This window comes from Citrobacter sp. S-77 (genome assembly GCF_963864895.1).
Lineage (GTDB): Bacteria > Pseudomonadota > Gammaproteobacteria > Enterobacterales > Enterobacteriaceae > Citrobacter > Citrobacter murliniae.
Map to the genome: position 1 here is coordinate 4864824 of NZ_CAWLWU010000002.1, position 57671 is coordinate 4922494.

53 protein-coding genes and 5 tRNA genes (1 of these 58 only partly in view) are annotated in these 57671 nt (G+C 51.8%); 43 read left to right on the forward strand and 15 right to left on the reverse strand.

The features are described from left to right. The first annotated feature begins 46 nt into the window (after positions 1 to 46). Positions 47 to 122, forward strand: a tRNA-Trp gene (locus AACS05_RS23725). Between the two features lie 103 nt (positions 123 to 225). Here the strand turns inward: AACS05_RS23725 and hdfR are convergent. Beyond that, positions 226 to 1089, reverse strand: a complete 864-nt coding sequence (hdfR, locus tag AACS05_RS23730; RefSeq protein WP_404842384.1) for an HTH-type transcriptional regulator HdfR — start codon at positions 1087 to 1089, stop codon at positions 226 to 228. A gap of 88 nt (positions 1090 to 1177) precedes the next feature. On the opposite strand from hdfR, the gene maoP reads away from it, so the two are divergent. Continuing rightward, positions 1178 to 1516: a macrodomain Ori organization protein MaoP gene (gene maoP / locus AACS05_RS23735; RefSeq protein WP_003018025.1), complete on the forward strand. Its 339-nt coding sequence runs from the start codon at positions 1178 to 1180 to the stop codon at positions 1514 to 1516. Positions 1517 to 1540: 24 nt separating this feature from the next. Here the strand turns inward: maoP and AACS05_RS23740 are convergent, their stop codons facing one another. Continuing rightward, positions 1541 to 3061: a YifB family Mg chelatase-like AAA ATPase gene (locus tag AACS05_RS23740; protein WP_045449045.1), complete on the reverse strand. Its 1521-nt coding sequence runs from the start codon at positions 3059 to 3061 to the stop codon at positions 1541 to 1543. A gap of 353 nt (positions 3062 to 3414) precedes the next feature. Here AACS05_RS23740 and ilvL point away from each other — a divergent pair, with 353 nt between their 5' ends. From ilvL to ilvA, 6 genes are all read left to right on the forward strand, one after another. Further along, positions 3415 to 3513: an ilv operon leader peptide gene (gene ilvL, locus AACS05_RS23745; protein WP_001311244.1), complete on the forward strand. Its 99-nt coding sequence runs from the start codon at positions 3415 to 3417 to the stop codon at positions 3511 to 3513. 139 nt (positions 3514 to 3652) lie between these two features. Then, entirely contained in the window at positions 3653 to 5299 is a 1647-nt protein-coding gene (gene ilvG / locus AACS05_RS23750) for an acetolactate synthase 2 catalytic subunit (protein ID WP_045449047.1), read from the forward strand. After that, a complete protein-coding gene (gene ilvM, locus AACS05_RS23755) occupies positions 5296 to 5559 on the forward strand; it encodes an acetolactate synthase 2 small subunit (RefSeq protein ID WP_045449048.1) in 264 nt (87 codons plus the stop codon). The genes ilvG and ilvM overlap by 4 nt, the downstream gene beginning before the upstream one ends. A gap of 17 nt (positions 5560 to 5576) precedes the next feature. Further along, entirely contained in the window at positions 5577 to 6506 is a 930-nt protein-coding gene (locus AACS05_RS23760; protein WP_045449049.1) for a branched-chain amino acid transaminase, read from the forward strand. Between the two features lie 60 nt (positions 6507 to 6566). Then, positions 6567 to 8417 carry a dihydroxy-acid dehydratase gene (ilvD, locus tag AACS05_RS23765; protein WP_045449050.1) on the forward strand — a complete coding sequence of 617 codons (1851 nt, stop codon included), beginning with the start codon at positions 6567 to 6569 and terminating at the stop codon, positions 8415 to 8417. A gap of 5 nt (positions 8418 to 8422) precedes the next feature. Then, a complete protein-coding gene (gene ilvA / locus AACS05_RS23770) occupies positions 8423 to 9967 on the forward strand; it encodes a threonine ammonia-lyase, biosynthetic (RefSeq protein WP_045449849.1) in 1545 nt (514 codons plus the stop codon). Between the two features lie 51 nt (positions 9968 to 10018). Here the strand turns inward: ilvA and ilvY are convergent, their stop codons facing one another. Then, on the reverse strand, positions 10019 to 10909 hold the full coding sequence (ilvY, locus tag AACS05_RS23775) for an HTH-type transcriptional activator IlvY (protein ID WP_045449051.1): 891 nt from the start codon (positions 10907 to 10909) through the stop codon (positions 10019 to 10021). A gap of 151 nt (positions 10910 to 11060) precedes the next feature. On the opposite strand from ilvY, the gene ilvC reads away from it, so the two are divergent. After that, the gene (gene ilvC, locus AACS05_RS23780) at positions 11061 to 12536 is read left to right on the forward strand and encodes a ketol-acid reductoisomerase (protein WP_045449054.1); all 1476 of its coding nucleotides are present in this window, start codon (positions 11061 to 11063) and stop codon (positions 12534 to 12536) included. A gap of 99 nt (positions 12537 to 12635) precedes the next feature. On the opposite strand, the gene ppiC is transcribed toward ilvC, so the two are convergent. After that, positions 12636 to 12917, reverse strand: coding sequence for a peptidylprolyl isomerase PpiC (gene ppiC, locus AACS05_RS23785; RefSeq protein WP_015960967.1), 282 nt, complete (start codon positions 12915 to 12917; stop codon positions 12636 to 12638). 84 nt (positions 12918 to 13001) lie between these two features. Here ppiC and rep point away from each other — a divergent pair, with 84 nt between their 5' ends. Beyond that, complete coding sequence (rep, locus tag AACS05_RS23790; RefSeq protein ID WP_045449058.1) at positions 13002 to 15023, forward strand: DNA helicase Rep; 2022 nt, start codon at positions 13002 to 13004, stop codon at positions 15021 to 15023. A 75-nt stretch (positions 15024 to 15098) separates the two neighbouring features. On the opposite strand, the gene gppA is transcribed toward rep, so the two are convergent. Beyond that, entirely contained in the window at positions 15099 to 16583 is a 1485-nt protein-coding gene (gppA, locus tag AACS05_RS23795; RefSeq protein ID WP_045449060.1) for a guanosine-5'-triphosphate,3'-diphosphate diphosphatase, read from the reverse strand. A gap of 7 nt (positions 16584 to 16590) precedes the next feature. After that, complete coding sequence (rhlB, locus tag AACS05_RS23800) at positions 16591 to 17859, reverse strand: ATP-dependent RNA helicase RhlB (protein ID WP_045449063.1); 1269 nt, start codon at positions 17857 to 17859, stop codon at positions 16591 to 16593. A 239-nt stretch (positions 17860 to 18098) separates the two neighbouring features. Between rhlB and trxA the strand changes: the two genes are divergently transcribed. The 18 genes from trxA (at position 18099) to AACS05_RS23890 (ending at position 33292) form a co-directional block, all read left to right on the forward strand. Continuing rightward, a complete protein-coding gene (gene trxA / locus AACS05_RS23805) occupies positions 18099 to 18428 on the forward strand; it encodes a thioredoxin TrxA (protein ID WP_001280776.1) in 330 nt (109 codons plus the stop codon). Positions 18429 to 18558: 130 nt separating this feature from the next. Next, positions 18559 to 18687 carry a rho operon leader peptide gene (locus AACS05_RS23810; protein WP_071829085.1) on the forward strand — a complete coding sequence of 43 codons (129 nt, stop codon included), beginning with the start codon at positions 18559 to 18561 and terminating at the stop codon, positions 18685 to 18687. A 78-nt stretch (positions 18688 to 18765) separates the two neighbouring features. Beyond that, positions 18766 to 20025 carry a transcription termination factor Rho gene (gene rho / locus AACS05_RS23815; protein WP_002437993.1) on the forward strand — a complete coding sequence of 420 codons (1260 nt, stop codon included), beginning with the start codon at positions 18766 to 18768 and terminating at the stop codon, positions 20023 to 20025. A 203-nt stretch (positions 20026 to 20228) separates the two neighbouring features. Continuing rightward, on the forward strand, positions 20229 to 21359 hold the full coding sequence (gene wecA / locus AACS05_RS23820; protein ID WP_404842385.1) for a UDP-N-acetylglucosamine--undecaprenyl-phosphate N-acetylglucosaminephosphotransferase: 1131 nt from the start codon (positions 20229 to 20231) through the stop codon (positions 21357 to 21359). Between the two features lie 12 nt (positions 21360 to 21371). Further along, positions 21372 to 22418 (forward strand): ECA polysaccharide chain length modulation protein, encoded by a 1047-nt coding sequence (gene wzzE / locus AACS05_RS23825; RefSeq protein WP_045449067.1) that lies wholly within the window; start codon positions 21372 to 21374, stop codon positions 22416 to 22418. A gap of 55 nt (positions 22419 to 22473) precedes the next feature. Beyond that, the gene (gene wecB / locus AACS05_RS23830) at positions 22474 to 23604 is read left to right on the forward strand and encodes a non-hydrolyzing UDP-N-acetylglucosamine 2-epimerase (protein ID WP_045449070.1); all 1131 of its coding nucleotides are present in this window, start codon (positions 22474 to 22476) and stop codon (positions 23602 to 23604) included. Then, positions 23601 to 24863, forward strand: a complete 1263-nt coding sequence (gene wecC / locus AACS05_RS23835) for a UDP-N-acetyl-D-mannosamine dehydrogenase (RefSeq protein ID WP_045449072.1) — start codon at positions 23601 to 23603, stop codon at positions 24861 to 24863. The genes wecB and wecC overlap by 4 nt, the downstream gene beginning before the upstream one ends. After that, positions 24860 to 25537, forward strand: a complete 678-nt coding sequence (gene rffC / locus AACS05_RS23840; protein ID WP_045449082.1) for a dTDP-4-amino-4,6-dideoxy-D-galactose acyltransferase — start codon at positions 24860 to 24862, stop codon at positions 25535 to 25537. The genes wecC and rffC overlap by 4 nt, the downstream gene beginning before the upstream one ends. Positions 25538 to 25541: 4 nt before the next feature. Further along, the gene (gene rffA, locus AACS05_RS23845) at positions 25542 to 26672 is read left to right on the forward strand and encodes a dTDP-4-amino-4,6-dideoxygalactose transaminase (protein ID WP_045449084.1); all 1131 of its coding nucleotides are present in this window, start codon (positions 25542 to 25544) and stop codon (positions 26670 to 26672) included. 1 nt (position 26673) lies between these two features. After that, the gene (wzxE, locus tag AACS05_RS23850; RefSeq protein WP_045449086.1) at positions 26674 to 27924 is read left to right on the forward strand and encodes a lipid III flippase WzxE; all 1251 of its coding nucleotides are present in this window, start codon (positions 26674 to 26676) and stop codon (positions 27922 to 27924) included. Further along, entirely contained in the window at positions 27921 to 29000 is a 1080-nt protein-coding gene (locus tag AACS05_RS23855; protein ID WP_045449088.1) for a TDP-N-acetylfucosamine:lipid II N-acetylfucosaminyltransferase, read from the forward strand. Before wzxE ends, AACS05_RS23855 begins: the two co-directional genes overlap by 4 nt. Next, positions 28997 to 30352, forward strand: a complete 1356-nt coding sequence (gene wzyE, locus AACS05_RS23860) for an ECA oligosaccharide polymerase (protein WP_045449090.1) — start codon at positions 28997 to 28999, stop codon at positions 30350 to 30352. The genes AACS05_RS23855 and wzyE overlap by 4 nt, the downstream gene beginning before the upstream one ends. Next, positions 30352 to 31092, forward strand: coding sequence for a lipopolysaccharide N-acetylmannosaminouronosyltransferase (wecG, locus tag AACS05_RS23865; RefSeq protein WP_045449092.1), 741 nt, complete (start codon positions 30352 to 30354; stop codon positions 31090 to 31092). The genes wzyE and wecG overlap by 1 nt, the downstream gene beginning before the upstream one ends. A gap of 278 nt (positions 31093 to 31370) precedes the next feature. Next, entirely contained in the window at positions 31371 to 32756 is a 1386-nt protein-coding gene (gene thrP, locus AACS05_RS23870; RefSeq protein WP_045449093.1) for a bifunctional threonine/serine APC transporter ThrP, read from the forward strand. Between the two features lie 102 nt (positions 32757 to 32858). Continuing rightward, positions 32859 to 32935, forward strand: a tRNA-Arg gene (locus tag AACS05_RS23875). A gap of 56 nt (positions 32936 to 32991) precedes the next feature. Further along, positions 32992 to 33067: transfer RNA gene (locus AACS05_RS23880), tRNA-His, on the forward strand. Positions 33068 to 33087: 20 nt separating this feature from the next. Beyond that, positions 33088 to 33174, forward strand: a tRNA-Leu gene (locus AACS05_RS23885). 41 nt (positions 33175 to 33215) lie between these two features. Further along, positions 33216 to 33292: transfer RNA gene (locus tag AACS05_RS23890), tRNA-Pro, on the forward strand. A gap of 541 nt (positions 33293 to 33833) precedes the next feature. Here AACS05_RS23890 and hemY read toward each other — a convergent pair. From hemY to hemC, 4 genes are read right to left on the reverse strand one after another with little or no spacing between them, the layout of a single operon-like run. Continuing rightward, positions 33834 to 35030 (reverse strand): protoheme IX biogenesis protein HemY, encoded by a 1197-nt coding sequence (gene hemY, locus AACS05_RS23895; RefSeq protein ID WP_045449098.1) that lies wholly within the window; start codon positions 35028 to 35030, stop codon positions 33834 to 33836. Between the two features lie 2 nt (positions 35031 to 35032). Continuing rightward, a complete protein-coding gene (hemX, locus tag AACS05_RS23900) occupies positions 35033 to 36214 on the reverse strand; it encodes a uroporphyrinogen-III C-methyltransferase (protein WP_045449100.1) in 1182 nt (393 codons plus the stop codon). Positions 36215 to 36235: 21 nt separating this feature from the next. Next, positions 36236 to 36976, reverse strand: coding sequence for a uroporphyrinogen-III synthase (gene hemD, locus AACS05_RS23905; protein WP_045449101.1), 741 nt, complete (start codon positions 36974 to 36976; stop codon positions 36236 to 36238). Continuing rightward, entirely contained in the window at positions 36973 to 37914 is a 942-nt protein-coding gene (gene hemC / locus AACS05_RS23910) for a hydroxymethylbilane synthase (RefSeq protein ID WP_045449853.1), read from the reverse strand. Before hemC ends, hemD begins: the two co-directional genes overlap by 4 nt. A gap of 396 nt (positions 37915 to 38310) precedes the next feature. On the opposite strand from hemC, the gene cyaA reads away from it, so the two are divergent. Next, positions 38311 to 40857 (forward strand): class I adenylate cyclase, encoded by a 2547-nt coding sequence (gene cyaA / locus AACS05_RS23915; RefSeq protein ID WP_045449103.1) that lies wholly within the window; start codon positions 38311 to 38313, stop codon positions 40855 to 40857. Between the two features lie 95 nt (positions 40858 to 40952). Here cyaA and cyaY read toward each other — a convergent pair whose 3' ends face one another. After that, positions 40953 to 41273, reverse strand: a complete 321-nt coding sequence (gene cyaY, locus AACS05_RS23920) for an iron donor protein CyaY (RefSeq protein WP_045449855.1) — start codon at positions 41271 to 41273, stop codon at positions 40953 to 40955. Positions 41274 to 41410: 137 nt separating this feature from the next. Here cyaY and lptM point away from each other — a divergent pair, with 137 nt between their 5' ends. From lptM to corA, 8 genes are all read left to right on the forward strand, one after another. After that, entirely contained in the window at positions 41411 to 41614 is a 204-nt protein-coding gene (gene lptM / locus AACS05_RS23925; protein WP_045449105.1) for an LPS translocon maturation chaperone LptM, read from the forward strand. Between the two features lie 36 nt (positions 41615 to 41650). Next, on the forward strand, positions 41651 to 42475 hold the full coding sequence (dapF, locus tag AACS05_RS23930) for a diaminopimelate epimerase (protein WP_045449106.1): 825 nt from the start codon (positions 41651 to 41653) through the stop codon (positions 42473 to 42475). Next, positions 42472 to 43179: a DUF484 domain-containing protein gene (locus tag AACS05_RS23935; protein ID WP_045449108.1), complete on the forward strand. Its 708-nt coding sequence runs from the start codon at positions 42472 to 42474 to the stop codon at positions 43177 to 43179. The genes dapF and AACS05_RS23935 overlap by 4 nt, the downstream gene beginning before the upstream one ends. Beyond that, positions 43176 to 44078, forward strand: coding sequence for a tyrosine recombinase XerC (gene xerC / locus AACS05_RS23940; RefSeq protein ID WP_045449110.1), 903 nt, complete (start codon positions 43176 to 43178; stop codon positions 44076 to 44078). The genes AACS05_RS23935 and xerC overlap by 4 nt, the downstream gene beginning before the upstream one ends. Further along, on the forward strand, positions 44078 to 44794 hold the full coding sequence (gene yigB / locus AACS05_RS23945; protein ID WP_045449112.1) for a 5-amino-6-(5-phospho-D-ribitylamino)uracil phosphatase YigB: 717 nt from the start codon (positions 44078 to 44080) through the stop codon (positions 44792 to 44794). Before xerC ends, yigB begins: the two co-directional genes overlap by 1 nt. 88 nt (positions 44795 to 44882) lie before the next feature. Continuing rightward, complete coding sequence (gene uvrD / locus AACS05_RS23950; RefSeq protein WP_045449113.1) at positions 44883 to 47045, forward strand: DNA helicase II; 2163 nt, start codon at positions 44883 to 44885, stop codon at positions 47043 to 47045. A gap of 213 nt (positions 47046 to 47258) precedes the next feature. After that, positions 47259 to 47315, forward strand: coding sequence for a YsgD/CorL family protein (gene ysgD, locus AACS05_RS23955; protein WP_212723238.1), 57 nt, complete (start codon positions 47259 to 47261; stop codon positions 47313 to 47315). A 154-nt stretch (positions 47316 to 47469) separates the two neighbouring features. Further along, positions 47470 to 48420, forward strand: a complete 951-nt coding sequence (gene corA / locus AACS05_RS23960; RefSeq protein ID WP_045449116.1) for a magnesium/cobalt transporter CorA — start codon at positions 47470 to 47472, stop codon at positions 48418 to 48420. 83 nt (positions 48421 to 48503) lie between these two features. Here the strand turns inward: corA and rarD are convergent, their stop codons facing one another. Then, positions 48504 to 49400: an EamA family transporter RarD gene (rarD, locus tag AACS05_RS23965; RefSeq protein WP_045449117.1), complete on the reverse strand. Its 897-nt coding sequence runs from the start codon at positions 49398 to 49400 to the stop codon at positions 48504 to 48506. Positions 49401 to 49451: 51 nt separating this feature from the next. Continuing rightward, positions 49452 to 49919: an acyl-CoA thioesterase YigI gene (gene yigI / locus AACS05_RS23970; protein ID WP_005133301.1), complete on the reverse strand. Its 468-nt coding sequence runs from the start codon at positions 49917 to 49919 to the stop codon at positions 49452 to 49454. A 163-nt stretch (positions 49920 to 50082) separates the two neighbouring features. On the opposite strand from yigI, the gene pldA reads away from it, so the two are divergent. The 3 genes from pldA to rhtC all read left to right on the forward strand — a co-directional run bounded on the left by pldA (position 50083) and on the right by rhtC (position 53556). Next, positions 50083 to 50952 carry a phospholipase A gene (gene pldA / locus AACS05_RS23975; RefSeq protein WP_045449120.1) on the forward strand — a complete coding sequence of 290 codons (870 nt, stop codon included), beginning with the start codon at positions 50083 to 50085 and terminating at the stop codon, positions 50950 to 50952. 90 nt (positions 50953 to 51042) lie between these two features. Further along, positions 51043 to 52872 carry an ATP-dependent DNA helicase RecQ gene (recQ, locus tag AACS05_RS23980; protein WP_045449123.1) on the forward strand — a complete coding sequence of 610 codons (1830 nt, stop codon included), beginning with the start codon at positions 51043 to 51045 and terminating at the stop codon, positions 52870 to 52872. A 63-nt stretch (positions 52873 to 52935) separates the two neighbouring features. Next, the gene (gene rhtC / locus AACS05_RS23985; RefSeq protein WP_045449125.1) at positions 52936 to 53556 is read left to right on the forward strand and encodes a threonine export protein RhtC; all 621 of its coding nucleotides are present in this window, start codon (positions 52936 to 52938) and stop codon (positions 53554 to 53556) included. A 39-nt stretch (positions 53557 to 53595) separates the two neighbouring features. Here rhtC and AACS05_RS23990 read toward each other — a convergent pair whose 3' ends face one another. Together AACS05_RS23990 and rhtB are read right to left on the reverse strand one after the other, a co-directional pair. Next, the gene (locus AACS05_RS23990; protein WP_045449128.1) at positions 53596 to 54480 is read right to left on the reverse strand and encodes an Rpn family recombination-promoting nuclease/putative transposase; all 885 of its coding nucleotides are present in this window, start codon (positions 54478 to 54480) and stop codon (positions 53596 to 53598) included. 163 nt (positions 54481 to 54643) lie between these two features. Further along, positions 54644 to 55264 (reverse strand): homoserine/homoserine lactone efflux protein, encoded by a 621-nt coding sequence (rhtB, locus tag AACS05_RS23995; RefSeq protein WP_045449129.1) that lies wholly within the window; start codon positions 55262 to 55264, stop codon positions 54644 to 54646. Between the two features lie 110 nt (positions 55265 to 55374). Between rhtB and pldB the strand changes: the two genes are divergently transcribed. The 3 genes from pldB to AACS05_RS24010 all read left to right on the forward strand — a co-directional run. Then, entirely contained in the window at positions 55375 to 56391 is a 1017-nt protein-coding gene (gene pldB, locus AACS05_RS24000; protein WP_045449131.1) for a lysophospholipase L2, read from the forward strand. A 15-nt stretch (positions 56392 to 56406) separates the two neighbouring features. Beyond that, complete coding sequence (gene yigL, locus AACS05_RS24005) at positions 56407 to 57207, forward strand: sugar/pyridoxal phosphate phosphatase YigL (RefSeq protein ID WP_045449133.1); 801 nt, start codon at positions 56407 to 56409, stop codon at positions 57205 to 57207. A gap of 75 nt (positions 57208 to 57282) precedes the next feature. Next, a protein-coding gene (locus AACS05_RS24010; protein WP_045449135.1) for a carboxylate/amino acid/amine transporter crosses the window boundary here: on the forward strand, positions 57283 to 57671 show its start. It continues 511 nt past the right edge of the window; 389 of the gene's 900 nt are visible here — the first part of the coding sequence; the start codon lies at positions 57283 to 57285; its stop codon lies off the right edge, out of view.

Genomic DNA, 57671 nt, shown 5'->3' on the forward strand with positions numbered 1-57671 from the left:
GAAAATTAAGCCTGCTATTAATGCAGGCTTAATGATAATAAAATTTAGGGGCGTAGCTCAGTTGGTAGAGCACCGGTCTCCAAAACCGGGTGTCGCGAGTTCGAGTCTCTCCGCCCCTGCCAGAAACAATCCTTAGCATTTTTGCTAAGGATTTTTTTTTACCTGAAAATTGTGCCAATAGACCCTCCTGATTTCAGTTTCCCGGCATCCTTGCCAGTATTTTCTCTAACCTTCCAAAATATTCGTTTTTAGAAGATCTCGAATAAGCGGGTACTTATCGCTATTTTGTAGCCAAACTGCATACAATGGACGTAAAAGCGTAGCACTGTCGGCAACTGTGTGGAGATCACTTTTTGCTTTTGCCCAATTGACGGGAAGCCAGCTAAACCCCTTAAGTACAGAAAGTTGTTGCCTTGCCAGTTCAGCTGAACTGGTGGTAAGCACCGGAACTTCATCGGCTGCGATCAATCCAGTTTCATGTTGTTGAAAGTCCGGCCCCCATTCCAGGCGCAAATAATTCAATTCATCTTTTGTTAGTGATGGTGTACTGCAATAAAGTGCCAGCGTGAAATATCCCAGCAATTGGCTACTAAATTCGTCCATTTTTGGGGCTTCAGTTGTGATCAGCAGATCAAGTTGTCGCTCATGAAGCTGTTTAACTAATGACTGACGCTGAGCGATCTTGGCTTCAAATTGCAGGCTGGATTGTGGCTCTTGCAACTGATACAAACGACCCAACCAGTTATTAAGCATGCACTCCCAAAGGGATGCGCTGGCTCCGATAGAAAACTCATTATGTCGCGAGGTATTTGCAACTTCCTTACGTGCTGCTTGCCACGTATTCATCAGCGTTTCTGCATAGGGCAATAATTTTTCACCCGCAGCGGTCAAACGGATATTGTTTCTGTGTCGGGTGAAGAGGTTCACACCAAGTTGATTTTCCAGCTGTCTGATCCGAAAACTTACTGCCGATTGGGTCAGGTAGAGCGCTTCAGCAGCCCGACCAAAGTGGCGTGTCCGGCTAACTTCCAGGAAAGTTTTTAACAATTCCGTATCCACAACTCGCTCCGTAAAATTATTTGTCGTTATGATTTAAATCTTTTGTTTGACGCTCTGTCAAGCGTAACTAATACTCCGCGCCATAAATAGCTCGGCCAAAGAATTAGGAGCGTGCAGGATGGCGGAAAGCTTTACGACGACTAATCGATATTTCGACAATAAATATTATCCCCGCGGATTCTCCCGTCATGGTGATTTCACCATTAAAGAGGCACAGCTGCTTGAGCGTCACGGTTATGCCTTCAATGAGTTGGATCTGGGCAAGCGTGAACCGGTAACTGAAGAAGAAAAACTGTTTGTTGCGGTATGCCGTGGTGAACGTGAGCCGGTTACCGAAGCTGAACGTGTGTGGTCTAAATACATGACGCGTATTAAGCGTCCGAAGCGTTTCCACACTCTGTCTGGCGGGAAACCTCAGGTAGAAGGTGCTGAAGATTACACCGAGTCAGATGATTAATAAAAAAGGGCGAAAGCCCTTTTTTTATGCCAGTAGTTTCTGCAAATGAATTAATAATCTGTCTATTGCCCGATAACCAACAGCTTCCTGTAAGTGCTGGCGGGTTATATGGTCGCATTGTTCAATATCTGCAATAGTTCGAGCGACCTTTATCAGCCGTAGCCAGGCGCGGATGGATAATCCAAGGTGCGCTAACGTTTCTTCCAGCCAGCGTGCGTCATCGCTGCGCAGCTCGCAAAATTTATGTATATCCTGGCTATTCAGATGCGCGTTTAATTTCTTTTGTCGCTGATACTGACGCTCTCTTGCCACCATGACGCGTTTCTTCACTGTAGCGCTGTCTTCTCCTTTCATTACGCTCTGGCAAAGTATACCTGGAGGCGGCAGGGGTACTTCGAGTGAGAGATCGAAGCGGTCGAGAAAAGGACCTGATAACCGACTGAGATAACGTAGTGTTTGCTCTGGGGTACAACGGTTGTGGTTTCCCTGATAGTGGCCCGTTGGGCTTGGGTTCATTGCAGCAACCAGTTGAAATCGTGCAGGGTAAGTTATTTTTGCCCGAGTGCGTGATAAATGGATCTGCCCGGATTCAATAGGTTCGCGTAGTGCATCCAACGTACGCCGTTCAAACTCGGGTAATTCATCCAGAAACAATACGCCGTTATGTGCCAGAGAAATTTCTCCTGGCGCGGGAATGGAGCCACCACCCACCATTGCGCTTAATGAGGCGCTGTGATGAGGTGAGCGAAATGGACGTTGCTTCCACTGCTTTTGTATCGTGTCGGAATTGACCAGACTGAGAATTGCGGCGCTTTCCAGAGCCTCGTCATTGCTAAGAGGTGGTAACAACCCTCTCAGACGACTTGCCAGCATCGTTTTCCCCGTCCCGGGAGGACCAATTAGCAGGAGATTGTGACCGCCTGCAGCGGTGATCTCTAACCCTCGTTTGCCCTGTTCCTGACCGATGACGTCACTAAGGTCATCAGGAAAAACTCTGGGTGTGGAATCTGCGGATATCGGCCTTTCCAAATCATGCTTACCTTCCAGAAATGCGCATACGGCCTGCAAGTGATCGGCAATCAAACACCCTTCACCGTGTATCAGTCCAACTTCTGCTGCATTCTCTTTTGCGACAATAATTTGCCTGCCTGCACGAATTGCTTCGGTCGCGCTGGATATAGCTCCTGGAACGCCGCGTAGTGCGCCTGTAAGCGCTAATTCGCCTACCAGCTCATATGTGTTGAGATTATGAGTTGTAAGCTGCTCAGAAGCGGCCAGAAGCGCGATGGCGATAGGTAAATCGTATCTCCCCCCTTCTTTGGGAAGATCTGCCGGGGCGAGGTTAATCGTTATCTTTTTTGCCGGGAATTCATACCCGCTATTAATAATCGCACTGCGAACCCGATCGCGGGCTTCTTTCACCGTCGTTTCGGGTAACCCCACCATGGTTAAACCTGGCAGACCATTGCTGATATGTACCTCAATGGTAATGGGTGGCGCATTCACACCAAGCGCGGCGCGTGTGTGGACAATTGACAGTGACATATCCCCTCCTGAGGTAGGTATTATGTCGTAAAAAATAGCGGCAATATCTTGTCTTTTTGATATTTTTAGATGCTTATTCACGTATTTTTGTGTAATTGCAAACTGCCTATGTAACCTCTGGAATCGTGCTAGCAAAGGTAAGTTAATCGGCTCAAAGTCGATAGATAGCGCCGTCGAAATTGCTCAATAACGTGAAATATTTTCATTTTCTATTTTTTGTATAAAAAACAACGGTGTTTATATAAACCGTTAACTGCGTCAGAAAAATGAATGTAAAAATATCTTGTGTCATCTTTAAATTCTATGGTAACTCTTTAGGTATTCCTTCGAACAAGATGCAAGAAAATACAAAAATGACAGCCCTTCTACGAGTGATTAGCCTGGTCGTGATTAGCGTGGTGGTGATTATTATCCCACCGTGCGGGGCTGCACTTGGACGAGGAAAGGCTTAGAAAACAAGCCTTAACGAACTAAGACCCCCGCACCGAAAGGTCCGGGGGTTTTTTTTGACCTTAAAAACATAAACGAGGAGCAGAAAGTGAACGGTAGCATAAAATTCTGTTTCTCAAGATTTACGGCGGGGATGTAACTATGAATGGGGCACAGTGGGTGGTACATGCGTTGCGTGCACAAGGGGTTAAAACCGTCTTTGGTTATCCCGGGGGCGCAATTATGCCGGTTTACGATGCATTGTATGACGGTGGCGTAGAACACTTGTTGTGCCGACACGAGCAGGGTGCGGCGATGGCGGCGATTGGCTATGCCCGTTCAACGGGTAAAACCGGCGTTTGTATTGCCACTTCTGGTCCAGGTGCTACTAACCTGATCACCGGTCTGGCTGATGCCTTGTTAGATTCCGTTCCCGTTGTTGCCATCACCGGCCAGGTGTCCTCCCCGTTTATCGGAACCGATGCGTTCCAGGAAGTGGACGTTCTGGGATTGTCGTTGGCATGTACTAAACACAGTTTTTTGGTGCAATCATTTGAAGAGTTACCACGCATCCTGGCTGAAGCTTTCGAGGTTGCGAATTCTGGTCGCCCAGGCCCGGTATTGGTGGATATCCCAAAGGATATCCAACTGGCCTGTGGGTCGCTGGAACCCTATTTTTCTACCGTCGAAAACGCAGCGGCTTTCCCATATCCTGAGGTTGAACAAGCCCGTAAGATGCTGGCGCAGGCACAAAAGCCGGTTCTGTACGTTGGCGGCGGTGTGGGCATGGCGCAGGCGGTTCCGGCTCTGCGTGAGTTTATTGCAGTAACGCAGATCCCAGCGGTTTGTACACTGAAAGGTCTGGGTTCTGTCGATGCAGCTTACCCGTACTACCTGGGTATGTTGGGAATGCACGGTACCAAAGCTGCAAACTTTGCCGTGCAGGAGTGCGACTTGCTGATTGCTGTCGGTGCTCGTTTTGATGACCGGGTGACCGGTAAGTTGAATACTTTCGCACCGAATGCCAACGTGATCCATATGGATATCGATCCGGCCGAGATGAACAAGCTGCGTCAGGCACACGTTGCGCTGCAAGGTGATTTGAATACGCTGTTACCCGCATTACAACAACCGTTGACCATCAACGAATGGTGCCAATATGCCGGAGATATGCGGGCTGAACATGCCTGGCGCTACGATCATCCTGGCGAAGCTATCTACGCGCCATTGTTATTAAAACAATTGTCCGACCGTAAACCTGCCGATAGCGTAGTCACCACCGATGTCGGTCAGCATCAGATGTGGTCCGCACAGCACATGACCTACGCTCGCCCGGAGAACTTCATCACCTCCAGTGGCCTCGGAACAATGGGTTTTGGCTTACCTGCGGCGGTGGGCGCGCAGGTGGCTCGCCCGGACGATACGGTAATCTGTATCTCCGGTGACGGCTCTTTTATGATGAACGTACAGGAGCTGGGCACCGTAAAACGCAAGCAGTTGCCGCTGAAGATTGTCTTACTCGATAACCAGCGGTTAGGCATGGTGCGACAATGGCAGCAGCTGTTTTTCCAGGAACGTTATAGCGAAACCACTCTTACCGATAACCCCGATTTTCTTATGTTAGCCAGCGCCTTCGGCATCCCTGGCCAACACATTACCCGTAAAGACCAGGTTGAAGCGGCACTCGACACTATGCTGAATAGTGAGGGTCCATACCTGCTTCATGTCTCAATCGACGAACTTGAGAACGTCTGGCCTCTGGTACCGCCAGGTGCCAGTAACTCAGAAATGCTGGAGAAATTATCATGATGCAACATCAGGTCGCCGTTGAGGCTCGTTTCAATCCGGAAACGTTAGAACGTGTTTTACGCGTGGTACGCCATCGTGGTTTTCAGGTGTGTTCCATGAACATGGAAGCAGCTTCCGATGCTCAAAATATAAATATCGAATTGACCGTTGCCAGCCCCCGGTCGGTCGACTTACTGTTTAGTCAGTTAACTAAACTGGTCGATGTTGCACATGTTGCTATCTGCCAGAGTTCTACCACATCACAACAAATCCGCGCCTGAGCGCAAAAGGAAGAAAAATGACGACGAAAAAAGCTGATTACATTTGGTCCAATGGCGAGATGATTCGTTGGGAAGATGCGAAGGTTCACGTGATGTCCCACGCACTGCACTATGGTACTTCAGTATTTGAAGGTATCCGTTGCTACGATTCTCACAAAGGCCCGGTGGTGTTCCGTCATCGCGAACATATGCAGCGTCTGCGTGATTCAGCCAAGATCTATCGTTTTCCGGTATCTCAGAGCGTTGATGAACTGATGGAAGCCTGTCGCGCGGTGATCCGCAAAAACAATCTGACCAGCGCCTATATCCGTCCGCTGGTATTTGTTGGCGATGTGGGTATGGGCGTTAACCCGCCGGCAGGATACACCACGGATGTGATCATCGCTGCGTTCCCGTGGGGGGCGTATCTGGGCGCTGAAGCGCTGGATCAGGGGATCGATGCGATGGTTTCCTCGTGGAACCGTGTTGCACCAAACACTATTCCTACCGCTGCTAAAGCGGGGGGTAACTACCTGTCTTCGCTGCTGGTGGGTAGCGAAGCACGTCGTCATGGCTACCAGGAAGGGATTGCGCTAGACGTAAATGGCTACATCTCCGAAGGTGCAGGTGAAAACCTGTTTGAAGTTAAAGATGGCATTCTGTTTACCCCGCCATTTACCTCCTCCGCGCTGCCAGGCATCACGCGTGACGCGATCATCAAGCTGGCGAAAGATCTTGATATCGAAGTGCGTGAGCAGGTGTTGTCCCGCGAATCCCTGTACCTGGCCGACGAAGTGTTCATGTCCGGTACTGCGGCAGAAATCACTCCGGTGCGTAGCGTTGACGGTATCCAGGTGGGTGAAGGCCGTTGTGGCCCGGTGACCAAACGTATCCAGCAAGCCTTCTTTGGTCTCTTTACTGGTGAAACGGAAGATAAATACGGTTGGTTGGATCAGGTTAACCAATAAACATAAATTTGGGACGGCACGCACCGTCCCAATTATTAGATAGACGGGAGTAAATACAGCATGCCTAAGTATCGTTCTGCCACCACCACCCACGGCCGAAACATGGCGGGTGCACGCGCACTGTGGCGCGCCACCGGGATGACCGATGATGATTTCGGTAAACCGATTATTGCCGTGGTGAACTCCTTTACCCAGTTCGTACCGGGCCACGTGCACCTGCGCGATCTCGGTAAGCTGGTTGCCGAACAGATTGAAGCCTCAGGCGGCGTGGCGAAAGAGTTCAACACTATCGCTGTGGATGACGGTATCGCCATGGGGCACGGGGGTATGCTTTATTCACTGCCGTCGCGCGAGCTGATTGCCGATTCGGTGGAGTATATGGTGAATGCCCATTGCGCTGATGCGATGGTTTGCATTTCCAACTGCGACAAAATCACCCCGGGGATGTTAATGGCCTCTCTGCGGCTGAACATTCCGGTGATTTTTGTTTCCGGCGGGCCGATGGAAGCCGGTAAAACCAAGCTCTCCGACCAAATCATCAAGCTCGATCTGGTTGATGCGATGATTCAGGGTGCAGATCCGAAAGTCTCTGACTCCCAAAGCGATCAGATTGAACGTTCCGCCTGCCCAACCTGTGGTTCCTGTTCCGGGATGTTCACCGCTAACTCGATGAACTGTCTGACAGAAGCATTGGGCTTGTCGCAGCCGGGCAATGGATCGCTGCTGGCAACCCACACTGACCGTAAGCAGCTGTTTCTCAATGCCGGTTCACGAATCGTTGAGCTGACCAAACGCTATTACGAGCAGAATGATGATTCCGCCCTGCCGCGCAATATTGCCAGCAAGGCGGCATTTGAAAACGCCATGACGCTGGATATCGCCATGGGCGGTTCCACTAACACCGTTCTGCACTTGCTGGCCGCCGCGCAGGAAGCGGAAATTGACTTCACGATGAGTGATATCGATAAGCTGTCTCGCAAGGTTCCACAGTTGTGTAAAGTGGCGCCAAGTACGCAGAAATACCATATGGAAGATGTTCACCGTGCGGGCGGCGTACTGGGCATTTTAGGCGAGCTGGATCGTGCAGGTCTGTTGAATCGTGATGTGAAAAACGTACTGGGGCTGACTTTGTCGCAGTCTCTGGAGCAGTACGATGTGATGCTGACTCAGGATGAGGCGGTGAAAAAGATGTTCCGCGCAGGTCCGGCGGGTATTCGTACCACCCAGGCATTCTCGCAGGACTGCCGCTGGGATACGCTGGATGATGATCGTGCCGAGGGTTGTATCCGCTCGCTGGAACATGCCTACAGCAAAGATGGTGGCCTGGCGGTACTGTACGGTAATTTCGCTGAAAATGGGTGTATCGTCAAAACCGCTGGTGTGGACGACAGTATTCTGAAATTCACTGGTCCTGCCAAAGTTTATGAGAGTCAGGATGAGGCGGTAGATGCGATTCTTGGCGGTAAAGTTGTAGCGGGCGATGTGGTCGTTATTCGCTACGAAGGGCCTAAAGGTGGACCGGGGATGCAGGAAATGCTCTACCCAACGACCTTCCTGAAATCGATGGGGCTGGGTAAAGCGTGCGCGCTGATAACCGACGGTCGTTTCTCCGGTGGAACATCGGGTCTCTCTATTGGTCACGTCTCTCCGGAAGCGGCCAGCGGCGGCAATATTGCTATCATTGAAGATGGCGACATGATTGCCATCGATATCCCGAATCGCGGTATTCAATTGCAACTCAGCGATGCGGAAATTGCTGCCCGCCGTGAAGCGCAGGAAGCCCGCGGCGATAAAGCCTGGACACCAAAAGATCGTCAGCGTCAGGTTTCCTTTGCTCTTCGCGCTTATGCCAGTCTGGCAACCAGTGCCGACAAAGGTGCGGTACGTGATAAATCGAAATTGGGGGGGTAATGACTATGGCTGATTCACAACCCCTGTCTGGCACCCCTGAGGGTGCCGAGTATCTCAGGGCGGTGCTGCGTGCGCCGGTCTATGAAGCGGTACAGGTGACGCCGCTGCAAAAAATGGAAAAGCTCTCATCGCGCCTCGACAACGTCATTCTGGTGAAGCGCGAAGACCGACAACCGGTTCACAGCTTCAAGCTGCGTGGTGCCTATGCCATGATGGCGGGCCTTACAGAAGCGCAAAAAGCGCATGGTGTAATCACCGCATCTGCAGGTAATCATGCCCAGGGCGTTGCCTTTTCTTCTGCTCGTCTTGGCGTGAAGGCGTTGATTGTCATGCCGACCGCGACTGCGGATATCAAAGTGGATGCGGTACGCGGTTTTGGCGGCGAGGTGTTGCTGCACGGCGCAAATTTTGATGAAGCTAAAGCTAAAGCCATTGAGCTTTCGCAACAGCAGGGCTTTACCTGGGTTCCACCGTTCGACCATCCTATGGTTATTGCCGGACAAGGGACGCTGGCGCTGGAATTACTTCAGCAGGATGCGCACCTGGATCGCGTTTTTGTTCCGGTGGGTGGCGGCGGACTGGCGGCAGGTGTTGCGGTGCTGATTAAACAGCTGATGCCGCAGATCAAAGTCATTGCGGTTGAAGCTGAAGATTCTGCTTGCCTGAAGGCGGCGCTGGAAGCCGGTCATCCGGTGGATCTTCCGCGCGTCGGATTGTTTGCAGAGGGGGTGGCGGTCAAGCGTATCGGTGACGAAACTTTCCGCCTGTGTCAGGAATACCTTGATGACATCATCACCGTTGACAGCGATGCTATCTGTGCGGCGATGAAGGATCTGTTCGAGGACGTGCGTGCTGTGGCGGAACCGTCTGGTGCACTGGCGCTGGCGGGGATGAAAAAATACATTGCCCAGCACAATATTCGCGGCGAACGTCTGGCGCATGTGCTCTCTGGCGCTAACGTCAATTTCCACGGTCTGCGCTACGTTTCTGAACGCTGCGAGCTGGGGGAACAGCGTGAAGCGTTGCTGGCGGTGACGATCCCGGAAGAGAAGGGCAGCTTCCTGAAATTCTGTCAGCTGCTGGGTGGGCGCTCGGTCACCGAGTTTAACTACCGTTTTGCCGATGCCAAAGACGCCTGTATTTTTGTCGGTGTGCGCCTGAGCCGTGGGCTGGAAGAACGTAAGGAAATCCTCCAGTTGCTCAATGACGGTGGTTACAGCGTGGTGGATCTTTCCGACGACGAAATGGCCAAGCTGCATGTGCGCTATATGGTTGGTGGGCGTCCGTCAAAACCGCTACAAGAGCGTTTGTACAGCTTCGAGTTTCCCGAGTCTCCGGGGGCGCTGTTGAAATTCCTGCATACCCTGGGTACCCACTGGAATATTTCCCTTTTCCACTACCGCAGCCACGGTACCGACTATGGTCGGGTGCTGGCTGCATTTGAACTGGCCGATCATGAACCGGACTTTGAAACCAGACTGAACGAGTTGGGTTATGACTGTCATGATGAGACTCACAACCCGGCGTTTCGCTTCTTCCTTGCAGGTTAGTATTAACGTTCGTTGGGCGGATAGGGCGCAAGCGTCCTATCCGCCCAGGTTTTAATGGTTGGGTAAAATTTTCCAGAATGCATCAATCAGCGGCTCATGCAGCCGCTTTTTTTGTGCACAAACACCCAGCTCAAACGGTGTTCTTTCATCGCTACGTTCTAATATCATCACGCGGTTACGCACCGGTTCAGGGCTGTTTTCCAGCACCACTTCTGGCAGCAATGCCACGCCACACCCGAGCGCCACCATCGATACCATGGCTTCATGCCCACCGACTGTGGCGTAAATCATAGGGTTGCTGATTTTATTACGCCGGAACCACAGCTCAATACGGCGGCGCACCGGCCCCTGATCGGCCATGATAAACGGTATCGATGACCAGTCAGGTTCATCGGCGGAGATTTGGCTGCGAACCGGGCAGGGCAATGCCGGGGCGATTAACACCACCGCCAGATTTTCCAGCATTGAGAAGGCGACGGCGCCAGGCAGCGTTTCCGGTTTACCGGCAATGGCCAGATCGGCTTCCCCGGTGACCACTTTATCCATGGCGTCGGCGGCGTCGCCGGTGGTGAGCTTAATTTCTACTGACGGATGTTCGGCGCGAAAGCGATCCAGAATGGGGGGCAAATGGCTGTAGGCGGCGGTTACCGAGCAGAAGATATGTAACTCACCGGACAGCGATGGTCCTTGCTGATCAAGGGTATGACGCAATTGCTGATATTGGAGCAACGTCTGTTGGGCAAACACGCGCAACTCTTCTCCCGCCTCGGTCAGCGTGACCGTGCGATTATCGCGCACAAACAGTGGTTGCCCGAGATCTTCCTCAAGGCGCTGAATCTGTCGGGAGAGCGTGGAAGGACTGACGTGCATCGCCCGTGCACTGCGGCCAAAATGGCGGCTTTCCGCCAGGTGCAGGAAGGTTTTCAGATCGCGTAAATCCACAGGCTTAGCCCTCAATGTTGACGTTGCAGATATTGCAATGTGATGTTGTGAATATATCAATTTCCGCAATAAATTTCCTGTTGTAATGTGAGTACATTCTCGCTTAAACGCGAACCGAACAATAAGAAGCACAACATCACGAGGAATCACCATGGCTAACTACTTTAATACACTGAATCTGCGCCAGCAGCTGGCACAGCTGGGTAAATGTCGCTTTATGGGCCGCGAAGAATTCGCCGACGGCGCGAGCTACCTTCAGGGTAAAAAAGTGGTTATCGTCGGCTGTGGTGCTCAAGGTCTGAACCAGGGGCTGAACATGCGTGACTCTGGTCTGGATATCTCCTATGCCCTGCGTAAAGAAGCGATTGCTGAGAAGCGCGCATCCTGGCGCAAAGCAACAGAAAACGGCTTCAAAGTAGGTACTTACGAAGAGCTGATCCCGCAGGCTGATCTGGTGGTTAACCTGACGCCAGACAAACAGCACTCTGACGTTGTGCGTTCCGTTCAGCCGCTGATGAAAGACGGCGCGGCGCTGGGCTATTCCCATGGCTTCAACATCGTGGAAGTGGGGGAGCAGATCCGTAAAGATATCACCGTGGTGATGGTAGCGCCGAAATGCCCGGGAACCGAAGTGCGTGAAGAGTACAAACGTGGTTTCGGTGTACCGACCCTGATCGCCGTCCATCCGGAAAATGACCCTAAAGGTGAAGGCATGGCGATTGCTAAAGCCTGGGCTGCGGCAACCGGTGGTCACCGTGCTGGCGTACTGGAATCCTCTTTCGTCGCGGAAGTGAAATCTGACCTGATGGGTGAGCAGACTATCCTGTGCGGTATGCTGCAGGCCGGTTCTCTGCTGTGCTTCGATAAACTGGTGCAAGAAGGTACTGACCCGGCTTACGCAGAAAAACTGATTCAGTTCGGCTGGGAAACCATCACCGAAGCGCTGAAACAGGGTGGTATTACGCTGATGATGGACCGCCTGTCTAACCCGGCGAAACTGCGTGCTTACGCGTTGTCCGAGCAACTGAAAGAGATCATGGCGCCGCTGTTCCAGAAACATATGGATGACATCATCTCCGGCGAATTCTCCTCCGGTATGATGGCGGACTGGGCCAACGATGATAAGAAACTGCTGACCTGGCGTGAAGAGACCGGTAAAACTGCGTTTGAAACTGCGCCGCAGTTTGAAGGCAAAATTGGCGAGCAGGAGTACTTCGATAAAGGTGTACTGATGATTGCGATGGTGAAAGCGGGCGTTGAGCTGGCATTCGAAACCATGGTGGCGTCCGGCATTATCGAAGAGTCTGCTTACTATGAGTCACTCCATGAGCTGCCGCTGATTGCCAACACCATTGCCCGTAAGCGTCTGTACGAAATGAACGTGGTTATTTCCGATACTGCAGAATACGGCAACTATCTGTTCTCTTACGCTTGCGTACCGCTGCTGAAAGAGTTCATGACTACGTTGCAGACCGGCGACCTGGGTAAAGCGATTGCGGAAGGTGCGGTAGATAACGCACAGCTGCGTGATGTGAACGATGCGATTCGCAGCCACGAAATTGAGAAAGTTGGTCAGAAGCTGCGTGGCTACATGACTGACATGAAGCGTATTGCTGTCGCGGGCTAAAAATGTGTCGGGTGGCGTTAACGCTTACCCGACTTTCATCGTAGTACGTAGCTGCCATCCGGCAGATAAACCCGGTGCTTATACTCACCGGGTTTTTTATTAGTTGCGGTACAGCACCTTAATGATGTGGTAACCGAACTGCGTATGCAGTGGGCCGGTGGGTTCCAGTACCGGGCAGGAGAAAACCACTTTATCAAACGCCGGAACCATCTGGCCTTGACGGAATTCACCCAGGTGACCGCCTTTTTTACCTGACGGGCAGGTAGAGTGTTTCTTCGCCAGTTTCTCGAAGTCTGCGCCGTTTTTAATTTGTTCCAGAAGATCCAGAGCCAGTTTCTCTTCTTTAACAAGGATATGCAGTGCTGCTGCTGTTTTTGCCATGATCGTGCCTTGAGTGGGATGGTTGAGGCTGGCTATACTACCATGCTCTAAATCTCCCCTCCCGACTTTCATTGAGTGACCTTTATGCGTTTAAACCCCGGACAACAACAAGCCGTCGAATTCGTCACCGGACCTTGCCTGGTGCTGGCGGGGGCCGGTTCTGGTAAGACGCGCGTGATCACGAATAAAATTGCCCATCTGATTCGCGAATGTGGCTATCAGGCACGGCATATTGCAGCGGTGACCTTTACTAACAAGGCCGCGCGCGAGATGAAAGAGCGTGTGGCGCAGACGCTGGGCCGTAAAGAAGCGCGTGGTTTGATGATCTCCACCTTCCACACTCTGGGGTTGGATATTATCAAGCGTGAGTACGCGGCGTTGGGGATGAAATCCAACTTCTCTCTGTTTGATGATACCGATCAGGTGGCGCTGCTTAAAGATCTGACCGACGGGTTGATCGACGATGATAAAGTGGTGCTGCAACAGCTGATCTCGACGCTCTCCAACTGGAAAAACGATCTAATGACTCCGGCGCAGGCGGCGGCTAGCGCTAAAGGGGAGCGTGACCGTATTTTTGCCCATTGCTACGGTTTGTACGATGCCCATATGAAGGCGTGTAACGTTCTCGATTTTGACGATCTGATTTTGCTCCCGACTTTGCTACTACAGCGCAATGAAGAGGTGAGAGAACGCTGGCAGAACAGAATCCGCTATCTGCTGGTGGATGAATACCAGGATACCAACACCAGTCAGTACGAGTTGGTTAAGCTGCTGGTGGGACGCCGTGCGCGCTTTACTGTGGTGGGGGACGATGACCAGTCTATCTATTCCTGGCGTGGTGCACGTCCGCAGAATCTGGTGCTGCTGAGCAAAGATTTTCCGGCGTTGCAGGTGGTCAAGCTGGAACAAAACTACCGTTCTTCCGGACGTATTCTGAAAGCGGCAAATATTCTCATTGCCAACAACCCACATGTCTTTGAAAAAAGGCTCTTTTCCGAACTGGGTTATGGCGCTGAACTAAAAGTACTAAGTGCCAATAACGAAGAGCACGAAGCAGAGCGCGTGACCGGAGAACTGATTGCCCATCACTTTGTTAACAAAACACAGTATAAAGATTACGCGATCCTCTATCGCGGTAATCATCAGTCGCGGGTGTTCGAAAAATTCCTGATGCAGAACCGCATTCCGTACAAAATTTCCGGCGGAACGTCGTTTTTCTCGCGCCCGGAGATCAAAGATTTGCTGGCCTATCTGCGGGTATTGAGCAATCCGGATGATGACAGTGCATTTCTGCGCATAGTGAATACCCCGAAACGTGAAATCGGCCCTGCCACGCTGCAAAAATTGGGCGAGTGGGCAATGACGCGTAATAAAAGTTTGTTTACTGCCAGCTTTGATATGGGGCTTAGCCAGACGCTTACCGGGCGTGGTTATGACTCTCTGACTCGTTTTACTCACTGGTTGGGTGAAATTCAGCGCCTGGCAGAGCGCGAACCGATTGCAGCAGTACGTGACCTGATCCACGGCATTGATTACGAATCCTGGCTGTATGAAACCTCGCCCAGTCCGAAAGCTGCAGAAATGCGCATGAAAAACGTCAATACGCTGTTCAGCTGGATGACGGAGATGCTGGAAGGCAGCGAGCTGGAAGAGCCGATGACGTTGACCCAGGTGGTGACGCGCTTTACGTTACGCGACATGATGGAGCGCGGGGAGAGCGAAGAAGAGTTGGATCAGGTGCAGTTAATGACGCTACACGCCTCAAAAGGGCTGGAGTTTCCGTATGTGTTTATGGTGGGCATGGAAGAGGGATTCCTGCCGCACCAGAGCAGCATTGACGAAGACAACATAGATGAAGAGCGTCGCCTGGCCTATGTAGGGATCACCCGTGCACAGAAAGAGCTTATCTTCACGCTGTGTAAAGAGCGTCGCCAGTACGGCGAACTGGTGCGCCCGGAACCGAGCCGTTTTCTGCTGGAATTACCGCAGGATGACGTTATCTGGGAACAGGAACGTAAAGTGGTGAGTGCTGAAGAACGGATGCAAAAAGGACAGAGTCACCTGGCGAATCTGAAAGCAATGATGGCTGCAAAGAAAGCGAAATAGTCGATCGGGGCGGGTCTGAAATGTGCTGACAGACCCGATAAGATGCGCTGGCATCACCATCCGGCATGTGAAACGTTACTGTACTTCCAGTGGCCAGTGGACGTAACTTTGCCACTGGCTTTCCTGATCGATAAGCTCTTTACCCAGCGGATGATGCGCCAGCCAGCCTTCTGGCAATCTTACCGTAAGGTGCTCATTCTTTGCGTCCAGATGAATTTCTGGCACTAAGTCGTCACGGCGACGACTGGCGAAAATAATCGCCAGGCGTAGCAAGCGGCAAAGATGTTCTGCGATGCGAGGCGGCACGGCATTTTGCTGGTGGAGTGAGGAGAGATCGACCGGATTGGTCTGGTTTAATAATAGCGTCGCTAACAGTTTTTTCTGTGCCGGGGTAAATCCTGGAAGATCAAGGTTTCGCACCAGCCAGGCGGCATGTAGTGGTGCCTGCTTATATTCCACACTCAAGCCTATTTCATGCAACTGACAGGCACTTTGCAGCAGTTCGCTACTGATAGCTTCAAGATGCCACTCATTTTTCACTTGATCGAATAAATGTACTGCCAATTTTGCAACGCGGTTTGCCTGATCGGTATCGACCATAAACCGACGCTGAATATTGCGTAACGTACGGCTGCGAATGTCCTGATCCACCGGCAAGTGCAGCATGCCGTATACCAGGCCTTCACGTAATGCACCGCCCGCGAGAGTCATACACTGAATGTTCAGTTCGGTAAAAATGGCGATCAGAATCGCCAGCCCGCTGGGGAACACCAGTGCGCGCTCCAGTGTTAGCCCTTCGATTTCCAGCTCTTCCAGACGTCCGCAATGAATGGCGCGTTGTTTTAACTGCTGGAGTTTTGCCAGAGTAATGCGTTCATCCATGCCCTGCGCCATCATAATTTCCTGCAAAGCCTGTACGGTGCCAGAAGCACCTACGCAGACTTTCCAGCCATGAAAGCGCAGCTTGTCAGCGACCGGGCGCAGAACGTCACGTGCTGCTTTCTCGGCTTCGTCAAAGTTTTCTTGTGCCAGATTTCGATCGGTGAAATACCGTTCGAGCCACGTAACACAGCCCATTGACAGACTAAACAGTGAGGTTGTTTGCGCACCAGAGCCAGTTACCAGCTCTGTACTGGCTCCCCCAATATCAACGACCAGACGCTGATCAGCGCCGCCGGTGGTGTGGGCAACGCCCTGATAGATAAGACGCGCTTCTTCTTCGCCGCTAATAACCTGAACAGCACAGCCGAGGATCTCTTGCGCTTTCGCAATAAAAACATCGGCATTGACGGCGATACGCAATGTCGCTGTGGCGACCACCCGGATTTGCGGCTGAGGGATATCCTGCAGACGCTCAGCAAACAGGCGCAGGCATTGCCAGCCGCGCTCCATTGCTTCTGCGGAGAGAATATTTTCGCTGTTCAGCCCAGCAGCCAGACGCACTTTGCGCTTAATTCGCGTGAGTGTCTGAATACTCCCTGCTACTTCGCGCACTACCAGCATATGAAAACTATTGGATCCGAGATCTATTGCTGCATAGAGCGAAGTAGAGTTGAGCATGACTTAGTTAACCTGAACGACGACGATTACGTGGAGCACCACCAGTACGACGTGGGCCATTGCCAGGGCGCGAGCGCGTCAGGCGCAGCGGTTTTGGCAGATCGGTCATCAGCGCGTCTGGGTTGTACTTGCTAACCGGAATCGAGTGGCCGATATAGGTCTCGATTGCAGGTAAATTCAACGCGTACTCTTCACAGGCGAGGCTAATAGAGTGACCGCTCGCTCCAGCGCGACCCGTACGACCAATACGGTGAACGTAATCTTCACAGTCATCTGGCAGGTCATAGTTGAACACGTGTGTTACGGCCGGAATATGCAGACCACGCGCGGCAACATCAGTCGCAACAAGAATGTCGAGATCGCCACGGGTGAACTCTTCCAGAATACGCAGGCGTTTTTTCTGTGCCACGTCGCCAGTTAGCAGACCTACGCGATGACCGTCGGCAGCAAGACTGCCCCAGATATCTTCACAGCGGTGCTTGGTATTGGCAAAAACAATGGCGCGATCCGGCCACTCTTCTTCAATCAGCGTTTGCAGCAAACGCATTTTCTCTTCATTTGAAGGATAGAAGAGCTCTTCTTTAATACGGTGACCTGTCTTCTGTTCCGGTTCGACTTCAACGTATTCGGCATTGTTCATCTGTTCGAACGCCAGTTCGCGAACGCGGTAAGAGAGGGTTGCGGAAAACAGCATGTTCAGACGCTGGTTGGTTGGCGGCATACGACGGAACAACCAACGGATATCTTTAATAAAGCCCAGATCGTACATGCGATCGGCTTCATCCAGTACGACGACCTGAATCGCGCCCAGGTTAATGTGGTTCTGCTTTGCGTAGTCAATTAGACGGCCAGTGGTGCCGATAAGAATATCGACCCCGCTCTCCAGCACTTTTAACTGCTTGTCGTAACCGTCGCCGCCATATGCCAGGCCTAATTTCAGTCCTGTTGTCTGCGCGAGTGGCTCGGCGTCTGCGTGGATCTGCACGGCTAACTCACGCGTTGGCGCCATAATTAACGCACGCGGTTGGTTCACCTTGCGATCGGCAATCGCGGGATGAGAGAGAAGGTAATGAAACGTTGACGTAAGAAACGCCATCGTTTTTCCGGTACCGGTTTGCGCCTGCCCTGCTACATCACGACCAGCCAGCGTAAGCGGGAGGGCCAGTGCCTGAATGGGCGTACAATTATGAAACCCTTTGTTTTCAAGGGCTTCTATCACCTTTGGGTGCAGGGCGAAGTCGGAAAACTTCTGTTCTGTTAAATGTGTTTTGCTCATAGTGTGGTAGAATATCAGCTTACTATTGCTTTACGAAAGCGTATCCGGTGAAATAAAGTCAACCTTTAGTTGGTTAATGCAGTACATAAAGCATTCATGATGCGTCGAGGCGGCAAGTGAATGAGTCACTGGAGCGTACAATAGTACGTGACTGGGACACAGAGCGCAGCCAACAATGAGGCAGCTTGAAGGATGATGTGTATACACCAACACACCAGGCTTATTCCTGTGGAGTTATTATGAGCGATAAAATTATTCACCTGACTGACGACAGTTTTGACACGGATGTACTCAAAGCGGACGGAGCTATCCTCGTTGATTTCTGGGCAGAGTGGTGCGGTCCGTGCAAAATGATCGCTCCGATTCTGGATGAAATCGCTGACGAATATCAGGGCAAATTGACGGTTGCTAAACTGAATATTGACCAAAACCCAGGCACCGCGCCGAAGTATGGTATCCGTGGCATCCCGACCCTGCTGCTGTTTAAAAACGGCGAAGTTGCGGCGACGAAAGTCGGCGCGCTGTCCAAAGGTCAGTTGAAAGAGTTCCTCGACGCCAACCTGGCGTAAGGAAGTATCATGATCGGGCGCCCATACTCCAAAATGATTCGGATGACTGGACGCCCGACTTGAGTCGTGCTAAGTTAGTGTTGACTTCGTATTAAACATACCTTATTAAGTTTGAATCTTGTTTTATCCACTGCTTCCCGTTGTTTCTCGTGCGAGAAGTGGACAGATTCCTGGCTTGTCACTCAATCCGTCTTGTCGTTTCAGTTCTGCGTACTTTCCTGTGACCAGACAGCGAACAGACATGAGTCGAAGGCCGTAAACAGGCATGGATGACCCTGCCATACCATTCACAACATTAAGTTCGAGATTTACCCCAAGTTTAAGAACTCACACCATTATGAATCTTACCGAATTAAAGAATACGCCGGTTTCTGAGCTGATCACTCTCGGCGAAAATATGGGTCTGGAAAACCTGGCTCGTATGCGCAAGCAGGACATTATTTTTGCCATCCTGAAGCAGCACGCAAAGAGTGGCGAAGATATCTTTGGTGACGGTGTGCTGGAGATATTGCAGGATGGATTTGGTTTCCTCCGCTCTGCAGACAGCTCCTACCTCGCCGGTCCTGATGACATCTACGTTTCTCCCAGCCAAATCCGCCGTTTCAACCTCCGCACTGGTGATACCATCTCCGGTAAGATTCGCCCGCCGAAAGAAGGTGAACGCTATTTTGCGCTGTTGAAAGTTAACGAAGTTAACTACGACAAACCGGAAAACGCCCGTAATAAAATTCTCTTTGAGAACTTAACGCCGCTGCACGCAAACTCTCGTCTGCGTATGGAGCGTGGTAACGGTTCTACTGAGGACTTAACGGCTCGCGTACTGGATCTGGCTTCTCCGATTGGCCGTGGCCAACGTGGTCTGATTGTGGCACCGCCGAAAGCGGGTAAAACCATGCTGTTGCAGAACATCGCACAGAGCATTGCCTACAATCACCCAGACTGCGTGCTGATGGTTCTGTTGATTGATGAACGCCCGGAAGAAGTGACCGAGATGCAGCGTCTGGTGAAAGGTGAAGTAGTTGCTTCTACCTTTGACGAACCGGCATCCCGTCACGTTCAGGTTGCTGAAATGGTTATCGAGAAAGCGAAACGTCTGGTTGAACACAAGAAAGACGTTATCATCCTGCTCGACTCCATCACTCGTCTGGCGCGTGCATACAACACCGTGGTTCCTGCTTCCGGTAAAGTGCTGACGGGTGGTGTGGATGCTAACGCTCTGCACCGTCCGAAGCGTTTCTTCGGTGCCGCGCGTAATGTGGAAGAAGGCGGTAGCCTGACCATCATTGCAACCGCGCTTATCGATACCGGCTCTAAAATGGATGAAGTTATCTACGAAGAGTTTAAAGGCACCGGTAACATGGAACTGCATCTCTCGCGTAAAATTGCTGAAAAACGCGTCTTCCCGGCTATCGACTACAACCGTTCTGGTACCCGTAAAGAAGAACTGCTCACGACTCAGGAAGAGCTGCAGAAAATGTGGATCCTGCGCAAAATTATCCATCCGATGGGTGAAATTGATGCGATGGAATTCCTCATTAATAAGCTGGCGATGACCAAGACCAATGACGACTTCTTCGATATGATGAAACGTTCGTAACTCTGGCATCATCCGAAAACGCCACGTTTTTACGTGGCGTTTTGCTTTTGCGATTCATCCTAATGTCTGGTCGGATAAACTAGTCATTATTGTCGGCGTCGAAGAGATGTCACAATGTGCGGCATGAACGACAAGAGGTCAGAAGTGTAATGTTTTAGTTGGTCTCTTCAAGGAGACCTCGTAACGCATTATACTTTAAGGAAATGATATATGCTGAGAGCACATACACTGTGAATTTACTCGCTGCTTTATCTGAGCTAATCAGTATTTTCTTATTCACTACCATTTTTATTTTTTTTGCGCGAAAAGTAGCCATAAAAATAGGTTTAGTGGATAAGCCTAATTTCCGCAAACGACACCAGGGGATCATTCCTTTAGTTGGTGGGATTTCTGTGTTTGCAGGAATTAATTTTATGTTTGGCCTCTCGGATTATTACATCCCGCATGCCTCGTTATACCTCTTTTGTGCTGGTGTGCTGGTGTTGATTGGCGCACTTGACGACCGTTTTGACATAAGCGTAAAGATACGAGCCGTTGTTCAGGCTGCGATTGCTATTGTTATGATGGTAAAAGGAAATCTTTATTTGAGTAGCCTGGGATATATCTTTGGTTCCTGGGAGTTGATACTCGGTCCCTTTGGTTATTTCCTCACCCTTTTTGCCGTTTGGGCAGCAATTAACGCCTTTAATATGGTAGATGGCATAGATGGATTATTAGGCGGATTGTCGAGCGTCTCATTCGCAGCGATGGGATTTATTCTGTGGTTTGATGGTCAGACTAGCCTGGCTATCTGGTGCTTTGCCATGATCGCCGCAATTCTACCTTATATCCTGCTGAACCTCGGTATTCTTGGACGCCGTTATAAAGTCTTTATGGGCGATGCTGGTAGCACGCTGATTGGTTTTACCGTTATTTGGATCCTGCTGGAAACTACGCAGGGTAAAACGCATCCTATCAGCCCGGTTACCGCACTGTGGATTATCGCCATTCCGTTGATGGATATGGTGGCAATCATGTACCGTCGTTTGCGTAAAGGCATGAGTCCTTTCTCTGCTGATCGCCAGCACATTCATCATTTGGTGATGCGTGCGGGGTTTACTTCACGACAGGCATTTGTTCTGATTACGCTGGCCGCCGCGATTCTGGCCTCCATCGGTGTGCTGGCTGAATATTTTCGTTTGGTCCCTGAATGGGGCATGCTGGTGCTCTTTTTACTGGCATTTGGCCTTTATGGTTATTGCATTAAGCGAGCCTGGAAGGTGGCGAGATTTATCAAACGAGTGAAGCGCAGATTGCGAAGAATCCGTGAAAGCAAACCAAACTTAACCAAGTGAACTGAGGATGCGATGACACAACCATTACCGGGGGAAGACGCCGTGAGCGCTGAAAATGAACTGGATATTCGTGGCTTGTTTCGTACCTTGTGGGCAGGAAAGGTGTGGATTGTCGGTATAGCTCTCGCCTTTGCGCTCATTGCGCTCGCCTATACTTTTTTTGCCCGCCAGGAGTGGAGTGCAACGGCCATTTCGGATAAGCCTACGGTTAATATGTTGGGCGGATATTATTCCCAACAACAGTTTTTGCGTAATCTGGATATTAAGGCCAGCCTCGCGTCAACGGATCAACCGTCGGTAATGGATGAGGCCTATAAAGAATTTGTCATGCAACTTGCTTCCTGGGATACGCGCCGCGATTTCTGGCTGCAGACCGATTATTACAAGCAACGTATGGTCGGTAACAGTAAAGCCGACGCGGCAATGCTGGATGAACTGATTAATAACATTCAGTTTATGGCTGGCGATGCAGCGCGTAATACCAATGACAGCGTGAAGCTGATTGCGGAAACGGCTCCTGACGCCAATAACCTGCTACGCCAGTATGTGGCGTTTGCCAGCCAGCGTGCGGCGGGTCATCTGAACGATGAGTTAAAAGGGGCGTGGGCTGCGCGCACTGTGCAAATGAAGGCGCAGGTTAAACGTCAGGAAGAAGTGGCAAAAGCTATTTTCTCTCGCGGTGTTCATAATATTGAGCAGGCGCTTAAAATTGCAGAACAAAATAACATTTCTCGCACATCAACCGATGTCCCTGCTGATGAATTACCTGATTCTGAACTGTTTTTACTCGGACGCCCGATGCTGCAGGCGCGACTCGAAAACCTGCAGGCTGTTGGCCCGGACTTCGATCTGGACTATTTTCAAAATCGGGCCATGCTGAACACGCTGAACGTGGGGCCAACTCTGGATTCGCGTTTTCAGACCTATCGTTATTTGCGAACGCCGGAAGAACCGGTAAAACGTGATAGCCCACGTCGTGCCTTCCTGATGATTATGTGGGGCATCGTTGGGGCTCTGATCGGTGCCGGTGTCGCGTTAACCCGTCGTCGCTCGATTTAGCAACTCCGTTGCAGTGAGGGGCTGGGCCCTCACTGCCAATCCTAAGAGAATCGATGTGAAAGTACTGACTGTATTTGGCACGCGACCAGAGGCTATTAAAATGGCACCTCTGGTTCATGCGCTGGCAAAAGATCCTGATTTTGAAGCGAAAGTTTGCGTCACTGCGCAGCATCGGGAGATGCTCGATCAGGTGTTAAACCTCTTTTCTATTGTACCTGACTACGATCTCAATATTATGCAGCCAGGCCAGGGACTCACAGAAATTACCTGCCGAATCCTGGAAGGATTAAAACCCATTCTGGCTGAGTTCAAACCCGATGTCGTATTGGTGCACGGTGATACCACAACGACAATAGCCACCAGTCTGGCCGCCTTTTACCAGCGTATTCCGGTGGGGCATGTTGAGGCTGGATTGCGAACTGGCGATCTCTACTCACCCTGGCCGGAAGAGGCAAACCGCACGCTGACAGGGCGTCTGGCAATGTATCATTTTGCTCCAACCGAAAATTCACGCCAAAATCTATTACGCGAAACAATTCCTGATGACCGTATTTTTGTCACGGGCAATACGGTTATTGATGCATTGATCTGGGTTCGGGATCGCGTACTCGAGAATGAAACGCTGCGCGCTGAACTGGCTGAACACTATCCTTTCCTTCGTTCTGATAAAAAGATGATCCTGGTGACCGGTCATCGTCGGGAAAGCTTCGGTCGCGGTTTTGAGCAAATTTGCCATGCGCTGGCGGAAATTGCTGCAGCAAATCAGAATGTGCAAATTGTCTATCCGGTACACCTGAACCCTAATGTCAGCGAGCCGGTTAATCGTATCCTGGGCCACGTTGAAAACGTGATTCTGATTGAACCTCAGGACTACTTGCCGTTCGTCTGGTTGATGAACCATGCCTGGCTGATCCTTACCGATTCCGGCGGGATTCAGGAAGAAGCCCCCTCTCTGGGCAAACCTGTGCTGGTGATGCGTGAAACGACTGAACGCCCGGAGGCCATCACTGCAGGTACTGTTCGTCTGGTGGGAACAGACTCGCAGAGAATTGTGGAAGAAGTCACCCGTTTGCTGCATGACGAAAATGAATATCAGACCATGAGCCGCGCCCATAATCCGTATGGTGACGGGCAGGCGTGTGGCCGCATTTTACACGCGTTAAAAAATAATCGGATATCGCTATGAGTTTTACGACCATTTCTGTCATCGGGCTGGGTTATATCGGGCTGCCAACGGCAGCCGCCTTTGCTTCCCGTCAAAAACATGTCATTGGCGTAGATGTAAATCAACATGCGGTAGATACCATTAACCGTGGTGAAATCCATATTGTTGAACCGGATCTGGGTATCGCGGTGAAAACAGCAGTCGAAGATGGATATCTTCGCGCTACCACAACACCCGTAGAAGCTGATGCGTATTTAATTGCCGTACCAACACCGTTTAAAGGGGAACATGAACCCGATATGGTGTACGTCGAGGCTGCCGCGAAGTCTCTTGCACCAGTGCTAAAAAAAGGGGCATTGGTGATCCTCGAATCGACTTCACCTGTAGGATCAACGGAACAGATGGCTGCGTGGCTTGCAGAAATGCGGCCCGACCTGACTTTTCCACAGCAGGTAGGGGAACAGGCAGACGTAAATATTGCGTACTGTCCAGAACGTGTTCTGCCAGGCCAGGTGATGGTTGAGCTAATTAAAAACGATCGCGTGATTGGCGGGATGACCCCCGTCTGTTCCGCGCGTGCCAGCGAGCTGTACAACATCTTCCTTGAAGGTGAGTGTGTGGTGACCAATTCCCGTACGGCGGAAATGTGCAAGCTGACTGAGAATAGCTTCCGCGATGTCAATATTGCTTTTGCCAATGAACTGTCACTGATTTGTGCCGATCAGGGGATTAACGTCTGGGAACTGATCCGTCTGGCGAACCGCCATCCACGCGTGAATATTCTGCAGCCTGGACCGGGGGTTGGTGGGCACTGTATTGCGGTCGATCCGTGGTTTATCGTGGCACAGAACCCAGAGCAGGCGAAATTAATCCGCATCGCGCGTGAAGTGAATGATGGCAAACCTCACTGGGTCGTTGATCGGGTAAAAGCCGCCGTGGCGGACTGCCTCACGGAGAGTAACAAACGTGCCAGCGAAGTGAAAATTGCCTGTTTTGGTCTGGCATTTAAACCGAATATCGACGATTTACGTGAAAGCCCGGCGATGGGAATTGCGCAAAGTATTGCGCATTGGCATAGCGGCGAAACGTTGGTGGTGGAACCGAATATTCATCAATTGCCGAAAAAACTGGATGGTCTTTGCACGCTGGCGAAACTGGATGATGCGCTGACAAGCGCAGATGTGCTGGTAATGCTGGTTGACCATAATGAATTTAAAGCCATTAAGGGCGATGCGGTTCAACAGCAGTATGTGGTTGATACCAAGGGAGTCTGGCGGTGACAATCCGTGCCAGTATTGAGCCCCTTATCTGGGAAAATACGTTCTTTGGCGTTAATAGCGCCATTGTACGTTTTGACCCGCACGGGGCGGTCCTGACTGCGGAAGCATTGCAGTCCTGGGGACGGGTACAGGCAAAAATTCCCGCCGCGAACACTCACGAATTAGACGTTTTGCAGCAACTGGGTTTCTCGCTGGTAGAAGGCGAAGTGGATTTTGTGTTGCCGGTAACGCGCGTCTGCGATAATTCCGGCGTGCAGGTGGCGCAACCCGCAGATATCCCGGCACTACGCCAGCTCGCGAGCCAGGCGTTCGCACAAAGCCGCTTTCGTGCTCCATGGTATGCGCCGGATGCCAGCGCCCGTTTCTACGCGCAGTGGATTGAAAATGCGGTGTTGGGCACATTCGATCATCAATGCCTCGTTTTTCGCACAGCGACAGACGAGATCCGCGGGTATGTCTCGCTGCGTGAGCTGAATAACACTGACGTGCGAATTGGCCTGTTGGCAGGTCGCGGTGTGGGTGCAGAATTAATGCAGGCGGCGCTTTTCTGGGCGCAGGCTCGCGGTAAAACAACATTGCGGGTGGCGACCCAGATGGGCAACACCGCCGCGCTTAAACGTTATATACAGAGTGGTGCGAATGTGGAAAGCACCGCGTACTGGTTATACAGGTGACAAAATGATTCCATTTAACGCACCGCCGGTGGTGGGAACCGAGCTTGAGTATATGCAGTCTGCGATGAGCAGCGGCAAACTGTGTGGCGATGGCGGTTTTACCCGTCGTTGCCAGCAGTGGCTGGAACAGCATTTTGGCAGTGAGAAAGTGCTGCTGACGCCGTCCTGTACTGCATCACTTGAGATGGCAGCATTGTTGCTGGATATCCAGCCTGGTGATGAAGTTATCATGCCAAGCTACACCTTCGTCTCCACCGCTAATGCCTTCGTGTTGCGCGGGGCAAAAATCGTCTTTGTTGATGTCCGACCAGATACCATGAACATTGACGAAACGCTGATTGAAGCGGCGATCACCGACAAAACCCGCGCTATCGTACCGGTGCATTACGCGGGCGTCGCCTGCGAAATGGATACTATTATGGCGCTGGCGACACGGTACAATCTGTTTGTAGTGGAGGATGCTGCACAGGGCGTAATGTCTACCTACAAGGGACGTGCGCTGGGAACGATTGGTCACATTGGGTGTTTCAGCTTCCACGAAACCAAAAACTACACCGCGGGTGGTGAAGGTGGCGCAACGCTGATTAACGACCGTAAATTAATCGAACGTGCTGAGATCATCCGTGAAAAAGGCACCAACCGCAGTCAGTTTTTCCGCGGCCAGGTGGATAAATATACCTGGCGTGATATCGGCTCCAGCTATCTGATGTCCGATCTGCAGGCTGCCTATCTGTGGGCGCAACTGGAAGTGGCCGATCGTATCAATCAGCAGCGTCTGGCATTGTGGCAAAACTACTACGATGCACTTGAGCCGCTGGCGAAAGCCGGGCGGATTGACCTGCCTTCCATACCGGATGGTTGCGTGCAAAACGCCCATATGTTTTACATCAAGCTGCGTGATATTGATGATCGCACGGCGTTAATTAACTTCCTCAAAGAAGCCGAAATTATGGCGGTATTCCATTATATCCCGCTGCATGATTGCCCGGCTGGCGATAAATTTGGTGAGTTCGCGGGTGTCGATCGTTACACCACCAAAGAAAGCGAGCGCCTGCTACGCCTGCCGCTGTTTTACAATCTGTCGCCGGTGAACCAGCGCACAGTAATTACGACCCTGTTGAACTACTTCGCCTGAGATGTCGCTTGCTAAAGCGTCCCTTTGGACGGCAGCCAGTACGCTGGTAAAAATCGGTGCAGGCTTGTTGGTGGTAAAACTGCTGGCGGTGTCGTTTGGCCCTGCGGGAGTCGGGCAGGCGGGTAACTTTCGTCAGATGGTCACTGTGCTGGGCGTGCTGGCAGGAGCCGGAATTTTCAACGGTGTCACAAAGTATGTGGCACAGCATCATGATGATCCGGTGCGGCTACGCAACGTGGTTGGCACATCTTCCGCCATGGTGTTGGGATTCTCCACACTGATGGCCGTGATCTTTTTGTTGGCGGCTGCGCCCATAAGCCAGGGTTTGTTTGGTCATACGCATTACCAGGGGCTGGTGCGTCTGGTTGCGCTGGTACAGATGGGTATTGCCTGGGCGAATCTCTTACTGGCGTTAATGAAAGGCTTCCGTGATGCCGCAGGCAATGCACTGTCGCTGATCGTTGGCAGTCTGGTCGGTGTGGTGGCTTATTATGGCTGCTATCGACTGGGGGGCTATGAAGGTGCTTTGCTGGGCCTGGCGCTGGTGCCTGCGCTGGTGGTTGTGCCAGCCAGTTTTATGCTGATCAAGCGTGGAACCATTCCACTGCACTACCTGAAACCTTCATGGGATAACAGTCTGGCAGGGCAGTTAAGCAAGTTTACGCTGATGGCGCTGATCACCTCTGTGACGCTGCCAGTGGCATATGTAATGATGCGAAACCTTCTGGCTGCGCATTACAGCTGGGATGATGTTGGGATCTGGCAAGGGGTAAGCAGTATCTCCGATGCCTATCTGCAATTTATCACCGCCTCATTCAGCGTTTATTTGCTGCCGACGTTGTCGCGCCTGAGCGAAAAGCGTGACATTACGCGTGAAGTGGTGAAGTCGCTGAAGTTTGTGTTACCGGCGGTTGCCGCCGCGAGTTTTACCGTTTGGTTACTGCGTGATTTTGCTATCTGGCTGCTCTTTTCCGCTAAATTTACTGCCATGCGAGACCTGTTTGCCTGGCAACTGGTGGGCGATGTACTGAAGGTCGGTGCTTACGTTTTCGGGTATCTGGTGATCGCGAAGGCGTCGCTGCGGTTTTATATTTTGGCTGAAATTAGCCAGTTCATTTTGTTGACGGCATTTGCCCACTGGCTGATCCCCGCGCATGGCGCTCTGGGGGCAGCGCAGGCTTATATGGCAACCTATGTGGTCTATTTTTCTCTTTGCTGTGGCGTATTTTTACTCTGGTGTAGGCGGGCATGACAGTACTGGTTCACGTTCTGGGATCGGATATCCCTCACCATAATCAAACCGTACTGCGGTTTTTTAATGATTCGCTGGCCGCGACGAGCGAGCACGCGCGCGTATTTATGGTTGCAGGTCAGGATGCGGGATTCAGTGCAAGCTGCCCGGCGTTATCGCTGAGCTTCTATGGCGGAAAAAAGGCACTGGCGGAAGCGGTAATCGCGAAAGCGAAAGCAGATCGCCAGCAGCGTTTCTTCTTCCATGGTCAGTTCAACACCAGCCTGTGGCTGGCGCTGTTGAGCGGAGGAATTAAACCAGAGCAGTTTTACTGGCATATCTGGGGCGCAGATTTGTATGAAGTCTCCAGTGGGCTGAAATTCCGCCTGTTTTATCCGATTCGCCGCATGGCGCAAAACCGTGTGGGCTGCGTGTTTGCCACTCGAGGTGATTTGAGCTATTTCGCACAGCAGCATCCCCGTGTGCGCGGTGAACTGCTCTATTTCCCTACGCGTATGGATCCGTCGCTGAATAATATGGGCAGCGAGTGCGAACGCAGCGGGAAAATGACGATTCTTGTAGGTAATTCTGGCGATCGCAGCAATGAACATATCGCAGCGTTACGCGCCGTACATCAGCAGTTCGGTGATACGGTGAACGTGATTGTGCCAATGGGCTATCCGGCTAATAACGGGGCGTATATTGATGAAGTACGCCAGGCTGGCCAGGAATTATTTAGTGCAGGAAATCTGCAAATTCTAAGTGAAAAACTGGAATTTGATGCCTATCTGGCATTACTGCGTCAGTGCGATCTCGGTTACTTTATTTTTGCACGCCAGCAAGGGATTGGTACATTGTGTTTGCTGATCCAGGCCGGTATTCCGTGCGTGCTAAACCGCGAAAACCCTTTCTGGCAGGATATGGCAGAGCAGCACCTCCCGGTACTGTTTACCACCGATGAACTCAATGCCGATGTTGTGCGTGAAGCGCAGCGTCAGTTGGCCTCGGTTGATAAAAGCACGATTACCTTTTTTAGCCCGAATTACCTGCAACCGTGGCATAACGCGCTGAGCATTGCCTCCGGAGAAACCCTATGAGTCTGATGCAATTCAGCGGTCTGCTGGTAGTATGGCTACTCTCTACCTTATTTATCGCTACGCTGACCTGGTTTGAGTTTCGGCGTGTGCGCTTTAACTTCAATGTGTTCTTCTCATTGCTGTTTTTGCTGACGTTTTTCTTCGGATTTCCCCTGACCAGCGTACTGGTGTTCCGTTTCGACGTCGCGGTCGCCCCACCGGAAATTCTGTTACAGGCACTGCTTTCCGCCGCCTGTTTCTATGCCGTCTACTACGTGACCTATAAAACGCGTTTACGTAAGCGAATACCGGAAAAGTCACGCAAACCGCTGTTTACCATCAACCGCGTTGAGGCCCATCTGACATGGATTATCCTGATGGCGATTGCGCTGGTGAGTGTAGGCATTTTCTTTATGCACAACGGTTTCCTGTTATTCAGATTGCAGTCCTATAGCCAGATCTTCTCCAGTGAAGTTTCTGGTGTGGCCCTGAAACGCTTCTTCTACTTCTTCATTCCGGCAATGCTGGTGGTGTATTTCCTGCGCCAGGATAGTAAAGCGTGGCTGTTCTTCCTGGTGAGCACCGTCGCGTTTGGTCTTCTGACTTATATGATTGTTGGCGGCACGCGCGCCAATATCATTATCGCGTTTGCCATCTTCTTGTTTATCGGCATTATTCGCGGCTGGATTTCACTGTGGATGCTGGCTGCGGCCGGTGTGCTGGGAATTGTCGGCATGTTCTGGCTGGCATTGAAGCGCTACGGGATGAACGTGAGCGGCGATGAGGCATTCTATACTTTCCTGTATCTCACGAGGGATACCTTCTCACCGTGGGAGAATCTGGCGCTGTTACTGCAGAATTACCACAATATTGAGTTCCAGGGACTGGCACCGATTGTCCGTGATTTCTACGTTTTTATTCCCTCCTGGCTGTGGCCTGGACGGCCGAGTATCGTACTCAACTCTGCGAACTATTTTACCTGGGAAGTGCTGAACAACCACTCGGGCCTGGCTATCTCTCCAACGTTGATTGGTTCGCTGGTGGTTATGGGGGGAGCGTTGTTTATCCCGTTAGGCGCGATCGTGGTCGGGTTGATAATCAAATGGTTCGACTGGCTGTATGAGTTAGGCAATCAGGAAAAAAACCGTTATAAGGCGGCGATTTTGCACAGCTTCTGTTTTGGTGCCATTTTCAATATGATCGTTTTGGCACGAGAAGGGTTGGATTCGTTTGTCTCGCGAGTGGTCTTTTTCCTCGTGATTTTTGGTGTCTGTTTGCTGGTAGCAAAATTATTGTTCTGGCTGTTTGATAGTGCAGGACTTGTCCATAGACGAATAAAGACGCTGCCCCGGACACAGGTTGAAGGATCGTAATGACAGATAATACAACTGCGCCGCTATATTCGCTGCGCGGATTAAAACTTATTGGCTGGCGTGATATGCAGCATGCGCTGAATTACCTGTTTGCTGAGGGGCATCTCAGACAGGGGACGCTGGTGGCTATTAACGCCGAGAAAATGCTAACGGCGGAAGATAACCCCGAGGTTCGGGCTTTGATTGATGCCGCCGAGTTCAAGTATGCAGATGGAATTAGCGTGGTGCGTTCCGTGCGTAAAAAATACCCACAAGCACAGGTTTCACGCGTGGCCGGAGCCGATCTCTGGGAAGCCTTGATGGCGCGCGCTGGGCGGGAGAGCACACCCGTATTCCTGGTTGGTGGTAAGCCAGAGGTACTGGCGCAAACAGAAGCAAAACTGCGAGCACAGTGGCGCGTCAATATTGTTGGTAGCCAGGACGGATATTTCACGCCAGAGCAGCGGCAGGCATTGTTTGAACGTATTCATGCCAGCGGTGCGCAGATTGTTACGGTGGCAATGGGTTCGCCTAAACAAGAGATTTTTATGCGCGATTGCCGCTTGGTACATCCGAATGCGCTGTATATGGGGGTGGGTGGCACCTATGATGTGTTTACCGGACACGTAAAGCGAGCGCCTAAATTCTGGCAGAATTTGGGGCTGGAGTGGCTGTACCGCTTACTGTCACAGCCGAGCCGTATTACCCGTCAACTTCGTTTATTGCGCTATCTCCGCTGGCACTATACCGGCAATCTCTAACATTTTCTCTCCTCTGATAAGTAGTGTGTTCTGCTAAATGCGCTACTTATTCACAACATAATCGCTGCTTTCTCGCACAATCTATTTATTTTTTGAATGCTTTAATTGCCATTTAGACGATTTTAAGAAACCATTCGCAACAATCATTTCAGTGTCGTGGTGTTTTTGGCGCCAACCGTAAAGCGGTCGGCGCTGGATGGCCTGTTATGGCATAAGAAGATGTACCCATAACGATAACCGGTAATACCGGAAACAATACAAACACAACAAGAGGATTTATGGCAGAGAACAAACCAGAGCTACAGCGTGGGCTGGAGGCTCGTCATATCGAATTGATTGCCCTTGGGGGCACCATTGGCGTCGGATTGTTTATGGGCGCCGCCAGTACCCTGAAATGGGCGGGGCCATCGGTCCTGTTGGCGTATATCGTTGCCGGACTATTTGTCTTCTTTATCATGCGTTCCATGGGCGAGATGTTGTTCCTGGAGCCGGTTGCCGGTTCGTTCGCCGTTTACGCTCACCGCTATATGAGCCCTTTCTTTGGTTATCTCACCGCCTGGTCATACTGGTTTATGTGGATGGCTGTGGGGATCTCGGAGATTACCGCCATTGGGGTCTACGTGCAGTTCTGGTTCCCGGAAATGGCGCAGTGGATACCCGCGTTGATTGCCGTAGGCCTGGTGGCGCTGGCAAATCTGGCTGCGGTTCGCCTGTATGGTGAAATTGAATTCTGGTTTGCCATGATCAAAGTGACAACCATCATTGTGATGATTGTTATAGGAGTGGGTGTCATTTTCTTCGGCTTTGGTAATGGTGGTCAGGCGATTGGCTTCAGCAACCTGACTGAACACGGCGGCTTCTTTGCCGGCGGCTGGAAAGGCTTTCTGACTGCATTGTGTATTGTGGTGGCCTCCTACCAGGGCGTGGAGCTAATCGGTATCACGGCGGGCGAAGCCAAAAATCCACAGGTCACGTTGCGTAGCGCGGTAGGTAAGGTGCTGTGGCGTATCCTGATTTTCTATGTAGGCGCGATCTTCGTTATCGTCACCATCTTCCCGTGGAATGAGATCGGTAGCAACGGTAGTCCGTTTGTTCTCACGTTTGCCAAAATTGGTATTACCGCTGCGGCCGGGATTATCAACTTTGTGGTCCTGACGGCAGCGCTTTCTGGTTGCAACAGTGGGATGTATAGCTGCGGCCGCATGCTCTACGCCCTGGCGAAGAATCGTCAGTTGCCTGCGGTTGTCGGAAAAGTCTCTCGTCATGGCGTGCCAGTTGCCGGCGTTGCGATTTCTATCGCCATCTTGCTGATTGGCTCATGCCTGAACTACATCATTCCGAATCCGCAGCGCGTATTTGTCTATGTCTATAGCGCCAGCGTGTTGCCGGGCATGGTGCCGTGGTTTGTGATCCTGATAAGCCAGCTGCGTTTTCGCAAAGCGCACAAAGACGCGATTGCCAGCCATCCCTTCCGTTCCATTTTGTTCCCGTGGGCGAATTATTTGACGATGGCGTTCCTGGTTTGCGTATTAATCGGTATGTACTTTAATGAAGATACCCGTATGTCGCTTTTTGTCGGTATCGCCTTCCTGCTGGGTGTGACGCTCATTTATAAGGTTTTTGGCCTGAATCGTCATGGTGTGGCCCAAAAACTGGAGGAATAAGCGACAAAACGCACAAAGCATGACCAAACGATAATTTATTTTAAAAAAGCACTAGACAGCAGACCGAGACCTCCGTAATATCCAGCCCCGCAACGGCGCTAAGCGCCCGTAGCTCAGCTGGATAGAGCGCTGCCCTCCGGAGGCAGAGGTCTCAGGTTCGAATCCTGTCGGGCGCACCATTTAGTAAGGTGCCGGAGCTGCGGTGGTTTTAATACCGCGTAAAAGATTTGCAGTGGTGGCTATAGCTCAGTTGGTAGAGCCCTGGATTGTGATTCCAGTTGTCGTGGGTTCGAATCCCATTAGCCACCCCATTAATTTAAAGTTGTGAAATGCGAAGGTGGCGGAATTGGTAGACGCGCTAGCTTCAGGTGTTAGTGTTCTTACGGACGTGGGGGTTCAAGTCCCCCCCCTCGCACCACGACTTAAAGAATTGAACTAAAAATTCAAAAAGCAGTAAAACGGCGAGTAGCGCAGCTTGGTAGCGCAACTGGTTTGGGACCAGTGGGTCGGAGGTTCGAATCCTCTCTCGCCGACCAATTTTGAACCCCGCTTCGGCGGGGTTTTTTGTTTTCTGATTTCCCTTTCTCTCTGCTCTTGTGCCAGTCAATACCGGCGTTACGCCACCAATCTGACCTGAATTACCTGATGTCCTAAAAATCCCGAAGACCTGGTTTTTGCAGTGCAATCATGCCATGTGTTGTGCGATAATATTTGGGTAGATGCTCATTCCATCTCTTATGTTCGCCATCAGGCCTCATAAACTCAGGAATGACGCAGAGCCGTTTACGGTGCTTATCGTCCACTGACAGATGTCGCTTAGCCTCATCGAACACCATGGACATAACGTTGAGTGAAGCACCCATTTATGTTGTCATACAGACCTGTTTAACGCCTGCTCTTAACCGAGCGGGCGTTTTTTTATGCATACACTTCACTCTTCAGACGCCTCTTTATTGGCGGCGTCCTCTCACCCTGCTACTTACTTATGTAAGTGCTCTGAGTTTGTCTCAATGTGTTTCGAATGATTCTGTGTATTGGTGTAAGCCCGGTAAGCATTTCGCTACCGGGCTTAAAGGATTACTGCGGGGGATTGTTCTGTAGTGTCAGCATTAAGCCATCACGGCGCATGGTAGCGGCCTCTTCCGGCTGATGCAGTCTGTCCAGCGCATCAGCAAGCCACGCGTAGTCGTATGCATCCGGGCGTTGTTTGAGCGCCGCACGGAAGGCGAGAGTGGCTTCCTGCCATTCGCCGTGCTTCATCAACGACTGACCAAGCGTACTCCACAACAGCGGACGATCGCCCACGGCTTTAATCTGCTGGCGCAGAACTTTTTCAATCTGCTCTGGGTTGTTTGTTTTCAGACGCGGGATTGGCAGCACCAGACGGTCATCATACTGACGTTTCAGGCCGTCGATGATGATCTGTTGTGCTGTATCGTGATCGTCGCACTCAATCAGATGTTCCGCCATTGCCACCTGCAGAGCGATCTGATGACGGGTCTTACGGTTTTGATTTTTCCACCAGGCACGTAGCCCCTCACTGCCCTGATCGGCACGAACCTGATCCATCAGGCCAACCCATGCCTGCTGTTCCAGCATGGCGCGGTGCTCTTCATCACCAACGTGCGTTTTTGCCATGGATGGAATGATATCCAGCAGGGAACTCCATGCGCCAGTGCGAATGTAAGCCTGCTCAGCCAGACGCAATACTTCCGGGTGACGTGGAGTCACCTCCAGCAGTTTATCTACACTATGGCGCGCGGCGTGATTTTCATTCCGGGCCAGTTGCAGGCGAACGCGAGCGATCTCTACCGGAATCGTGTCATTTCCGGCGAGCTCGGCTGCGCGCTCAAGGTGTTGATTGGCCCGAGCCTCGTCACCACGTTGTTGAGCCGCTTCTGCCGCCAGAAGGTAATTCACCACCGGCTGTTCTGCGTGATCGGCATTTTTCGACATCAGTTTTTCGACTTGCTGATAATCGCCTTCTGCCAGCTTGAGCAGCGCCTGTTCGGTCTGTTTGCGGGCGCGGCGGCGCTTGCGACCGACGAACCAGCCACGCGTGTGTGCGCCGGTACGGAAAATACGACGCAGCAACCACTCAATCGCAAACAGGACCACCATGGTGACGATCAGAATGATCACCAGGCCAGTTACGCTGGTCTCGATGTTGTAGTTATCCGTCTGGATCAGTACGTAGCCTTGATGACCGGCAATCATCGGACCGATGACGATCCCGGCGATCAACAGCACAAAGAGCAATAATACTTTTAGCATCGTTACTCTCCTTGCGGCGCGGTTGCCGGGGTTTCTGCCTGAGGCGCTGGCGCAGGAGCGGCTTCAACCGGAGATGTTGCTGGCTGGGCCAGTAAATTACGCACACGGGTCTGCATTAATTTCTCAAGAATGGTCTGACTTTGAAGCGTTTCTGGTACATCCATACTGATGCTTTGTTGGCTTAGTTGGTCCACTTCTTCAAGGAAGGCTTTCGTCGCTGCATCGTCGGTATCGTAGTACGCGCGCACCCAGGTGGAGACATTTTCCAGCGCCTGCCGGTATGTCTCTTCTTGATGGCGTGGTACGGCCTGCGCGGCCACTAACAGACGGGAGCGGATGTTCTCACGTAAGTACACGTCCTGATTTGGTGCTAACAGCGGTACGGCGGTTTCATCGCGACGTCGAATGGTAATAAAGCTGTCCATAAAATTTTGCCAGCTTTTTTGCAGATTGACGCGCCATTCGCTAATGGAGCTGGAAAGCTCGCTGCTGTCGGAGTCCATCGGCGAATCATCAGTATCATTGTCGGCCAGACGTAGGTTATCAATCTGATTAGACAACTGATTTATCTTGAGAATGATGCCGTCATAATCCACCTGAGAGACAGAAGAGAGGCTGGCGATATCATCAGTAATCGCTCGACGGGCGGTGATTAAACTTGGATCGTTCATATCGGCCAGGCTGGCATCGGCGCTTTTCAATAGCGCCGCTGCGGTGGTAACGTCCTGATCGCTCCATAATTTACGACCGGCCAGTTTCACCAGAAAATCGGCCTGCGCCAGCAGCCATGTTTTAGCATCGCTGCCAGAGATTGTGGCAACCTTTTGCTGCACTTCATCAAGCTGTTTAGCCAGTGCTGCTTGCTGACGGTTTGCTTCATCCAGCAGTGTTGCCTGCTGTTTAATAATACCTTCCAGCTCAGTTTTCTGGTTTTCCTGCGCTTTTTGCAGCGCCGTGAGCTGATTAGCCAACGCATCGCTGGTTGCAGTCTGTGTTGTTGCCTGTTGTTTCCCCCAGCCATACAGTCCGACGCCTGCCGCCAGCGCAATAGCAATCGCTACTGCACTTAGTATCAGTGCGGTGCTGCCCTTGCTCTTTTTTTCAGCATTGACTGACTGTGACGTGGTTTCCACGGCCTCCCTGGTCTCTTCAACCACGGCGGAGGATTTTTCTTGTTCCGTCATTATGGCATCCCATTATGAGAGTTATTGTAATGCGCGTAGCAGCGCATCGTTGTCGGCGTTATCAGCGACCTTAATATCTTGCCAGCCCAGTTCCCGGGCGAGGTGCGCCAGACGCTCACTGACGACCAGCAGCCGACAGCGTAGTAACCAGTGCTCACGATACCACTGCGGAATGAGCGACCAGAGCTGTTGTAGCATCTCTCCGCTGGTGACAACCACCGTCGTCACGCCGCGAGATTGCCATCGCATCGCTTCTTCTGCACCATCGTAATACTTTGCACTGCGTTGATAACATTCACAAAAATCTACATTGGCCCCACGTGCTTTCAGAGTTTCGCCTATCAACTCCCGACCGCCGTTGCCGCGTAAAATAAGCGCTTTTTTTCCCGCAATATTTTGTAATTCAGGTAATTGTAGCAAGACTTCGCTAATTTCCCGATCCAGAGGATAGTGAATATTGCATCCATTAACGGTATGGAGCGCCAATGCCGTGGTGCGGCCAATGGCAAAATAGCGCGGGAGGGAGGGCCAGCGTTCTCCTTGCTGCTGAAGCTGAGCATCAGCAAAAGTGACCGCGTGCTGCGAGAGAGCTAAAACCAGATCGTTTTCCGTCAGTGTCGACAGGCGGGAGGCTAGCGTTGCCAGTTCCCTGCCTGGCGAAAACTCAATGAGCGGAAAGCTCCAGGCCACCTGCCCCAGTGTGCGCAGACGGCTCACTAACTCTTCCCCTGCGGGAGATGGGCGGGTGACCAGAATACTCATGCGGGTGCTTCTCCGTTATAAACATCAGCCAGAATGGCGCGTGCACCGTTTTCCAACAGTTCTTCCGCCAGAGAAATGCCCATTTGTTCGGCATTATTTGGTGTGCCGCGACGTTCCCCGCAAACCATCTGTGAACCGTCAGGAGCACCGACCAGCGCACGTAGCCAAATCTCACCGTTAATGAGCTCAGCATAGCTGCCGATGGGCACCTGACAACCCCCTTCCAGGCGGGTGTTCATTGCGCGTTCGGCTTTTACACGCAGAGCGGTTTCTTCATGGTTGAGCGGTGCTAACAGTGCTTGAGTACGCAGATCATCGAGTCGACATTCTATGCCTACTGCGCCCTGTCCGACAGCTGGAAGAGAGACTTCCGGCGACAGCGCTGTGCGGATCCGCGACTCCAGCCCTAAGCGTTTTAACCCGGCTACGGCCAGAATAATCGCATCATAGTCGCCGTTATCCAGTTTGCTCAGCCGTGTTCCCACGTTGCCGCGTAGCGAACGGATAACGAGATCCGGGCGACGTTTAGCCAACTGGCACTGGCGACGTAAGCTGGATGTTCCAACGATGCTGCCTGCAGGAAGTTCATCCAGCGTGTTGTACTTATTCGAGACAAAAGCATCGCGTGGATCTTCGCGTTCGCAAATAGTGACCAGTCCGAGTCCCTCAGGGAATTCGACCGGCACATCCTTCATGGAATGCACGGCGATATCGGCACGTTTTTCCAGCAGCGCGACTTCCAACTCTTTAACAAACAAACCCTTACCCCCCACTTTTGCCAGTGGAGTATCCAGAATCACATCGCCACGGGTCACCATAGGTACCAGTTCTACGATCAGACCGGGGTGGTTTGCCATTAAGGCGTCTTTGACATAATGTGCCTGCCAGAGCGCAAGGGGGCTTTGGCGTGTGGCAATTCTCAAAACATTGTCTAACATGCTTGTTACCGTCATTATCAATCATTGACCATCCTAACATCCTTATCAAAGGGATGTCAGCGTTACGCTCAAACGTTAGTGAGAGGAAAAAGGCGCTGCATCATCACTGGCAGTGATTAATGACGAGAAACCTCCCGACCGTATGAAGGAATTTACACGTAACGAACGGTGCTACACTTGTATGTAGCGCATCTTTCTTTACGGTCAATGAGCAAGGTGTTAAATTGATCACGTTTTAGACCATTTTTTCGGCTGTACTCCATAAAAAAAGAGGGGCGAAAAAAGGGTAACGGTTATTTTTGACATACGGTTTATCCGAATGAATGAAGATTATTTGCGGGCGTATATGCCGCAACGATCGACAACATGACGGATAGCAACATCAGGCGATACGTCTTGTACCTCTATATTGAGACTCTGAAACAGAGACTGGATGCCATAAATCAACTGCGTGTGGATCGCGCGCTTGCTGCCATGGGACCTGCCTTCCAGCAGGTATACAGTCTGCTGCCGACATTATTGCACTACCACCATCCGCTGATGCCGGGTTACCTCGATGGTAACGTTCCCAAAGGCATATGCTTTTACACGCCTGATGAAACCCAACGCCACTACCTGAATGAACTAGAACTGTACCGTGGTATGTCACCGCAGGACCCTCCCAAGGGTGAATTGCCTATTACCGGCGTTTACTCGATGGGCAGTACCTCTTCAGTAGGGCAAAGTTGTTCCTCTGACCTGGACATCTGGGTCTGCCATCAATCCTGGCTGGATAGCGAAGAGCGTCAGCTGCTGCAGCGTAAATGTAGCCTGTTAGAAAGCTGGGCTGCCTCGCTGGGCGTGGAAGTCAGTTTCTTCCTGATTGATGAAAACCGTTTCCGTCACAATGAAAGCGGCAGCCTGGGTGGTGAAGACTGTGGCTCGACGCAGCATATTCTGTTGCTTGATGAATTCTATCGCACCGCCGTGCGCCTCGCGGGCAAACGTATTCTGTGGAATATGGTGCCGGGCGATGAAGAAGAGCATTACGACGATTACGTCATGACGCTCTACGCGCAGGGGGTGTTAACACCAAACGAATGGCTGGATCTGGGCGGACTCAGCTCGCTCTCTGCTGAAGAGTACTTTGGTGCCAGCCTCTGGCAGTTGTACAAGAGTATCGACTCCCCGTACAAAGCGGTGTTGAAAACGCTGCTGCTGGAAGCTTATTCTTGGGAATACCCGAACCCACGCCTGTTGGCGAAAGACATTAAACAGCGCCTGCACGACGGCGAAATCGTTTCTTTTGGTCTTGATCCGTATTGCATGATGCTGGAGCGCGTCACCGAATACCTCACGGCGATTGAAGATCCGACTCGTCTGGATTTAGTGCGTCGATGTTTCTACTTAAAAGTCTGCGAGAAACTGAGCCGCGAGCGCGCGTGCGTTGGCTGGCGTCGTGAAGTGTTAAGTCAGTTAGTGCAAGAGTGGGGGTGGGATGACGCCCGTCTGACGATGCTTGATAACCGCGCCAACTGGAAGATTGACCAGGTGCGCGAGGCACATAACGAACTGCTCGACGCGATGATGCAGAGCTATCGTAATCTGATCCGCTTTGCGCGCCGCAATAACCTTAGCGTCAGCGCCAGCCCGCAGGATATCGGCGTACTGACCCGTAAGTTGTATGCTGCGTTCGAAGCCCTGCCGGGTAAAGTGACGCTGGTGAACCCACAGATCTCACCGGATCTCTCGGAACCGAATCTGACCTTTATCCATGTGCCGCCTGGGCGTGCCAACCGTTCAGGTTGGTATCTCTACAACCGTGCGCCCAATATGGATTCCATCGTCAGCCATCAGCCGCTTGAATATAACCGCTACCTGAACAAGCTGGTGGCGTGGGCGTGGTTTAACGGTCTTCTGACGTCGCGTACGCATCTGTTTATTAAGGGTAACGGCATTGTCGATTTGCCGAAGCTGCAGGAGATGGTGGCTGATGTGTCGCACCACTTCCCGCTGCGTTTACCTGCGCCCACACCAAAAGCGCTCTATAGCCCGTGCGAAATTCGCCATCTGGCGATTATCGTTAACCTTGAATACGACCCGACAGCAGCGTTCCGTAATCAGGTCGTGCATTTTGATTTTCGTAAGCTGGATGTCTTCAGCTTTGGCGAAGAACAAAATTGTCTGGTGGGTAGTGTAGATCTGCTGTACCGCAACTCGTGGAACGAAGTGCGTACGCTGCACTTCAACGGCGAGCAGGCGATGATTGAAGCGTTAAAAACGATTTTGGGCAAAATGCACCAGGACGCGGCGCCGCCAGATAGTGTTGAAGTCTTCTGCTACAGTCAGCATCTGCGTGGCCTGATCCGTACCCGCGTCCAGCAACTGGTGTCTGAATGCATTGAATTGCGCCTTTCCAGTACGCGCCATGAAACCGGACGCTTCAAAGCGCTGCGCGTTTCAGGTCAGACGTGGGGACTGTTCTTCGAACGCCTGAACGTATCAGTACAGAAACTGGAAAACGCCATTGAGTTTTATGGCGCGATTTCGCACAACAAACTGCACGGTCTTTCCGTACAGGTTGAGACTAACCATGTGAAATTGCCGTCTGTGGTGGATGGTTTTGCCAGTGAAGGGATCATTCAGTTCTTTTTTGAAGAAACGGGCGATGAACAGGGCTTTAATATTTATATTCTGGATGAAAGTAACAGGGTTGAAGTGTATCACCACTGCGAAGGCAGCAAAGAGGAGCTGGTACGTGATGTCAGTCGCTTCTATTCATCGTCGCACGATCGCTTTACCTACGGCTCCAGCTTTATCAACTTTAACCTGCCGCAGTTTTATCAGATCGTGAATACCGACGGGCGCGCGCAGGTAATCCCGTTCCGTACTCAGCCGATTAACCCTATTCCTCCGGCTAATCAGGATAACGACACACCGATGTTGCAGCAGTATTTCTCGTAATTGCGCTTACCCGGAGGCGCTATGCTTGCCGGGCCTGGATGCACAGCGCTGCTTGTAAGCCGGATAAGGAGAGGCTCCTATCCGGCAAAAAGACATTAACGGAACCGAACGTCTTCACCTGCCTGCAGCGTTGCTGCCTGTTCCAGCAGATCCCAGAACGTTTCGCCGCTACGATCGCAAATCCACTCATCACCCTTCAGATCAAAATGGTAGCCGCCTTGTTTAGTTGCCAGCCATACCTGATGCAGCGGCTCCTGACGGTTAATGATAATTTTGCTGCCGTTTTCAAAACTGATGGTCAATACGCCGCCGTTGATCTCACAATCAATATCGCTGTCGCCATCCCAGTCATCCAGACGCTCTTCAATAGTCATCCACAGGGTGTCGGCAAGGCGATGAAATTCACTGTCGTTCATTTTTTTATCCTGTTTTTCGTGATGGTCGCAGTATAACGCGAAATAAATCACGTTGCAGTTTGCAGGCAAACTCTTGCTTTTACGCCTTCTCCTGCGATGATAGAAAACAGAAAGTATGAACTTACAGGCAATCCATAATGAAAAACGTGTTTCAGGCACTCGCTGTACTTTTTACTCTGTTCAGCCTGACGGGCTGTGGTCTGAAAGGTCCACTCTATTTTCCGCCAGCAGATAAAACCGCGCCGCCTCCGACAAAGAGCATTGAGCCACAAACGCAATCCACGGTGCCCGAGAAAAACGATCGGGCAACGGGAGATGGCCCTTCTCAGGTGAATTACTGACGGTAAGTCTCTGTACCCGCGTAAACGGAGTGAACAATGCAATTCTCTAAAATGCATGGCCTTGGCAACGATTTTATGGTCGTCGACGCGGTAACGCAGAATGTCTTTTTCTCACCGGAGCTGATCCGCCGCCTGGCAGACAGGCATCTTGGCGTTGGGTTTGATCAACTGCTGGTGGTTGAGCCTCCGTATGATCCGGAGCTGGATTTCCATTACCGTATCTTCAATGCCGACGGCAGTGAAGTGTCACAGTGTGGTAATGGCGCTCGTTGCTTTGCCCGGTTTGTTCGCCTGAAAGGGCTAACGAACAAACGTGATATTCGAGTCAGCACTGCCAATGGTCGCATGGTATTGAGCGTAACGGACGACGAGCTGGTGCGGGTGAATATGGGAGAACCCAACTTTGAACCTTCGCAGGTCCCTTTTCGCGCCAATAAAGCAGAGAAGACCTATATTATGCGAGTGGCTGAGCAGACAGTATTGTGCGGCGTAGTCTCAATGGGTAACCCGCATTGCGTGATTCAGGTTGATGATGTTGAAACTGCCACGGTGGAAACGCTGGGGCCAGTTCTGGAAAGCCATGAACGCTTTCCTGAACGCGCAAATATCGGGTTTATGCAAGTAGTGAAACGCGAGCATATCCGACTGCGCGTCTATGAACGCGGGGCGGGTGAAACACAAGCCTGCGGCAGCGGCGCGTGCGCAGCTGTTGCTGTTGGTATTCAGCAGGGCCTGCTGGCAGAAGAAGTGCGCGTGGAATTACCGGGTGGTCGACTTGATATCGCCTGGAAAGGTCCGGGTCATCCGTTGTATATGACTGGCCCGGCGGCACATGTCTACGACGGATTTATTCACTTATGAAGCAACCAGGGGAAGAACTACAGGAAACGCTCATGGATCTGGACGATCGGGCGGTCGTCGATTATCTGCAACGTAATCCTGAGTTTTTTATCCGTAATGCCCAGGCAGTTGAAGCGATGCGTGTCCCGCACCCGGTGCGAGGCACGATCTCTTTAGTTGAATGGCATATGGCAAGGGCGCGTAATCACATCAACGTGCTTGAAGAGAACATGGCGTTATTGATGGAACAAGCAAACGCCAACGAAAGTCTGTTCTATCGTCTGTTAAATCTGCAAGGGCGCCTGGTGGCAGCCAACAGTCTCGACGATATGCTGATGCGATTGCATCGCTGGGCGCGAGACCTGGGGCTGGCAGGCGCTACGGTTCGCTTGTTTCCGGATCGCTGGCGACTCGGCGCACCGTCGAAATTCACCCATCTGGCATTAAGTCGTCAGGCGTTCGAACCGTTGCGTATTCAGCGTCTGGGTCAGTCGCAGCATTACCTTGGCCCACTTCACGGTCCGGAACTGCTGGTCATGATGCCGGAAGCGAAAGCTATCGGTTCTGTGGCCATGTCGCTGCTGGGGCAGGATGGCTCTCTTGGTGTCATGCTGTTTAGCAGTCGTGATGCCAATCATTACCAGCAAGGGCAGGGAACGCAGCTATTACAGGAAATTTCGCTGATGTTGCCGGAGCTGCTGGAGCGCTGGATTGAACGCGTATGACCGACTCACCGCTTTCTCAGGACGTTGCACGCTTCTTACGCTATCTGGGCGTTGAGCGTCAACTTAGCCCGATAACGCTACTCAATTATCAGCGTCAGCTTGATACCATCATCGCGTTAGCCGGAGAAACCGGCCTGCAAAGCTGGCAACAATGTGATGCTGCGATGGTTCGTAGTTTTGCCGTGCGTAGCCGGCGCAAAGGTTTGGGACCTGCGAGCCTGGCATTGCGCCTCTCTGCGTTGCGCAGTTTCTTTGACTGGCTGGTCAATCAGGGCGAGCTGAAAGCCAACCCGGCAAAAGGTGTATCCGCACCGAAAGCACCGCGTCATCTGCCAAAAAATATTGATGTGGATGACGTTAACCGTCTGCTGGATATCGATCTCAACGATCCCCTCGCCGTTCGTGACCGGGCGATGCTGGAGGTTATGTACGGCGCAGGATTGCGTCTATCAGAACTGGTTGGGCTGGATATTAAACATCTCGATCTCGACACAGGCGAAGTCTGGGTGATGGGAAAAGGTAGCAAAGAACGCCGTCTGCCCATTGGTCGCAACGCGGTGGCGTGGATTGAACACTGGCTGGATCTGCGTGGATTGTTTGGTGGTGATGACGATGCTCTTTTCCTGTCAAAACTGGGTAAACGCATCTCGGCGCGTAACGTGCAGAAACGTTTTGCTGAATGGGGTATTAAGCAGGGGCTGAACAGCCACGTGCACCCACATAAATTACGCCACTCATTTGCGACACATATGCTGGAGTCGAGTGGCGACCTTCGCGGTGTACAAGAGCTGTTGGGACATGCCAACCTTTCTACCACCCAAATCTACACCCATCTTGATTTTCAACACCTGGCTTCAGTGTACGATGCGGCGCATCCGCGCGCCAAACGGGGGAAATAATGCGTTTTTACCGGCCGTTGGGGCGCATTTCTGCGCTCACCTTTGACCTTGATGATACCCTTTACGATAACCGTCCCGTGATCCTGCGCACCGAGCAGGAAGCGCTTGCCTTTGTACAAAATTATCACCCGGCGCTGAGTACGCTAAAAAATAGCGATCTACAGCGTCTGCGTCAGGCTGTACGCGACGCCGAACCGGAGATCTACCATGATGTTACCCAGTGGCGCCATCGTGCTGTAGAGCGTGCCATGCTGGAGGCTGGCCTGTCGGCGGCAGAGGCAAAAATGGGGGCGAACGCCGCGATGATGAATTTCGCGAAATGGCGCAGCCGCATCGACGTCCCGCAGTCTACACATGACACATTGAAGGCTCTGGCCCGCAAGTGGCCACTGGTTGCTATTACCAACGGTAATGCGCAGCCGGAACTGTTTGGTCTGGGCGATTACTTTGAGTTTGTGCTGCGTGCCGGACCGGACGGACGATCCAAACCGTTCAGCGACATGTACTCACTGGCGGCGGAAAAACTGAATATGCCAATTGGTGAAATCCTGCATGTGGGCGACGACCTGACAACAGACGTCGCTGGCGCGATTCGCTGTGGTATGCAGGCTTGTTGGATCAAACCGGAAAATGCCGACCTGATGCAAACATCTGACAGTCGTTTACTGCCGCATATCGAAATTTCACGGTTGGCATCTCTGACCTCGCTGATATAATCACCAACAGAACTCTGTATATATACCCAGCTTTTTGGCGGATGGCGTTGCGCTTATCCGCCCTACATACTTTTACGCGGCGGTGCCAATGGACGTTTCTTACCTGCTCGACAGCCTCAATGATAAACAGCGCGAAGCGGTGGCCGCGCCACGCAGCAATATGCTGGTATTGGCGGGGGCGGGGAGTGGTAAGACCCGCGTGCTGGTGCACCGCATCGCCTGGCTGTTGACCGTAGAGAATAACTCACCGTACTCCATTATGGCTGTGACCTTTACCAATAAGGCCGCGGCGGAAATGCGCCATCGTATTGGTCAGATTATGGGGACCAGTCAGGGCGGTATGTGGGTGGGGACTTTCCATGGTCTGGCGCATCGTTTGCTGCGCGCACACCATATGGACGCTAATCTGCCGCAGGATTTTCAGATCCTCGACAGCGAAGACCAACTGCGTCTGCTTAAGCGTCTTATTAAAGCGATGAACCTTGATGAGAAGCAGTGGCCACCGCGTCAGGCAATGTGGTTTATCAACAGCCAGAAAGATGAAGGCCTGCGTCCGCACCATTTACAGAGCTACGGCAATCCGGTTGAACAAACCTGGCAGAAAGTCTATCAGGCTTACCAGGAAGCGTGTGACCGTGCGGGGTTGGTGGATTTCGCTGAGCTGCTGCTGCGCGCCCACGAACTGTGGCTCAACAAACCACACATCCTGCAGCACTATCGTGAACGCTTTACCAACATCCTGGTGGATGAATTCCAGGATACCAACAATATCCAGTACGCGTGGATCCGCTTGCTGGCAGGTGATACCGGTAAGGTGATGATCGTCGGTGATGACGACCAGTCGATTTACGGCTGGCGCGGAGCACAGGTGGAAAATATCCAGCGCTTCCTCACCGACTTCCCTGGTGCAGAGACTATTCGCCTGGAGCAGAACTACCGTTCGACCAATAATATCCTCAGCGCTGCCAACGCCCTGATTGAGAATAACAACGGGCGTCTGGGCAAGAAACTGTGGACTGACGGTGTCGATGGTGAACCGATTTCGCTTTACTGTGCGTTCAACGAACTCGATGAAGCGCGCTTTGTGGTTAACCGTATCAAGACCTGGCAGGACAACGGCGGTGCGCTGGAACAGTGCGCCATTCTGTACCGTAGTAACGCCCAGTCGCGTGTGCTTGAAGAGGCTTTATTACAGGCCAGTATGCCGTACCGTATTTACGGTGGTATGCGCTTCTTCGAGCGCCAGGAAATCAAAGATGCACTCTCTTACCTGCGCCTGATCGCTAACCGTAACGACGATGCGGCCTTTGAACGTGTGGTGAATACGCCCACGCGTGGTATTGGTGATCGTACCTTAGATGTGGTGCGCCAGACGTCGCGTGACCGCCAACTGACGCTGTGGCAAGCGTGTCGTGAACTGTTGCAGGAGAAAGCCCTGGCCGGTAGAGCCGCCAGCGCATTGCAGCGCTTTATGGAGCTGATTGACGCGCTGGCTCAGGAAACGGCCGATATGCCGCTGCACGTGCAGACCGACAGGGTGGTAAAAGACTCCGGTCTGCGCATGATGTACGAGCAGGAAAAAGGCGAGAAGGGCCAGACGCGTATCGAAAACTTAGACGAACTGGTGACGGCAACGCGCCAGTTCAGCTACAACGAAGAAGATGAAGATTTAATGCCATTGCAGGCATTCCTCTCCCATGCGGCGCTGGAAGCTGGTGAAGGGCAGGCGGATACCTGGCAGGACGCGGTACAACTGATGACTTTGCACTCGGCAAAAGGCCTCGAGTTCCCGCAGGTGTTTATCGTCGGTATGGAAGAGGGGATGTTCCCCAGCCAGATGTCACTCGACGAAGGTGGACGACTTGAAGAGGAACGTCGTCTGGCCTACGTTGGCGTCACCCGCGCTATGCAGAAACTGACGCTGACCTATGCGGAAACGCGCCGTCTGTACGGTAAAGAGGTTTACCACCGACCATCGCGCTTTATTGGTGAATTACCCGAAGCGTGCGTGGAAGAAGTTCGTTTACGTGCAACGGTCAGCCGCCCTGTGAGCCATCAACGGATGGGCACTCCGATGGCGGAAAATGACACCGGCTACAAGCTGGGACAGCGTGTTCGGCATGCGAAGTTCGGCGAAGGTACTATTGTCAATCTGGAAGGGAGTGGCGAACATAGCCGTTTGCAGGTTGCATTCCAGGGCCAGGGGATAAAATGGCTGGTAGCCGCCTACGCAAGGCTGGAAACGGTGTGAAGGTGCTAACGCTCTGATTTGTAGGCCGGATAGGATGCAGCCGCTATCCGGCAATCTGTCGCTTAATCTTCTGAAATCATAGATAAATACCCTTATTCTGCTAACCTTGGTGCATGAGGGGAAATTATTACTTTTTCGCCATCTGTTGCGTGTTGACGTCAAAATTTTGCTGGCGTAACATGCGCGCACGATTACGCTAAGAGGACATTCGCCTTGGACACACCCAGTAGATACTGGCTCATTATCCTGTCATCCAGGATCAACTCCTAAGGCTATCCCTTTTTGCTGATAGCCTTCGCGGTTGTCAGCGACCTTCTGTTTTTTCCCGTCGCGCTGAGTCAGGCTGTTTAATGGTCTGAAACCCAATTTGTTTCTGTGTGCCCACCGAACTGTCCGATAATTTTTTGCATTGGGAGTCCCGGTCATGCTGAGCGCATTTCAACTGGAAAACAATCGTTTAACTCGCCTTGAGGCAGACGAGATCGAGCACCTGGCCAGTTCGGTTTGGGTCGATTTAGTCGAGCCGGATGACGAAGAACGAAACCGTGTGCAAAAGGACTTGGGCCAGAATCTGGCTACGCGCCCTGAACTGGAAGACATCGAAGCATCCGCACGTTTTTTCGAAGACGAAGACGGTCTGCATATTCACTCCTTCTTCTTCTATGAAGATGCCGACGATCACGCGGGCAACTCAACTGTCGCATTTACCATTCGCGAAGGGCGCCTGTTTACCCTGCGTGAGCGCGAACTGCCGGCATTCCGTTTGTACCGTATGCGTGCGCGAAGCCAGGCGATGGTAGATGGCAACGCTTACGAGCTGTTGCTCGACCTGTTCGAAACCAAAATCGAACAACTGGCAGATGAAATAGAAAACATCTACAGCGATCTGGAAAAGCTCAGTCGCGTGATTATGGAAGGACGTCAGGGCGATGAATATGACGAGGCGCTCTCTACGCTGGCGGAACTGGAAGATATCGGCTGGAAAGTTCGCCTGTGTCTGATGGATACCCAGCGCGCACTGAACTTCCTTGTGCGCAAGGCGCGTCTGCCAGGCGGTCAGTTGGAGCAGGCGCGTGAGATCCTGCGAGATATCGAATCCCTGCTGCCGCACAACGAATCACTGTTTCAGAAAGTTAACTTCCTGATGCAGGCGGCGATGGGCTTTATCAATATCGAGCAGAACCGTATCATCAAGATCTTCTCGGTGGTATCTGTGGTATTCCTGCCGCCAACACTGGTGGCTTCAAGCTACGGGATGAACTTTGAGTTTATGCCTGAGCTGCACTGGAGTTTTGGTTACCCAGGGGCGATTGTCTTTATGATGCTCGCAGGGCTGGCGCCATATCTGTACTTTAAGCGCAAGAACTGGTTGTAATTTTTATGCCTGATGGCGACTTAGCTTTTCCCGGCCTACGTAATCTGTAGACCAGATAAGCTCGCGCCATCAGGTAAACGATATTAAAGCCCTTTGCGCGTCCTGTGCTGGGTGTAAATCGCATCCGCAACAAAAATCGCCAATGCTACCCAGATAAAGGCGAACGTTACCATTTTATCCGCCCCCGGAACCTCGCCGTAGAATGTCACTGCCAGCAGGAACATCAGCGTTGGGCCGATGTACTGGAAAAAGCCCAGCGTGGACAGACGCAGACGCGTGGCTGCGCCGGTAAAACAGAGCAGGGGAATAGTAGTTACGATCCCCGCAGCAATCAGCAGCAGATTCAGCGACATAGGGTTCTGAGCCATGTGGCTGGTTGGACTATCTGCAATACCAAACAGATAAATTGCCGCAACGGGTAATAACCACAGGGTTTCGATCAGCATGCCAGTTTGCGCCTCGACGGCAATCTTCTTACGTACCAGACCATAAAAAGCAAAGCTGAAAGCCAGCCCCAGCGCAATGATGGGCAGTGAACCGAATGTCCACAGTTGTACCAGTACACCGCAGGCGGCTAACAGTACGGCCAGCCACTGCATGCGGCGAAAGCGCTCGCCGAGGAAAATCATCCCCAGCACAATATTTACCAGCGGGTTAATAAAATAGCCCAGGCTCGCTTCCAGCATATGGTGGTTATTGACCGCCCAGATAAAAAGCAGCCAGTTTCCGCCGATGAGCACCGCTGATAGCGCCAGCAGGAAAATCTTCTTTGGCGTTTGCAGCAGCGTTTTGATGCCCGACCATTGGCGGCTGACGCTCATCAACACCACCATAAAGAAAAACGACCAGATGACGCGGTGCGTCAGGATTTCGTCGGCGGGGACATAGTAAATCAGCTTGAAGTACGCGGGTGCGATGCCCCAAATAAAATAGGCAGCAAGAGCGAGTAACACGCCCTGCCGCGTTTGTTTAGCATCCATCGGGAAAACTCGGTTCAGAAATGTAACAGCAGTTTACCTGTTTTTACGCGCTTACCCCACCATATAAGTGGCGGTTGCGCTGGCGATATAAAGTTGTTCCTCGTTATGCAGTTCCACACGAGCAACAGCAACTTTGTTGCCCGCTCTCAGCAGACTACTGGTCGCCGTGAAGCGATTGCCCCTGCCCGGGCGCAGGTAATCAACACGTAGATCAATAGTCCCCATACGAGACATCCGTTGGCGCAGTTCGTCCTCGCTGATGGTTTCGTGGCGGGTCAGCGTACTGCCAACGCATACCAGTCCGGCGGCAACGTCCAATGCTGAGGCGATTACGCCTCCATGCAGGATACTTTGCGCCCAGTTGCCGACCATCATGGGTTGGTTATTAAACGCTAATTGCGCAAACTCTTTTTCATAGCGTTCCAGTTCCAGCCCCAGAGCCCGGTTAAACGGCATATGGTAGACAAACATTTCACCCACTAATTTCAGCGCTTGCTCAGCAGTAAGTACGGCAGACATACGATCCTGACACCCCATTGGTTAATGAAATGTTGATATTATGCTTATTATTTGTTGTTTTCTACTTTAAGACGGGATAACTAACGAGAAGCCAGCTAAGTATGTAGAATACTTGCCAGATAATTATACAATTCATCAATATTTGGTCTGGAGAACACTAAAAATGCGGGCGATTCTGGGTTGGTTATTACCAGCAGTCATGCTGCCGTTGACCGCGTATGCGCAGGAAGCGACAGTGAAAGAGATTCATGATGCACCAGCGGTGCGCGGCAGTGTTATCGCCAATATGCTGCAGGAGCATGATAACCCCTTCACGCTTTACCCTTATGACACCAACTATCTCATCTACACCAATACCAGCGACATGAATAAAGAGGCTATCAGTAGCTATAGCTGGTCTGATAATGCGCGTAAAGATGAGGTTAAGTTCCAGCTGAGCCTGGCGTTTCCGCTCTGGCGCGGGATTTTAGGCCCGAACTCTGTGCTCGGTGGCTCCTATACCCAGAAATCATGGTGGCAGCTTTCCAATAGTGAAGAGTCCTCACCGTTTCGCGAAACCAACTACGAGCCGCAACTTTTCCTCGGTTTTGCCACCGACTATCGCTTTGCCGGCTGGACGCTGCGTGATGTCGAAATGGGGTACAACCATGACTCTAACGGTCGTTCCGATCCGACCTCGCGTAGCTGGAACCGCCTGTATACCCGCCTGATGGCAGAACAGGGTAACTGGCTGGTGGAAGTGAAACCGTGGTACGTCATCGGTAGCACAGATGACAACCCCGATATCACCAAATACATGGGTTACTATCAGCTCAAAATTGGTTATCACCTGGGGGATGCCGTATTAAGCGCCAAAGGTCAGTACAACTGGAATACGGGCTATGGCGGCGCGGAGCTGGGTTTAAGTTACCCCATCACGAAGCATGTTCGTCTTTATACCCAGGTCTACAGTGGCTATGGCGAATCGTTGATCGACTACAACTTTAATCAGACGCGCGTGGGTGTGGGCGTGATGCTCAATGACATTTTCTGATCTGCGCAATGATTGTGTTTTAAACATTGCAGTTTCTCTCTCAGGCGCTGAAAATAGCGCCTGTTTTTATTTATAGCTAATGGGGTTAATGTGGCGCAGGCGGAAGTGTTGAATCTGGAAATGGGCGCTAAACAGGTTTTACAGGAAACCTTTGGCTACCAACAGTTTCGCCCTGGTCAGGAAGAAATCATCGACACCGTGCTCTCTGGCCGCGACTGCCTGGTCGTCATGCCGACCGGTGGCGGTAAATCCCTCTGCTATCAAATTCCCGCATTATTGCTGAACGGGCTAACCGTTGTCGTTTCACCGCTGATTTCCCTGATGAAAGACCAGGTTGATCAACTGCTGGCAAATGGCGTAGCGGCTGCGTGTCTGAACTCCACCCAGAGTCGCGAGCAGCAGCTTGAGGTGATGGTCGGTTGCCGCAGCGGGCAAATCCGCTTGCTATACATTGCGCCCGAACGTCTGATGCTGGATAACTTTCTTGAACATCTGGCGCACTGGAATCCGGTGCTGTTGGCTGTTGATGAAGCGCACTGTATTTCTCAGTGGGGGCATGATTTTCGTCCGGAATACGCCGCACTGGGCCAGCTGCGTCAACGTTTTCCTGCTCTGCCGTTTGTCGCACTGACGGCAACCGCTGATGAAACAACCCGACTGGATATTGTTCGTCTGCTGGGGCTGAATGATCCGTTAATTCAGATCAGCAGCTTTGACCGACCGAACATTCGCTACATGTTGATGGAGAAGTTTAAGCCTCTCGATCAACTGATGCGTTACGTGCAAGAACAGCGCGGCAAGTCCGGTATTATTTACTGTAATAGCCGTGCGAAAGTAGAAGATACCGCCGCACGTCTGCAAAGTCGTGGGATCAGCGCAGGGGCCTATCATGCCGGGCTGGAAAACAGCATTCGTGCTGAGGTGCAGGAGAAATTCCAGCGCGATGACCTGCAAATCGTCGTGGCAACCGTGGCGTTCGGGATGGGAATTAATAAACCTAACGTACGCTTTGTGGTGCACTTTGATATTCCACGTAACATCGAGTCGTATTACCAGGAAACGGGTCGCGCCGGGCGTGACGGCCTGCCTGCAGAAGCGATGCTGTTTTATGATCCAGCCGATATGGCGTGGTTACGCCGCTGCCTTGAAGAGAAACCCGCCGGGCAATTGCTTGATATTGAGCGACATAAGCTGAATGCGATGGGGGCGTTTGCCGAGGCGCAAACCTGCCGTCGTCTGGTCCTGCTGAATTATTTTGGCGAAGGGCGTCAGGAGCCGTGCGGCAACTGCGATATTTGTCTCGATCCGCCGAAACAGTACGATGGTTTAATGGATGCGCGTAAAGCGCTGTCGACGATATATCGCGTTAACCAGCGTTTTGGGATGGGCTATGTCGTCGAAGTGCTGCGCGGAGCAAATAACCAGCGTATTCGTGAGCTGGCTCATGACAAACTGCCAGTCTACGGTATTGGACGTGAGCAGAGCCATGAGCACTGGGTGAGCGTGATCCGCCAGTTGATCCATCTTGGCCTGGTCACGCAGAATATTGCCCATCACTCCGCGTTACAGTTAACCGAAGCGGCGCGCCCGGTACTGCGCGGCGATGTCCCGCTACAGCTTGCCGTGCCGCGCATTGTGGCGCTAAAACCGCGTGCGATGCAGAAATCCTTTGGCGGCAACTACGATCGCAAGCTGTTTGCCAAATTGCGTAAGCTGCGCAAAGCCATTGCAGATGAAGAGAATATTCCACCGTATGTGGTCTTCAACGATGCCACGCTGATTGAAATGGCGGAACAGATGCCAGTTTCACCGAGCGAAATGCTGAGCGTCAATGGCGTAGGGATGCGTAAACTTGAGCGATTCGGCAAAGAGTTTATGGCGCTTATTCGTGCGCACGTTGATGGTGACGACGAAGAGTAGTCAGCCAGGCAAAAAAGTGCCAGGATGGTGACTCACTGAACTATTCCCCCGCGAGTCAATTTTATGTTAACGCTATTTTTTACCGTTGCGTTGGTACACATCGTTGCGCTGATGAGCCCTGGCCCCGATTTTTTCTTTGTTTCTCAAACGGCCGTCAGCCGTTCGCGTAAAGAAGCGATGATGGGCGTGCTGGGCATCACCTGTGGTGTCATGGTCTGGGCAGGTGTGGCGCTGCTCGGTCTGCATCTGATCATCGAAAAAATGGCCTGGCTGCACACTATTATTATGGTGGGTGGCGGTCTGTATCTGTGCTGGATGGGCTACCAGATGCTGCGTGGCGCGTTTAAAAAACAGGATGTCGCTGCTCCCGCACCGCAGGTTGAGCTGGCACAGAGTGGACGCAGCTTTATCAAAGGCCTGCTGACCAACCTGGCGAATCCTAAAGCCATTATCTATTTTGGCTCTGTATTCTCGCTGTTTGTAGGTGATAGCGTAGGTACCGGCGCGCGCTGGGGTATTTTTGCCCTGATAATCGTAGAAACGCTGGCCTGGTTTACCGTGGTCGCCAGCCTGTTTGCGCTACCGAAAATGCGTCGTGGCTATCAGCGTCTGGCGAAGTGGATTGATGGATTTGCTGGCGCGTTGTTCGCTGGTTTTGGTATCCATTTGATTATTTCGCGTTAATTCGGTTACCCGCCTGGGTAGACCCAGGCGGAGAGCTGTTTATTGCGCAAGTTTCTGTAATTCATCCTTCGAAAGGCCGGTCATTTCCATAATTGCATCAATATCCAGACCTCGCTTAAGCATTGCTTTTGCAATGTCCAGTATGGCAATACGTTTGCCCTCTTCGCGACCAATTTGCTTTAGCTGATCCGCCATTGTCATCAGTTTGTCTCCATGCTGCGGCACGCGCTGTGCCAGCTTATACAGTAATGTCTGAACATCTTGTGTATTCCCTGCTTGCACCATGTAGTTTATCAGCACGATTATTTGTTGTCCGCTCATCTTCTCCAGCATAAACAGGCGGGTAAGTTTATCCAGCAACTGCGCCATGTCACGCTGGCGAATATGTTTTTGCACTAATGTCAGTGCTGCCATACTGCGATGCTGCATGATTTCATCATCGGGGATTATCGTCACATCCACCAGTGGAAATGGCGTGCTGTAAAGCTGACGGGCGGTACCCGGATCCTCAAAGTGATCCAGCCAGTTCATTGAACCTTGCCAGGGCGTTTGCTTCCCATGGTAAAAGAGAACAGGAATAACCAGCGGTAGAGTATCGTTTCCTGCCTCCAGATGACGTTGCATGGCTGCGATTGCATAGCGCATCAGTCGAAACGACATATATTTATCCGGTGAGCTTTGATGCTCAATAAGCACATGTACGTAGCCATGGCCGCTGGTGGTTTCCAGTGAATAGAGGATGTCACTGAAATAGGGACGCAGATCGTCCTCCACAAAGCTACCTGATTCAAGTTGCAGCGTTTCCAGTTTGCAAATTTTGAGTAATGAGGGAGGAAGATGAAGTTCGATGAAGTCCCGCGCGGTTTCCACGCGGGAGAGGAAGGTCTTAAATACAGCATCGTGTGGTGTCGTTGCTTCCGCCATCGTCCATCATCCGTGAAAGGTGAATGTGGCTGAATTCTGGCATGAGCAATTAACCCCCTGATAGCGCAGAATAAAAGACTTTTATCCCTTTGCGGCGAGGCCCGAAAAGCCATGTACAGATGTTCTGACTGTCAGTATTTCAGTGCGAGCACTGTTCCATTTGCTACGCATGCCGAGCTGATGCCAACAGGGCGCCTATCAGCATAAACAGTGACCCAAACACTTTGTTTAGCGCCTTCATTTGTTTTGGCCCTTTAATCCAGCCTGCAATGCGCGTGGCCAGCGTCGCGTAACCTATCATCACTATCACATCGACCACAATGGTCGTGATGCCAAGCACGACATACTGCATTAACTGAGGCTCCTGCGGCATAATGAACTGGGGGAACAGTGCGGCGAGAAACACAATACTCTTCGGGTTAGTCAGATTGACAAAAACGGCCCGTTTGAACAGGCGACTGCGTGATTGTGAATTCGCCATGGTGTTCAGGTCGATAGCGCCCGCAGCGCGCCATTGTTGAATTCCCAACCAAATCAGATAAGCCGCTCCCGCCCATTTCAACACCTCAAATGCGATAACCGAACGTGAGAATAACGTTCCCAGTCCAACGCCAACCAGCACGATATGGATACCTAGCCCGGTTTGCAAACCAGCAATCGATGCACTTGCTCCCCGATAGCCGTGGCTGATGGCGGTAGTCATGGTATTGATTGCACCTGAGCCCGGAGACAAGCTCAAAATAATAGAGGTCAGCAGGTAGGCGAACCACCATTCAAAGGTCATGAGAAACTCCCGGATTGTCTATTTTTATGCCACAATACGCTACTGTCGCTGCGTTGTGTCAGACACGGCGAAAAAAACGATTTTACTTGGTCAGCGAGGCTGGATACCTGATGTTTCAGCAGCAAAAAGACTGGGAAACAAGAGAAAACGCGTTTGCCGCTTTTTCCATGGGGCCACTGACAGATTTCTGGCATCAGCGGGAGGAAGCGGAGTTTACAGGCGTAGATGATGTCCCTGTTCGTTTCGTCCGCTTTCGTGCAGAAAAAAACGATCGTGTGATCGTTATCTGTCCTGGGCGCATTGAAAGCTACGTGAAGTACGCTGAACTGGCGTATGACCTGTTTTATTCTGGTTTTGACATACTCATTATCGATCACCGCGGGCAAGGGCGTTCCGGGCGGATGTTATCGGACCCGCATCGTGGTCATGTGGATAACTTTAATGACTATGTTGACGATTTAGCCGCCTTCTGGCAGCAGGAAGTACAGCCAGGTCCATGGAGAAAACGTTACATACTGGCGCATTCCATGGGCGGTGCGATTGCAACGCTGTTCCTGCAGCGCCATCCTAATCAGTGTGATGCCATCGCGCTCTGCGCCCCAATGTTTGGTATTGTGATGCGTTTTCCTGACTGGATGGTGCGCCATATTCTTGACTGGGCCGAGGGGCACCCGCGCATTCGCGAAGGCTATGCTATGGGAACCGGTCGCTGGCGGGCACTGCCGTTTGGGATGAATTCGCTAACCCATAGCCGACAGCGCTATCGGCGTAATTTGCGCTTCTATGCTGATGATCCGCAACTGCGTGTCGGCGGTCCCACTTATCACTGGGTGCGTGAAGGCATTCTGGCTGGTGAGCAGGTCCTGGCCGGAGCTGGAGATGACGCTACCCCAATGCTGCTAATTCAGGCTGAAGAAGAACGTGTGGTGGATAACCGCATGCACGATCGTTTTTGTGAACTCCGCGCCGCAGCGGACCATCCTGTAGAAGGAGGTCAGCCGCTTGTCATAAAAGGCGCGTACCATGAGATCCTTTTTGAAAAGGACGCAATGCGCTCAGTCGCGCTCAACGCCATTGTTGAATTTTTCAACAGGCATAACTCATCCAGCGGAAATCGCTTTGCTTAGAGGTTTAATTTTCTTATGTATCAGGTTGTTGCGTCTGATTTAGATGGTACATTGCTTTCCCCCGACCATACCCTGTCCCCTTATGCCAAAGAGACACTGAAATTGCTGACTGCTCGTGGTGTCAACTTTGTGTTCGCAACCGGTCGGCATCATGTTGATGTGGGGCAAATTCGCGATAACCTGGGGATTAAATCCTACATGATCACCTCCAACGGCGCGCGCGTGCATGATCCTGATGGAAAGCTGGTGTTCTCGCATAACCTGGATCGTGACATTGCCAGTGACCTGTTTGGTGTGGTGAATGCAAATCCGGACATCGTGACTAACGTTTATCGCGATGATGAGTGGTTTATGAACCGCCATCGCCCGGATGAAATGCGTTTTTTCAAAGAAGCGGTATTTAACTACTCGCTGTTTGAACCTGCGCTACTGGAGCCGGAAGGCATCAGCAAAGTGTTTTTCACCACCGACTCACACGAAAGGCTGCTACCGCTGGAGCAGGCGATTAATGCCCGCTGGGGCGATCGCGTGAACGTCAGTTTCTCCACTCTCACTTGCCTGGAAGTGATGGCTGGCGGCGTCTCGAAAGGCCATGCACTGGAAGCGGTAGCGAAAGCGATGGGTTACAGCCTTCAGGACTGCATTGCCTTCGGCGACGGTATGAATGATGCAGAGATGCTCTCCATGGCAGGAAAAGGCTGCATTATGGGGAATGCGCATCAGCGCCTGAAAGATCTGCATCCGGAACTGGATGTGATTGGTCTCAATGCCGACGATGCCGTGCCGCACTATCTGCGCGATCTCTTTTTAAAGTAATTGTTCTTTAGTTGACCAGTTGTCAACTAAACTCTTCGCTACAATGGGTGTACCTTTTGTTCAGAGACATCCATTGTGGCGTTACTCATCATTACCACGATTCTGTGGGCCTTTTCTTTTAGCCTGTTTGGCGAGTACCTTGCTGGTCATGTCGATAGCTATTTTGCGGTACTGGTTCGTGTTGGGCTTGCGGCGCTGGTATTCCTGCCGTTTCTGCGTACCCGTGGGCACGGCGTAAAAACAATCGGTCTGTACATGTTGGTGGGGGCCATGCAGCTTGGCATCATGTATATGCTGAGTTTCCGTGCCTATCTCTATCTGACGGTTTCAGAGTTACTGTTGTTTACTGTCCTGACGCCGCTCTACATTACGCTAATTTATGACCTGATGAGCCGACGCCGCTTACGCTGGAGTTACGCGTTCAGCGCGTTACTGGCGGTGATTGGTGCAGGGATTATTCGTTA

Coding starts and splice junctions, on each gene's coding strand:
- ppiC (WP_015960967.1), bottom strand. CDS start 12,917: ATGGCAAAAACAGCAGCAGCACTGCATATCCTTGTTAAAGAAGAGAAA.
- ilvL (WP_001311244.1), top strand. CDS start 3,415: ATGACAGCCCTTCTACGAGTGATTAGCCTGGTCGTGATTAGCGTGGTG.
- AACS05_RS23760 (WP_045449049.1), top strand. CDS start 5,577: ATGACGACGAAAAAAGCTGATTACATTTGGTCCAATGGCGAGATGATT.
- hemX (WP_045449100.1), bottom strand. CDS start 36,214: ATGACGGAACAAGAAAAATCCTCCGCCGTGGTTGAAGAGACCAGGGAG.
- ilvC (WP_045449054.1), top strand. CDS start 11,061: ATGGCTAACTACTTTAATACACTGAATCTGCGCCAGCAGCTGGCACAG.
- wecC (WP_045449072.1), top strand. CDS start 23,601: ATGAGTTTTACGACCATTTCTGTCATCGGGCTGGGTTATATCGGGCTG.
- hemD (WP_045449101.1), bottom strand. CDS start 36,976: ATGAGTATTCTGGTCACCCGCCCATCTCCCGCAGGGGAAGAGTTAGTG.
- rffA (WP_045449084.1), top strand. CDS start 25,542: ATGATTCCATTTAACGCACCGCCGGTGGTGGGAACCGAGCTTGAGTAT.
- AACS05_RS23935 (WP_045449108.1), top strand. CDS start 42,472: ATGAAGCAACCAGGGGAAGAACTACAGGAAACGCTCATGGATCTGGAC.
- rhlB (WP_045449063.1), bottom strand. CDS start 17,859: ATGAGCAAAACACATTTAACAGAACAGAAGTTTTCCGACTTCGCCCTG.
- wecA (WP_404842385.1), top strand. CDS start 20,229: ATGATATATGCTGAGAGCACATACACTGTGAATTTACTCGCTGCTTTA.
- gppA (WP_045449060.1), bottom strand. CDS start 16,583: ATGCTCAACTCTACTTCGCTCTATGCAGCAATAGATCTCGGATCCAAT.
- yigB (WP_045449112.1), top strand. CDS start 44,078: ATGCGTTTTTACCGGCCGTTGGGGCGCATTTCTGCGCTCACCTTTGAC.
- hemC (WP_045449853.1), bottom strand. CDS start 37,914: ATGTTAGACAATGTTTTGAGAATTGCCACACGCCAAAGCCCCCTTGCG.
- cyaY (WP_045449855.1), bottom strand. CDS start 41,273: ATGAACGACAGTGAATTTCATCGCCTTGCCGACACCCTGTGGATGACT.
- rhtB (WP_045449129.1), bottom strand. CDS start 55,264: ATGACCTTTGAATGGTGGTTCGCCTACCTGCTGACCTCTATTATTTTG.
- yigL (WP_045449133.1), top strand. CDS start 56,407: ATGTATCAGGTTGTTGCGTCTGATTTAGATGGTACATTGCTTTCCCCC.
- AACS05_RS23855 (WP_045449088.1), top strand. CDS start 27,921: ATGACAGTACTGGTTCACGTTCTGGGATCGGATATCCCTCACCATAAT.
- lptM (WP_045449105.1), top strand. CDS start 41,411: ATGAAAAACGTGTTTCAGGCACTCGCTGTACTTTTTACTCTGTTCAGC.
- ilvA (WP_045449849.1), top strand. CDS start 8,423: ATGGCTGATTCACAACCCCTGTCTGGCACCCCTGAGGGTGCCGAGTAT.
- wzzE (WP_045449067.1), top strand. CDS start 21,372: ATGACACAACCATTACCGGGGGAAGACGCCGTGAGCGCTGAAAATGAA.
- pldA (WP_045449120.1), top strand. CDS start 50,083: ATGCGGGCGATTCTGGGTTGGTTATTACCAGCAGTCATGCTGCCGTTG.
- xerC (WP_045449110.1), top strand. CDS start 43,176: ATGACCGACTCACCGCTTTCTCAGGACGTTGCACGCTTCTTACGCTAT.
- ilvG (WP_045449047.1), top strand. CDS start 3,653: ATGAATGGGGCACAGTGGGTGGTACATGCGTTGCGTGCACAAGGGGTT.
- dapF (WP_045449106.1), top strand. CDS start 41,651: ATGCAATTCTCTAAAATGCATGGCCTTGGCAACGATTTTATGGTCGTC.
- thrP (WP_045449093.1), top strand. CDS start 31,371: ATGGCAGAGAACAAACCAGAGCTACAGCGTGGGCTGGAGGCTCGTCAT.
- wecG (WP_045449092.1), top strand. CDS start 30,352: ATGACAGATAATACAACTGCGCCGCTATATTCGCTGCGCGGATTAAAA.
- corA (WP_045449116.1), top strand. CDS start 47,470: ATGCTGAGCGCATTTCAACTGGAAAACAATCGTTTAACTCGCCTTGAG.
- rep (WP_045449058.1), top strand. CDS start 13,002: ATGCGTTTAAACCCCGGACAACAACAAGCCGTCGAATTCGTCACCGGA.
- AACS05_RS23990 (WP_045449128.1), bottom strand. CDS start 54,480: ATGGCGGAAGCAACGACACCACACGATGCTGTATTTAAGACCTTCCTC.
- AACS05_RS23740 (WP_045449045.1), bottom strand. CDS start 3,061: ATGTCACTGTCAATTGTCCACACACGCGCCGCGCTTGGTGTGAATGCG.
- hemY (WP_045449098.1), bottom strand. CDS start 35,030: ATGCTAAAAGTATTATTGCTCTTTGTGCTGTTGATCGCCGGGATCGTC.
- ilvM (WP_045449048.1), top strand. CDS start 5,296: ATGATGCAACATCAGGTCGCCGTTGAGGCTCGTTTCAATCCGGAAACG.
- rhtC (WP_045449125.1), top strand. CDS start 52,936: ATGTTAACGCTATTTTTTACCGTTGCGTTGGTACACATCGTTGCGCTG.
- ilvD (WP_045449050.1), top strand. CDS start 6,567: ATGCCTAAGTATCGTTCTGCCACCACCACCCACGGCCGAAACATGGCG.
- trxA (WP_001280776.1), top strand. CDS start 18,099: ATGAGCGATAAAATTATTCACCTGACTGACGACAGTTTTGACACGGAT.
- uvrD (WP_045449113.1), top strand. CDS start 44,883: ATGGACGTTTCTTACCTGCTCGACAGCCTCAATGATAAACAGCGCGAA.
- wzyE (WP_045449090.1), top strand. CDS start 28,997: ATGAGTCTGATGCAATTCAGCGGTCTGCTGGTAGTATGGCTACTCTCT.
- wzxE (WP_045449086.1), top strand. CDS start 26,674: ATGTCGCTTGCTAAAGCGTCCCTTTGGACGGCAGCCAGTACGCTGGTA.
- rho (WP_002437993.1), top strand. CDS start 18,766: ATGAATCTTACCGAATTAAAGAATACGCCGGTTTCTGAGCTGATCACT.
- yigI (WP_005133301.1), bottom strand. CDS start 49,919: ATGTCTGCCGTACTTACTGCTGAGCAAGCGCTGAAATTAGTGGGTGAA.
- maoP (WP_003018025.1), top strand. CDS start 1,178: ATGGCGGAAAGCTTTACGACGACTAATCGATATTTCGACAATAAATAT.
- pldB (WP_045449131.1), top strand. CDS start 55,375: ATGTTTCAGCAGCAAAAAGACTGGGAAACAAGAGAAAACGCGTTTGCC.
- rarD (WP_045449117.1), bottom strand. CDS start 49,400: ATGGATGCTAAACAAACGCGGCAGGGCGTGTTACTCGCTCTTGCTGCC.